A 57,286-nucleotide genomic window follows, 5' to 3' on the forward strand; every position below is an offset into this window, starting at 1 on the left:
ATGCGTTTTTCCACACAACACCCACCCCGGAACCGCCAGAGATTGTCATGGGGGGGGCCGGGGGGGGGGGGGCGAGGGGGGGGGGGGGGGCCCCCCCCCCCCCCCCCCCCCCCTCCGCACAGGCGTCCGGTTCAGCACTTCGGCGTGCAGGACTCCGACGGTCAGTCCTCCGACGAGTCGTCGTCCTCGGTCTCCGGTTTCGGTGGCTTCGGCGGCTTCGTACGGCCGCTGGGGTTGTCCCGCAGATACGAGGAGCTGTCGCTGCCGTCCGCCGTGGCGTGTCCGCCCGGGGCCGGGCCCGCCGGGCCGCTGCCGTCCCTGCGGCGCAGATAGCGCTCGAACTCGCGGGCGATCGCCTCGCCCGACGCCTCCGGCAGCTCGGCGGTGTCCCGGGCCTCCTCCAGCGTCTGCACGTACTCGGCGACCTCGCTGTCCTCGGCGGCCAGCTGGTCCACGCCCAGCTGCCAGGCCCGCGCGTCCTCGGGCAGCTCGCCCAGCGGAATGCGCAGGTCGATGAGGTCCTCCAGGCGGTTGAGGAGGGCCAGCGTCGCCTTCGGGTTCGGCGGCTGCGACACGTAGTGCGGTACGGCCGCCCACAGCGACACCGCCGGTACGCCCGCGTGCGTGCACGCCTCCTGGAGGATGCCGACGATGCCCGTGGGGCCCTCGTACTTGGTCTCCTCCAGGTCCATCGTGCGGGCCAGGTCCGGGTCGGACGTGACCCCGCTGACCGGCACCGGACGCGTGTGCGGGGTGTCGCCGAGCAGTGCGCCCAGGATGACGACCAGCTCGACGCCCAGCTCGTGGGCGAAGGCGAGCAGCTCGTTGCAGAACGAACGCCATCGCATCGACGGCTCGATACCCCGGACCAGCACCAGGTCACGCGGCTTCTCGCCGCCGACCCGGACCACCGACAGACGCGTGGTCGGCCAGGTGATCTTGCGTACGCCGCCGTCCAGCCACACGGTGGGGCGGTTCACCTGGAAGTCGTAGTAGTCCTCGGCGTCCAGCGCCGCGAACACCTCGCCCTTCCATTCCCTGTCCAGATGCGCGACCGCGGTGGAGGCGGCGTCGCCGGCGTCGTTCCAGCCTTCGAACGCGGCCACCATGACTGGGTCGATCAGCTCGGGAACCCCCTCCAGCTCGATCACCCAGCGCCTCCTTCCGACGTGCCCTCGCGTACGCCCCAACCTTACGGCGTGCCGAGGGGGCCTCCGCAGCCCCCTTGCACGGGGGAGTGAACGGATCACTGCCCCGTTCGCCACCCCGAAACACCCCTCAGTCATCCGAGCTGTCCTTGGTCAACTTCGCCGAAGACCCTGGACCTTGCCCTGAGGCCGCGCTATACGTCGGATGACTGTGAGAGGTCGGATGTTCGGCGGGCGACAAGGGGCACGCATGAACGAGCCCGTCACGGCTTCGAGGTCCAGGACATCCGGTTCCGCGGTGATCGACGCCGCCTGGGACCCCGCGGCCCGGCGCGCGGGCCTGCCCGTGTGGCGCCTCCTCGCGGGCATGACCCCCGAGGAGCCGGGCACGAGTGCCCTCGGCTCCTCGGACCGGACCCGCCCCGAGTCGATCGCCGCGCATGCCTATCCGGACGGGGCTCGTGCGGGCCCCGCGTGCGGGCAGGGCCCGATGAGAGTGCGTGCGACGTCTAGAGGGTGGACCGCAGCCACTGCTCCACGCTCGCGATGTGCACCGTCGCCCACGAGCGGGCCGCCTCCCCGTCCCGGTCGCGCAGGGCGGACAGGATCGCCCGGTGCTCGTGCAGCGTGCGGCTGACCGCGTCCTCCTGCGTCAGTCCGCGCCAGATGCGTGCCCGGGTGGTGGGCCCGGAGAGGCCGTCGAGGAGGGAGCAGAGCACCGAGTTCCCGGAGCTCTGCACGATGCCCCGGTGGAACTCCAGGTCGCAGGCGACGAGTTCCTCCACCGAGGGGGCGGCGCCGAGCGCGTCCAACTGGGCGGTCAGCGCGTCCAGTTGCTGCTCGCTGATGCGCGAGGCCGCCATCGCCGTGGCGGCGGGCTCCAGGATCCGGCGCACCGCGAGGAATTCGAGCACGGTGTCGTCGCGGTGGAAGTCGACGACGAAGCTCAGTGCCTCCAGGAGGAGTTGGGGATCCAGGCTGGTGACGTACGTGCCGTCGCCCTGCCGCACGTCCAGGATGCGGATCAGGGAGAGCGCGCGCACCGCCTCCCGCAGGGAGTTGCGGGACAGCCCGAGTTCGGCGGCGAGCTCGCTCTCCTTGGGGAGCCGGTCGCCGGGGCGCAGCGAACCGGAGACGATCATTCCCTTGATCTTCTCGATCGCCTCATCGGTGACTGCCATGGCGGGCCTCCCTGTCACTCAGAATGTCGATAAGACATCCGATGTCTCAGCCCATTATGGGGGTTCAGCAGGGTGAACGGGACAGAATCCGATGTCGGCTCGGACAAGCCCCCGATGCTGGCTCGGACAAGCCCGCGCACGGGCTCAGACCAGTGCCTCCAGATCGGCCAGGGCGGCGGCCTCGTCGAGCGTCGTGAGTGCCCGGTCCCGCATCAGGATCCTGCCGTCGACGACCGTGTCCCGTACGTCCGCCGAGTGCGCGGCGTACGCGAGCGTGGACCACGGGTCGTGCAGCGGCCGCAGATGGGGAGCGTTCAGGTCGAGCACGATCAGGTCGGCGCGCTTGCCCGCCTCCAGGGAGCCCAGGTGGTCGCCGAGCCCCAGCGCGCGGGCGCCCTCGATGGTGGCCATGCGGACGGCCTGTTCGGCGCCGACCGCGGTCGGGTCGCCGTCCGCCTTGTGGACGAGCGCGGCCTGCCGCACCGCCCCCAGCACATCCAGCGTGTTGGAGCTGACCGCGCCGTCCGTGCCGAGCCCGACGGTCACGCCGGCGCTCAGCAGCCGCGGAACGGGCGCGATGCCGCAGCCGAGCTTCAGATTGGAGACCGGACAGTGCGCGACCGCCGTACCGGTACGGGCCAGCGCCGCGATCTCAGGACCCGTCAGATCCACGGCGTGCGCGAGCAGCAGATCGGGGCCGAGCAGCCCGAGCGAGTCGAGCAGCTCCACGGGGCGCTTGCCGTAACGCACCTCGACGGTGGCGACCTCGGTCGCGTTCTCCGCCGCGTGGATGTGCAGCAGCGCGCCGAACTCCCGCGCCAGTGCGGCGATTTCGGTGAGCTGGTCCGGCGAGAGCGTGTACGTCGAGTGCGCGAAGAGGACGGGGCGGGTACCGGGCCGCGCGCTGACACGGTCGGCCAGGTCGCGGCGGGCCCACTCGAGGCGGTCCTCGTACGCGATGCCGTCCGCCGGGTCCGGTACGTCCATGAAGGTCGGCCCGGTGTGCAGCCGCCAGCCCGCCTCGCGCGCGGCCCGCTCGGCCGCCTCGTGGAACCAGTACATGTCGAGCGCCGACGTCACCCCGGCCCGTACGCTCTCGGCGATCGCGACCCGCACCGCCGCGGCGACGTTCTTCGCCGACAACAGCTCGGCCTCCCAGCGCAGCACCCGCTCCAGGAAGCCCTGCAGCGTGACGTCGTCGGCACGGCCGCGCAGCAGCGTCATCGCCAGGTGGGTATGGGTGTTGACGAGGCCGGGCAGGACCAGACAGCCGCTCGTGTCGAGGATGCCGGCGGGCTCGTACCGCGCGCGCAGCTCCTCGGCGGGGCCGACGGCGAGGATCTCGCCGTCGCGGATGGCGACGGCCCCGTCGCGTACGACCGTCCCCTCCTCGTCGACGGTGAGGATGTCACCGCCGGCGATGAGAAGGTCGGCGGCAGCGTGGGCGGGCGCGGGGACCCCAGCAGCCTCTGGCGCCGCGGGGATCCCAGCAGCCTCGCGGGCCGTGGGGAGCCCGGCGGCTTCGGAGGCCGCGGGACAGTCGGCGTTCGTCATTCCGCGTACTCCTCGGCCAGCAGACGCAGCGCCTCCAGCGAGACCACCGCGCCGCGTTCCACACCCGCCGCGACGACATCGCGGTGCGGGTTGTAGCCGCCGGTGGTGTCCTCGTCGACCAGCTCGTCGGCGTTCGCCCCGTCGACCACGAGCACGCCGCCCGCGACGAGACCGCGCAGCGACGCGGTGACCAGCAGCGCGGACAACTCCATCTCGATCGCCGCGAGGCCCGCGTTGTCGTACGCGGTGAGCGGGATCAGGCCCGGCTGGAAGGCCGCCCGGGTCCACACGAGACCCCGGTGGTGCGGGGCGCCCGCCGCGCGCGCCGCGCGCTGGAGCGCGAACACGGCCTCCGGGGAGGAGACCGCCGGGTACTCGGGCGGCAGCAGCTGCTGGGTCACACCGTCGTCGCGTACGGCCGCCTCCGCGATGACGAGGTCGCCGTCGCCGATGCCGGGTCGCATCGCCCCGGCCGTACCGAACCGCAGGAAGGTCGTGACCCCCGCGTCGGCCAGCTCCTGGAAGAGCAGGATCGCGCCGGGCGCGCCGACCCCGTGCGAGGCGACGGTGACCGGCAGGCCCTTCCAACTCCCGCTGAAAACACGGTATTCGCGGTGGTACGAGACCTCCTCGGCCCCGTCGAGCAGTTCGGCGACGGCCGCGGCGCGCGCCGGGTCGCCGACGACCAGGGCGTACGGCGGCAGGCCGGTGCGGGGTATGCGCGTGATGGGCAGCAGGTCCTGGGTCATGACGCGGCTCCAGCGGGGCGGGTACGGCGACGGCGGCGGGCCGTCGTGAGGAAGAGGGCGCCGAGCGTGACGACGTACGGCGCGGCGTCGGTCGCCTGCTGCGGCAGGCCGAGGCCCTGCAGGCGGAAGCCCGCGGCCTCGGCGAGGCCGAAGAGCAGCGCGGCGAGCAGAACGCCGAGGGGCAGGGCGCGGCCGAGCATGACGGCGACGACGGCGATCCAGCCGCGGCCCGCCGTCATGTTCTCGGAGAACAGCGTGACGTTCCCGAGGGCGAGTTGGGCGCCCGCCAGCCCGCACAGCACACCGGACACGAGCACGGCCGCGTACTGGTACTTGGCCGGGCTGACCCCGAGCGTGGCCGCGGCCTGAGGAGCCTCGCCGACGCCGCGCAGCCTGAGGCCCCACACGTGCCGCGAGAGCAGCAGCGCGGCGACGCCGACCGACGCCCACGCCAGATAGGCGAGCGGCGAGAAGCCACCGACCAACGGCAGCCCGGCCAGTGACGGGTCGTCAAAAGTGCCCTGCACACCGAAGACCGTACGCAGCAGGAAGCTCGTCAGGCCCACCGCGAGGAGGTTCATGGCCACGCCCAGAACCACCGCGTCTCCGCGCAGCGTCACCGCGCCGACGGCCAGGATCAGCGAGTACGCGGCGGCGGCGAGCGCGGCCGTGAGGACGCCGAGCCAGGGGCTCCCGGTGAACCAGCTCGTGGCCACCGACGTGAAGCAGCCCATCAGCATCATGCCTTCGAGGCCGATGTTGAAGACGCCCGCGCGCTCACAGATCGCACCGCCGAGCGCGGCCAGCAGGATCGGAGTGAGTGCGCGCAGCGCGGACATGAGGAGATCGGAGTCGAAGAACATCAGACGGCCGCCTTCTTCCGGAACCACCCGCGCGGAAAGCGCAGTCGGGCCGCCAGGAACACGATCACAATGGCTTGAAGCACCTGCGTCAGCTCGCGCGGCACCTCCGTGGTGCGCTCCATGGAGAGCCCGCCGACCTGGAGGACGGCGAAGAAGAACGACGCGAGGACCGTGCCCAGCGGGGCCGCGCCCGCGAGCAGCGCGGCGGTCAGACCCGTCCAGGTGTACCCGGGAGCGGTGAGCGCGCCGTCCAGGAAGCGGTACGGGAAGCTCAACACCCCGATGGCGCCCACGAGTCCGGCCAGCGCACCCGAGGTCGCCATCAGCCGCAGTGTCAGACCCTTGCGTTCGACGCCCGCGTAGGCGGCGAAGCGGGAGTTGAGGCCGGTCATACGGATCTCGTACCCCGTCGCCGTACGGGAGTCGGCGAACCAGTACGCCGCCGCGGCGAGCACGACGAGCAGCAGGCCGACCGTCACCGTCGAGTCGCCGAACGCGGGCAGTGCCACGCCGTCCGGCAGCTGGCGCGTCTGCGGGAGGCTGGAGCCCGGCTCCTTGAGGGGGTAGCGCGCCAGGTACGACGCCAGCGACGACGCCGGATAACTCAGCAGCAGGCTGCTGACCAGGAGCGGTACGCCGAAGTGGTTCTCGCAGAGCGCGGCCAGGGCGGCGTATCCGGCACCGGCCGCCATGCCCGCGAGCAGCGCGAGGACGACGGCGAGCGGCGCGGGCAGCGGTGCGTACAGGCCGGTGACCGCGGCGGCCATGCCGCCGAGCACCATCTGCCCGTCCCCGCCGAGGTTGATGAGCCCGGCCCGCAGCGGAATCGCCAGCGCCAGCGCCAGGCCGAGCACGCTGGTGCCGGTGCTCAGGGTCGATCCGATGCCGTCGGCGCCCAGCGATCCGCTGAGGACGGCGCCGTACGCGGTGAGCGGATCGGCGCCCGTGCCCACGAGGAAGAGGGCGCCGATCACGACCCCGGCGAGGACGGAGAAGGCGACGGGGGAGCGGAGGGCTCCCGCAACGCGGGTCATGGCAAGGCCCTTCGCGTCTCTTCGGGTCATGTCAGTCTCCGACCTGTACCGGGGGCTCTTGGGAGGCGGAGCCGCCCGCCATCGCGAGCCCCAGCGTCCGTTCGTCCGCCTCGTCCTTCGCGTACGTCGCCGTCACGCGGCCCTCGTACATCACCAGCACCCGGTCCGCGAGCCCGCGGATCTCGCTCAGCTCGGCCGACACGAGCAGCACTGCGTGGCCCGCGTCGCGATAGGCGACCAGCTCGTCGTGGATGTTCTGGATGGCGCCGATGTCGACACCCCGGGTGGGCTGCTCGACAAGCAACAGCGGGGCGTCGTGGGCGAGTTCGCGGCCGATCAGCAGCTTCTGGAGGTTGCCGCCGGAGAGCGCGGAGGCGGGCACCTCGGGCGTGGACGCCTTGATGCCGAAGCGATCCACGAGACGCCGCGCGTGGGCCCGTACGGCCGAGGGAGCCAGCAGTCCGCGACGCGAGGACAGCGACGTACGGTGATGGCCCATCGCGAGGTTGTCCGCGACGGACGCGGCGGGCGCGGTGCCGACCGCGTGCCGGTCCTCGGGGACGTACGCGAGGCCCTTGCCGCGCCGTACGGTCGCCGAGGCGTGGGTGATGTCGTGGCCTTGCAGGGTGACGCGCCCGGCCGTGACGGGCCGCAGCCCGGCCAGCGCCTCGATCAGCTCGCTCTGGCCGTTGCCCGCGACGCCCGCGATACCGACGATCTCGCCCGCGCGGACGGTGAGCCGGACATCGCGTACGACGTCCGTGGCGAGGTCCGCCACCTCCAGGACCACGTCACCCGGGGTGCCCCCGTCGTGCACGCGGTCCAGTTCGACCGCGCGGCCCGTCATCGCCGCGGCGATCTCGTCGGCGGTCGTCCCGGCGGTGCGCAGCCGGGCGACGACGCGCCCGTCCCGCAGCACGGTGACGTTGTCGCTGCCTTCGAGGACCTCGCGCAGCTTGTGCGTGACAAGGATCACCGTACGGCCCTGCGCGGTCAGCGACTTGAGGACCGCGAACAGGGCGTCGGCCTCGGCGGGGGTGAGGACGGCCGTCGGCTCGTCGAGGATGAGCGTACGGGCGCCGCGGTGCAGCAGCTTCAGGATCTCCACGCGCTGGCGCAGGCCGACCGGCAGGTCGCCGACCCGGGCGTCCGGGTCGACGGCGAGGCCGTGCTCCTCGGCGAGTTCGCGCACCCGGCACCGGGCCGCCGCCCGGTCGACCAGACCGAAGCGGCGCGGCTCGGCGGCGAAGACGACGTTCTCGGCGACCGTCAGCGAGTCGAACAGCTTGAAACTCTGGTGCACCATGCCGAGCCCGGCGGCCATCGCGTCGCCGGGGTCGCCGAAGGACACCTCGCGCCCGTCGATCCGCACGGAACCCGCGTCGGGCCGCTCCATGCCGTACAGGACGGACATGAGCGTGGACTTGCCCGCGCCGTTCTCGCCCATCAGGGCGTGGATCTCGCCGCGCTCGACGGTCAGGTCGACGGAGTCGTTGGCGAGCGTGCCGGGGAACCGCTTGGTGATTCCCCGGAGCTCGACGGCGGCAGCGCGGTCGGCGGAGCCGGCGGCGACGGAGTCGTCAGCTCGCTGCGGGGTCATCGACCTTCAGCTCTCCGGACACGATCTGGTCGCGCAGCGCCTTGACCTTCGTCAGGACGTCCTTGTGCTGCGCGATGACGCACTTGGAGGTGTCGACGCCGGCCTCAAGACCCGTGAGGCTGATGCCGCCCTCCTTCAGGCCGTAGGAGACGGTCGTGCCGGTCTTACCGGCGAGGACCTGCTTGATGCCCTCCTCGACGGCGACGTCCGTCTTCTTGATCACGTTGTCGACGACCGTGCCGGGAGAGGAGACGCACTGGTTGACGTCGACGCCGTACGCGTACGCGCCCTTGGCCTTCGCGGCCTCGAAGACGCCGTAGTTGCCGGCCGCGGCGGCCGCCATGATCTGGTCGGTGCCCTTGGACAGCAGCGAGTTCGCCTGCTCCTTGGCGCGGGCCGAGTCGTCGAACGGGGACTGGCCGCCGACGAAGCGGGTGGAGGTGGACGTCTTGGCGGCCACCTTCTCGGCACCGGCCGCGAACGGGTCGCTGTAGCGCCGGAACTGGGGCGTGTCGAGCACGTCCACCGCGCCGACCTTGCCGCTCTTGCTGAGCAGACCCGCCTCGGCGCCCGCCAGGTACACGCCCTCGTGCTCACGGAAAGTGGCGCACGTGACGTTCTTGTACGTCTTCGTCGTGCACGCGTCGATCATCAGGAACTGCTGGTCGGTGTGCGCCTTCGCCTGCTGCGCGACCAGGTCCGCGAACTCGAAGCCGACCAGCACGATGACGTCCGGCTTCGCCTCCACCGCGGCCTGCACGTTCTGCTGCTGCGAGGCGGTGTCCGAGGACTGGTAGACCTTCTGCGTCCCGTCGTGCGCCTTGGCCGCGGCCTTCACCCCGTCGACCGCGAGCTTCAGGAACTCGTTCTGCCCCACGGCGTCGGGCGTGACGAGCGTGAAGGACTTGCCGCCGCTCGCGGCGCTGTCGGACGAACTGCCCTTGGCGGCCGCGTTGCAGGCGGTGGCGAGAAGCGCGGTGCCCGCGGCGAGGGCGGCGAACTGGAGGGTGCGGCGAGATCTGCGGTACATCGGAATGACCTTCCGGAGGGTGCGGCAGGGCACGTGGGGGACGAGCAAGAGGGTGAGGCTTGGCGAACGGCGGGAGCTGAACGGGGAGTCAGCTGCGACAGCCGTCGCTGGCGCACCGGCCGTGGTCGAGGAAACGGCGCATCGTGAGCAGCACACGTCCTCCTTCGCATGGGCCTTCGGGCTGCGGGTGCTGGACTGTAACACCGGTTTCCGGACACTTGCCCGATTGTCTCGAACTGTGGTTCGTCGAGGTCATGTACGGTTGCGCGCACCTTCGGAACATCAGGAGTGTCCCGCTATGCCCCAGGAACTGCGCGCCGTCGACTGGACCGGAAGCAGCCTCGCGCTCATCGACCAGACCACGCTTCCGCATCGCACCGAGGCTCGCGAAATCCATGACGTGGACGCCCTGGTGGACGCGATCCAGCGGCTCGTCGTGCGGGGCGCTCCGGCGATCGGGGCGGCGGGGGCGTACGGGGTGGCGCTCGCTCTGCTGCAGGGCGAGCGGGAGGGATGGGACCGCTCGGAGGTGCGCGCGGCGGTCGCCCGGATCCGCGAGGCCCGCCCGACCGCGGTGAATCTCATGGTGTGCGTGGACCGCGTGATGACCCGCTTCGACGAGGGCCTTGAAGCGGTCCTCGCCGAGGCGGCGGCCGTGCAGCGCGAGGACGTCGAGGCGAACCGGGCGATGGGGGCGTACGGCGCGGACTGGCTCCTCAAGCGCGTCGGTGCCGACCGTCCCCTGCGCATCCTGACGCACTGCAACACGGGCGCGCTCGCCACCGCCGGCTGGGGCACGGCTCTCGGTGTCATCCGCGAACTGCACGCGCGCGGCCAGGTCGAGGTCGTGTACGCCGACGAGACGCGCCCCCTCCTCCAGGGCTCCCGGCTCACTGCCTGGGAACTCGTCCAGGAGGGCATACCCCACTACGTCCAGGCCGACGGCGCCGCCGCCGGCACCATCCTGCGCGGCGAGGTCGACGCGGCCGTCGTCGGCGCCGACCGCGTCGCCGCGAACGGCGACACGGCCAACAAGGTCGGCACCGTGGGGGTCGCGCTGGCCTGCGCGGACGCGGGTATCCCGTTCCTGGTCGCCGCCCCCACCACGACGGTGGACCTGTCGACGGCCTCGGGTACCGACATCCACATCGAACTCCGCGGCGAGGACGAGGTGTTGGAGTGGGCGGGCGTACGGACGGCTCCGGCCGAGTCCCGGGGGCACAACCCGGCGTTCGACGTCACGCCGGGGCGGTTGGTGACGGGGCTGGTCACCGAGCGTGGAGTGATCGAGGTGTCGGCGGGGGAGCTGCCGGGAGAGCATCTGCGCTGAGAGCAGCCGGAAGCCGCGGTCCGACGACGACATCGTCGGACCGCGGCTTTTTCGTCGGGCTCAGCGCCGAATTCAGCGCCGAATTCAGCGCCGGGTTCGGTGCCGGGTTCGGTGCCGGGTTCGGTGCTGAGCTTCGCGCCGAGCTCAGCGCTGAGTCAGCTCCAACTCCAGCAGCCACTCCACGACTTCGGTGTGGTGCCGCGCCTGACGCGGGTCGGCGCCCCACACGTACAGTCCGTGGCCCGCCACGACCACCGCGGGCATGCGGGGGTCCCGGGCCGCCTCCAGTCGGTCGCCGAGGACCTTCATGTCCTGGCTGTTGGCGATGACGGGGAGGGTGACCTCGACGTCGTGGGCGGGCTGGCCGACGCCCTTGAGCATCTCCACGTCCTTGAAGACGATGCCGCCCGGCTCGCGGCGGCCCATCGCCACGGAGGCCACGGTGTGGACGTGGACGACCGCCCCCGCGCCCGTGAGCGCGGCCACGCGCGCGTGCAGCTCGGCCTCCGCCGACGGCTTGCCGCCCGCGACCGCCGCGCCCGAGCCGTCCACCAACACCACGTCCGCGGGCGTCAGTTCACCCTTGTCGTGCCCGCTGGCCGTGACCGCGAGGCGCAGCGGGTCCCGGGACAGCACGACGGACAGGTTGCCGGACGTGCCGCGCATCCAGCCGAAGGAGGCGAAGCGGGCCGACTCGGCGGCCAGGATCGCGCCCGCCTCCTCCAGGGCCGGCGCTGACGTCTCGACGGTCATGTGGTGCTCCTTGCGATGGTGATCTCGTCGAACGTCCCCGCCTGCGGGTGATCGCCGACGCCCTGCTCGTAGTACGGCTCTCCGGGGCGGCGTACTCCCACGGCGTGCCAGCCCGCGGCACGCGCGGCGTCCAGCTCGCCCGGCCGGTCGGAGAGGAAGAGGAGGCGGTCGGGTGCGGAACCCAGCGCCGCCGCGATCGTGGCGTACGACTCCGGCTCCTGCTTCGGCCCCGCGTTCTCCGTGTCGTACAACCCCTCGACGAGCGGCAGCAGATCGCCCTCGGGGCTCGACCGGAACCACGCGCGCTGCGCGGCGACGGAGCCGGACGAGTACACGTGCAGCCGTACGCCCGCCGCGTGCCACGCGCGCAGCGCCGGGAGCACGTCGTCGTAGAAGTGCGAGACGAGGTCGCCGCGCGCGAAGCCCTCGGACCAGATGATGCCCTGAAGGGTCTTCAGGGGCGTGGCCTTGCGGTCCTCGTCGAGCCACTCGTTCAGGGCCTTCTCGACGCGTACGGCGTCGGCGTCCGGCTCCTCGATGAGCTCCCGCACCTGCGCGACCGCCCGGGCCACCTCCGGATCACCGCTCCGCTCCGAGAGCAGTGCTCCGAAACGAGAGCGCGAGTACGGGTAGAGCACGTCCACGACGAACCCCGTGGCGCTCGTGGTGCCCTCGATGTCGAGCACCACGGAGTCCACGTCGAAGTGCAGCGTCACGCGGCGGCCTTGTCCTGCTGGTACCCGGCGTCGATCGTGTCGTAGTCCGGGAAGCGGGAGGCGATCGTGGAGCCGGTGAAGCTGCCGATCCAGCCGTCCTCCTCGTGGAAGAAGCGGATCGCGGTGAACGCCGGCTTCGTCCCCATGTCGAACCAGTGCGTCGTGCCGCGCGGCACGCCCAGCAGGTCGCCCTTCTCGCAGTAGACGGCGTGCACCTCGCCGTTCACGTGCAGATAGAAGATCCCGGACCCGGTGACGAAGAAGCGGACCTCGTCATCGTCGTCGTGGGTGTGCTCCTGGAGGAACTTCGCGCGGGCCGCCTTCGCCTTCACCGGGTACTCGGCGTCGTCGCTCGGGTGCAGCCCGAGGACGTCGACCGTGGTGAAGCCCTCCTCGGCGTTCAGCTTCTCGATCTCCGGACCGTACGCGGCGAACACGGTGTCGCTGTCGGCGTCCGCCGGTACGTCCTCGCGGATCGGCCACTGCTCGTAGCGCACCCCGATCGGCGCCAGCGCGGCGGCGATCTCGGCGGGGTCGGAGGTACGGCGCACCTCGGTCTCGGGTCCGGACTCGGGCCAGGTCGTCAGCAGGGTCATGGGAGCAACTCCAGGAACTGGAAGGGAAGTCCGGATGCTGGACAGGCACCCGGAGGGGGCGGAGCGGGAGGCGGCGGGCCATGCCCGGGGCGCGGCGCGCGGTGGGCGGAAGCCAGTGGGAATCCTGCGGGGGATCCGCCGGGGACCCTTGGAAACCCGGTGGTCAGCCGCGACACGCCGCGCCGGTACAGCGGTGCATCGCTGTCGCGCCTGGTGTCGTCATCGGAGCCTCACTGTCCCGGGTCGGGTGCCGGTTCCGAGATGGTAACTCCCGGCGGGGGGTCGGCCGGGTGTGATGAACTTGTTGTCTCAACTACTGAGAATCCCGGTCTTGCGCTTTGACGCATGGCTGGAATCGTTCCCATGATCTGCGTATGAAGACGCCGCTGCTCGTGCGGCGGCTGTACGTGGACTTGCTCCGGTCGACCACGGCCCGCTGTCGCTGAGTCCGGGCGGGTTTTTCGCCCCCGCCGACCCAGGCCCCGCTCCTCAATCGCCGGAGGGGCTGATTCTTAGCCCGTCCGGCGTTTGAGGACGAGGCCGTTCAGGCCGACAGCGGGGGTCTGGGGGCGGCAGCCCCCAGGTACGGGACGGGTAGGGGTGGAGGGGGCGAATGACCCCGTCCTCAGGCCCGCTTCTGCCAAGCTCGCGCCAGCAGTTCGTACGACCGCACACGATCCTCGTGATCGTGCGTGATCGTGGTGATGACCAACTCGTCGGCCCCGGTGGCCCGCCGCAACGCATGCAACCGCTCGGTGACAGTCCCCACCGCGCCCACGAACTGCGTGTCAACCCGATCGCGCACCAACTCCCGCTCCTCATCGGTCCATTGATGCCCATGCGCCTCCTCGGGCGAAGGGAACGGAATCGCCCCCTCGCCGCCGCGGATGGACCGGACCCAGGGCGCGTACCCGGCGGCAAGCCGCCGCGCAGTGTCGTCGTCCGGCCCGACCACGACGTCGGCCGAGACGGCGACGTAGGGCTCGGCGAGGGCCCAGGACGGCCGGAACGCCTGGCGGTACGCCTTCACCGCCTCCACGACGGAGGCGGGCGAGACGTGGTAGTTCGCCGCGAACGGCAGCCCCCGCGCCCCCGCCACCTCGGCACTCTCACCGGCGCTGCTCCCGAGGATCCACACATCGACGTCCGCGCCCGCGCCGGGCACCGGACGCGCCTCGGTGCCGTCCTCGTCGGCGTACGTACCGGTCAGGAGCGCGAGAATCTCGGCGACCTGCTCCTCGTACGCGGGAGCCTGCGCTCCCGGCTGCTGCAACAGGCTCAACTGGAGCCGGAAGCGCGGGGACTGGAGGAGCTGGGCGAAGCCGGTGAAACGGGGCGGGAGATACAGGCCCTCGTCCGTGAACGTTCCTTGTGCCGCGCCGTCGGCGTCGACGGGAGGAGTCTTCCTCGGCCGCCCCGACCGCCCGAGCCCCAGATCGATCCGCCCCGGAAACAGCGCGTCCAGGATCCCGAACTGCTCCACGACCGACAGTGGCGTCTGATGCCCCAGCAGTACGGCCCCCGAACCGACGCGGATCTCCCGGGTCGCCTGCGCCACGGCCTGGATCACCAGCGCGGGCACCGAGCTCGCGACACCGGGGTTGAGGTGGTGCTCGGCCAGCCAGTAGCGGCGGTAGCCGAACTCCTGGGCCGCGCGGGCCAGTTCGACGGTGTTGCGCAGCGCGGTCCGAGCGTCGGAACCGGAGGAAATGGGCACGAGATCGAGCACGGAGAGGGGAACCAGAGGCATCGTCCCACTCTCGCCGCGGGACATTGCCGCGGTATGTACGCGGTATGGCAGCGTGTCCGACCAGCTCGGAAGAGGCAGGAAGGGCGGCTCTCCCCCGTGGGAGCCGCCCTTCACGACATGGTGATCCGGTGATCTACTTCTTGTCGAGCAGGTCCTGCACCTTGCCCCGGACCTCGTCCGTGGCGAGACCGCGGATCGTCAGAGTCGTACGGCGGCGCAGCACGTCGTCCGGCGTCTGGGCCCACTCGTTGTCCCGGGCGTAGACGACCTGCGCCCAGATCTCCGGGGCGTCCGGGTGGACGCGCTCGCCGAGCTCAGGGTTGTCGTTCGCCAGGCGGGCGATGTCGAAGGCCAGCGAGCCGTAGTGCGTGGCCAGGTGCTTGGCGGTGTCGGCCGCCATGCGCGGGCCGGGGGCCGGGCCGTCGACCAGCAGCCGGTGGGCGACGGCGCGCGGGTTGGCGACACCGGGGAGCGGCAGCTTCTTCGGCAGCTCGGAGATCGGCTCGAAGTCCTCACCCAGCGGGTGGCCCGGCAGCGACTCCAGCTTCTTCATGACCGTACGGCCGATGTGCCGGAAGGTGGTCCACTTGCCGCCCGCGACGGACAGCATCCCGGCACGGCCTTCCGTGACGACCGTCTCGCGCTTGGCCTTCGACGTGTCGCCGGGGCCGCCGGGCAGCACCCGCAGACCGGCGAAGGAGTACGTGATCAGGTCACGGGAGAGCTGCTGGTCGCGGATGGAGAACGCGGCCTCGTCCAGGATCTGGGATATGTCCTCCTCGTTGACCGCGACCTCGCCCGGGTCACCCTCGTACTCCTCGTCGGTCGTGCCGAGCAGGAGCATGTCCTCCCAGGGGAGGGCGAAGGTGATGCGGTACTTGTCGATGGGGGTCGCCAGCGCGGCCTTCCACGGCGAAGTGCGCTTCAGCACCAGGTGCGCGCCCTTCGACAGGCGGATGGACGGCGCCGAGTCCGGGTCCTCCATCTTGCGCAGGTGGTCGACCCAGGGGCCGGTGGCGTTGAGCACGAGGCGCGCGTTGACGCCGAACTCCTCGCCGTTCGTACGGTCCTTGAGGTCCGCGCCCGTGACCCGGCCCTTGGTGAAGCGCAGGCCGGTGACTTCGGCGTGGTTGAGGACGACGGCACCGGACTCGACGGCCGCGCGGACCGTCATCAGGGCCATCCGGGAGTCGTTCATCTGGTCGTCGCCGTACACGGCCACGGCCTTCAGGTTGTCGGTGCGCAGCTCGGGCACGTCCTGCGCGGCCTTCGAGGGGCTCAGCAGGTGCCCGACGCCGTCGCCGAACGCCGACAGCGCGGAGTAGGCGAAGACGCCCGCTCCGAGCTTCGCAGCGCCGTGCGGCCCGCCCTTGTACACGGGGAGGTAGAACGTGAGCGGGTTCGCCAGGTGGGGGGCCACCTGGCGGGAGACCGCACGGCGCTCGAAGTGGTTCTCCGCCACCAGCTTCACCGCGCCGGTCTGCAGGTAGCGCAGACCGCCGTGGAGAAGCTTGGAGGAGGCGGAAGAGGTGGCGCCGGCGAAGTCGCCGGCGTCGACCAGGGCCACCCGCAGCCCGGACTGCGCGGCGTGCCAGGCGGTGGAGATGCCCAGGATGCCGCCGCCGATGACGAGGAGGTCGTACGTCGCCTTGGAAAGCTGCTCCCGGGTCTCGGCGCGGCTCGGGTTGGAGCCGGAGGCCGGGTGCGTACCGAGGGCAGGCACGGACTGCAGGGTGGCTTGACTGGTCATGCGGGTTCTTACTCCTCGTCCTCGATCCAGCCCATGGTCCGCTCGACGGCCTTGAGCCAGCTCTTGTACTCACGGTCGCGGGTCTCCGCGGCCATGTTCGGGGTCCACTCCGCGGCCCGGCGCCAGTTGGCGCGCAGGTCCTCGGTGTTGGACCAGAAGCCGACGGCGAGACCGGCGGCGTAGGCAGCGCCGAGGCAGGTGGTCTCGGCGACCATCGGGCGCACCACGGGGGCGTCCAGGACGTCGGCCAGGGTCTGCATCAGCAGGTTGTTGGAGGTCATGCCGCCGTCGACCTTGAGGGCCGTGAGCTCGACACCGGAGTCCTTGGTCATGGCGTCGCTGACATCACGGGTCTGCCAGGCGGTGGCCTCGAGCACGGCGCGCGCGATGTGCGCCTTGGTGACGTACCGGGTCAGACCGGTGATCACACCGCGGGCGTCCGGGCGCCAGTACGGGGCGAACAGACCGGAGAAGGCCGGCACGAAGTAGGCGCCGCCGTTGTCCTCGACCGAGGACGCGAGGGTCTCGATCTCGGCGGCGGACTTGATGAGGCCCATCTGGTCGCGCATCCACTGGACGAGCGAGCCGGTGACGGCGATGGAGCCCTCGAGGGCGTAGACCGGAGCCTGGTCGCCGATGCGGTAGCCGACCGTGGTCAGCAGGCCCGAGTACGAGTTGATGATCTTGTCACCGGTGTTCATCAGCATGAACGTGCCGGTGCCGTACGTGGACTTGGCCTCGCCCTCGGAGAAACAGGTCTGGCCGAACAGGGCCGCCTGCTGGTCGCCGAGCGCGGAGGCGACCGGGATGCCGCCGAGCAGGTCGCCCAGCTTGCCGCCGGTGACCTCGCCGTAGACCTCGGCGGAGGAGCGGATCTCGGGCAGCATGTTCAGCGGGACGCCGATGGACTCGGCGATCTTCTCGTCCCACTCCAGGGTGTGCAGGTTCATCAGCATGGTGCGGGAGGCGTTGGTGACGTCGGTGTAGTGCTTGCCGCCGTTGACACCGCCCGTCAGGTTCCAGATGACCCAGGTGTCCATGGTGCCGAAGAGGATGTCCCCGACCTCGGCGCGCTCGCGCAGGCCCTCGACGTTGTCGAGCAGCCAGCGGGCCTTGGGGCCGGCGAAGTACGACGCGAGCGGCAGGCCGGTCTCCCGGCGGAAGCGGTCCTGGCCGACGTTGCGGCCGAGCTCCTTGCAGAGCGCGTCGGTGCGGGTGTCCTGCCAGACGAGGGCGTTGTGGACGGGCTCACCGGTGTTCTTGTCCCACAGCAGCGTGGTCTCACGCTGGTTGGTGATGCCGATGGCCTTGATGTCGTCGCGGGTGATGCCGGCCTTCTCGATGGCACCGGCCACGACCTCCTGGACGTTGGTCCAGATCTCGGTGGCGTTGTGCTCGACCCAGCCCGGCTTGGGGAAGATCTGCTCGTGCTCCTTCTGGTCGACGGAGACGATACGGCCGTCGCGGTCGAAGACGATGCAGCGGGACGAGGTGGTCCCCTGGTCGATCGCTGCGATGAAGGGGCCGGCGGTGTGTGCGTCGGTCACGGTGTGCTCCTGGAAGTTCCGTATGAGAGGGGCTTTATCCACGGCGCGGTGCTGTGAGGCGTGCTGGTGAGAAGCGTGCGGCTCTTCAAGCAGTGCTCTTAAGCGAAAGCGACGTTGTATATGCCTGCAGCGATCGCTCCGCCGATCAGCGGACCGACGACCGGGATCCAGGCGTAGCTCCAGTCGGAACCGCCCTTGTTGGGCAGGGGGAGCAGGGCGTGCACGATGCGCGGGCCGAGGTCACGGGCCGGGTTGATCGCGTAGCCGGTGGGGCCACCGAGCGAGAGGCCGATGCTGACGACCACGAGCGCGGTGATCAGGGCGCCGAGGGTGCCGAGGCCATTGCCGTTGTCGTTCAGGCCCTGCGTGAGGATCGCGAGGATCAGGACGACGGTGCCGATGATCTCGGTGGCGAGGTTCTGTACCACGTTCCGGATCTCGGGGCCGGTGGAGAAGATGCCCAGCACGGGGCCGGCGCCGGTCTCCTGGGCTTCGACGGCCTTGGTCTTGGTGGCCTGCGCGCCCGGACCGCCGACGATCTCGCGGTCGGTGAGGTGCGCGTGGAACTGACCGTAGTAGGCGACCCAGACCAGCGTGGCACCGATCAGGGCGCCGAGCAGCTGTCCGCCCCAGTAGGTGGCGACGTTGCTGAAGTCGTTGTCCTTGATCGCGAGCGCGAGCGTCACGGCCGGGTTGAGGTGCGCACCGGAAAGCGGCGCCGAGATGTAGACCGCGGTCAGAACCGCGAAGCCCCACCCGAAGGTGATGGCGAGCCATCCGGCGTTGCGCGCCTTGGAGGCCTTCAGCGTGACGGCGGCGCACACGCCACCGCCGAGCAGGATGAGAACGGCGGTACCGATGGTCTCGCCGATGAAGATGTCGGAGCTGGACACCCGCGACTCCTTTGTCCTTCGTCCAGGGGAAGCCGAACCCCGGGTCCCTCCGGTGGTTCGTGCTCTCAGGGAGAGAGAGCGATACGGCCCTTGGCGTCGCCACACTCTAACGCGTATTGCCGGTAGGTGTTCGACAATGCCGACCGATGGACGGGAGTCTTGCCCCCGCGTTACCAGCACGTCAAGAGCTCCGTTATCGAAAACACGATCGTTATTGATCGTTGTGAGCTATCGATCTTGGGGCGGCAGCGCACCGCGTGCGACCGGCCACTTCGCGTGGTGGCGCACACGCGAGAAGGACCGGGTCCGCGGTCGCGAGAGGGCCGGTTCCGGACGCGCGATGGGGCCGGTGCCGGGCATGCGAGAGGGCCGGTTCCGGGCACGCGAGAAGGCCGCTGCCGCGCACGCGAAAAAGGCCGGTACGTCGTCGACGTACCGGCCTTCGGCTGTACGGGGGTCAGCGGAAGGAGGGGGTCAGAACCGCCCGGCGCCCAGATCCCGTGACACCGCGCGGGCGCAGTCCCGCACCGCCGCGATCAGCTCCGGGCGCAGCTCCCCGTCGTTGCAGACCCGCTCCACGGCCCCCGTGATGCCCACCGCGCCGACCGGCATCCGGCGCCGGTTGTAGATGGGTGCGGCGACCGAGGCGACGCCCGTCCAGGTCTCCTCCACGTCGTCCGCGTACCCGCGCGCGCGGGTCAGGTCGAGCAGGCCCTCGAACTCGTCCAGCGCACTGGTCGTGCGCGGTGTGAACGCCTTGCGCTCGGCCTCCAGGACCTCGCTGTGCGCCACCGGATCGTATGCCGACAAGACCTTGCCCAGCGCCGTGGAGTGCAGTGGCTGCATCGCCCCGACCTCCAGCACCTGGCGGCTGTCGTCGGGCCGGAAGACGTGGTGCACGATCAGCACGCCCTGCTGGTGCAGGACGCCCAGATAGACGCTCTCGCCGCTGGAGCGGGCCAGGTCGTCGGTCCACACCAGCGCCCGCGCCCGCAGTTCGTGCACGTCGAGATAGGTGGTCCCGAGCCGCAGCAGCTCGGCGCCCAGCTGATAGCGGCCGGAGGCCGTGTCCTGTTCGACGAACCCCTCCTGCTGAAGGGTGCGCAATATGCCGTGGGCCGTACCCTTGGCCAGGCCCAGCGAGGAGGCGATGTCCGACAGGCCCAGCTGCCGCTCGCCGCCCGCGAGCAGGCGCAGCATCGCGGCCGCCCGTTCGAGCGACTGGATGTTCCGTGCCATCGCCGTGCTGCCTCCGTCCCCTTCGGCCTTCGGCGTGCGACTCGCTGCCGCCGTTCGGCAATGTCGAACACTACCGGTCGTTGCCGAGCTCTCGCCAATGGGTGGACGTCACGTGTTTCGTCCGTCGGAGCACCGTAGTCGCGCACGCCGTGTTCGTCCGCCCCGTGGACGCCCCTGACCCTCCGGCGGTGCTCCGGGCTACCCTGACGGCGTGCGCCTTCCATGGGAAGCGCAAAGCCGACAGCCGTCGCACTTCAGGGAGCACCTACATGGCCTCGTTGCCGAACCCGTCCCTTTCGTCCGAGCTTGCCGAGAACCGGACCCGCATCGACGCACTCCGCGACGCCCTCGCGAGCCGCGTCGTGGTGGCCGACGGCGCGATGGGCACGATGTTGCAGGCGCAGGATCCGACGCTGGAGGACTTCGAGAATCTCGAAGGCTGCAACGAGATTCTCAACGTCACCCGCCCCGACATCGTCCGCTCGGTCCATCAGGCCTACTTCGAGGTGGGCGTCGACTGCGTCGAGACGAACACGTTCGGCTCGAACCACACGGCCGCGGGCGAGTACGAGATCGCCGACCGGATCTTCGAGCTGTCCGAGGCGGGGGCCCGGATCGCCCGCGAGGCCGCCGACGAGTTCGGCGCCAAGGACGGCCGCCAGCGCTGGGTCCTCGGCTCGATCGGCCCGGGCACCAAACTGCCGTCGCTCGGCCACATCGCGTACGACGTACTGCGCGACGGCTACCAGCAGAACGCCGAGGGCCTGATCGCCGGTGGCGCGGACGCCCTGATCGTGGAGACCACCCAGGACCTGCTGCAGACCAAGGCGAGCCTCATCGGCGCGCGCCGCGCGATGGACTCGCTCGGCCTCGACGTGCCGCTGATCTGCTCGCTCGCCTTCGAGACCACGGGCGTCATGCTGCTCGGCTCGGAGATCGGCGCCGCGCTGACCGCCCTGGAGCCGCTCGGCATCGACTTCATCGGTCTGAACTGCTCCACGGGCCCCGCGGAGATGAGCGAGCACCTGCGCTATCTCGCCCGCCACTCGCGTACGCCGCTGATGTGCATGCCGAACGCGGGTCTGCCCATCCTGACCAAGGACGGCGCGTACTTCCCGCTGACCCCGTCCGAGATGGCCGACGCGCAGGAGAACTTCGTACGCGACTACGGCCTCTCGCTGGTCGGCGGCTGCTGCGGCTCGACGCCGGAGCATCTGCGCCAGGTCGTCGAGCGCGTCCGTGACATCGCCCCGTACCAGCGCACCCCGCAGCCCGAGCCGGGCGCCGCCTCCCTCTACCAGACGGTGTCGTTCCGGCAGGACACCGCGTACATGGCGATCGGTGAGCGGACGAACGCGAACGGTTCGAAGAAGTTCCGCGAGGCCATGCTGGAGGGACGCTGGGACGACTGTGTGGAGATGGCCCGGGACCAGATCCGTGAGGGCGCGCACATGCTCGACCTGTGCGTGGACTACGTGGGCCGGGACGGCGTCGCGGACATGCAGGAGCTGGCCGGGCGCTTCGCCACCGCCTCCACGCTGCCGATCGTGCTGGACTCCACCGAGGTCGACGTGCTGCGGGCCGGCCTGGAGAAGCTGGGCGGGCGGGCGGTCATCAACTCGGTCAACTACGAGGACGGTGACGGCCCCGAGTCGCGGTTCGCGAAGGTCACCCGCCTTGCTCAGGAGCACGGTGCGGCGCTGATCGCGCTGACCATCGACGAGGAGGGCCAGGCCCGCACCGTCGAGACGAAGGTGGCGATCGCCGAGCGGCTGATCGAGGACCTGACGGCGAACTGGGGCATCCACGAGTCGGACATCCTCATCGACACCCTGACCTTCACCATCTGCACCGGTCAGGAGGAGTCCCGCAAGGACGGCATCGCGACGATCGAGGCGATCCGCGAGCTGAAGCGCCGCCACCCGGACGTGCAGACCACGCTTGGTCTGTCGAACATCTCCTTCGGCCTCAACCCGGCGGCTCGGATCCTGCTGAACTCGGTGTTCCTGGACGAGTGTGTGAAGGCGGGCCTGGACTCGGCGATCGTGCACGCGTCGAAGATCCTGCCGATCGCGCGCTTCTCCGAGGAGGAGGTCACCACCGCGCTCGACCTGATCCATGACCGGCGCGCGGAGGGGTATGACCCGCTGCAGAAGCTGATGGCGCTGTTCGAGGGCGCGACCACCAAGTCGCTGAAGGCGGGCAAGGCCGAGGAGCTGGCCGCGCTGCCGCTGGACGAGCGCCTCAAGCGGCGGATCATCGACGGCGAGAAGAACGGCCTGGAGGCCGACCTGGCCGAGGCGCTCCAGACCCGTCCCGCCCTCGACATCGTGAATGAGACGCTGCTGGACGGCATGAAGGTCGTCGGTGAGCTGTTCGGCTCCGGTCAGATGCAGCTGCCGTTCGTGCTCCAGTCCGCCGAGGTGATGAAGACGGCCGTCGCCTACCTCGAACCGCACATGGAGAAGTCGGATGCGGAGGGCAAGGGCACGATCGTGCTGGCCACCGTGCGCGGGGATGTCCACGACATCGGCAAGAACCTCGTCGACATCATCCTGTCCAACAACGGCTACAACGTCGTCAACCTCGGTATCAAGCAGCCGGTCTCCGCGATCCTGGAGGCGGCGGAGGAGCACCGGGCGGATGTCATCGGGATGTCCGGGCTGCTGGTCAAGTCCACGGTGATCATGAAGGAGAACCTGGAGGAGCTCAACCAGCGCGGGCTGTCCGCCGACTACCCGGTCATCCTGGGCGGGGCGGCGCTGACGCGGGCGTATGTCGAGCAGGACCTGCACGAGATCTACCAGGGCGAAGTCCGCTATGCCCGGGACGCGTTCGAGGGCCTGCGGCTGATGGACGCGTTGATCGGGGTCAAGCGGGGGGTGCCGGGTGCGGTGCTGCCGGAGCTGAAGCAGCGCCGGGTGCGGGCTGCCGCGGCCGACACGCTGGTCGAGGAGCGCCCGGAGGAGGGCCACGTCCGCTCCGATGTCGCCGTGGACAATCCGGTGCCTACGCCGCCGTTCTGGGGCACCCGCGTCATCAAGGGTATCCAGCTCAAGGAGTACGCGTCGTGGCTGGATGAGGGTGCGTTGTTCAAGGGCCAGTGGGGTCTGAAGCAGGCCCGCACGGGTGACGGGCCGACGTATGAGGAGCTGGTCGAGAGCGAGGGCCGGCCGCGGCTGCGCGGGCTGCGGGACAAGCTGCAGACCGACAACCTGCTGGAGGCGGCCGTGGTCTACGGCTACTTCCGGTGTGTGTCCAAGGACGACGACCTGATCCTGCTGGACGAGCGGGGCAATGAGCGCACCCGCTTCACCTTCCCGCGCCAGCGCCGTGGCCGCAGGCTGTGCCTGGCCGACTTCTTCCGCCCGGAGGAGTCGGGTGAGACGGATGTGGTGGGCCTTCAGGTCGTCACGGTCGGTTCGCGGATCGGTGAGGAGACCGCCAAGCTCTTCGAGTCGAACTCCTACCGCGACTACCTCGAACTGCACGGCCTGTCCGTGCAGTTGGCCGAGGCACTCGCCGAGTACTGGCACGCCCGGGTGCGTTCGGAGCTCGGCTTCGCGGGCGAGGACCCCGCGGACGTGGAGGACATGTTCGCGCTCAAGTACCGCGGCGCCCGTTTCTCGCTGGGCTACGGTGCCTGCCCCGACCTGGAGGACCGCGCGAAGATCGCTGAACTCCTGGAGCCGGAGCGTATCGGCGTCCACCTCTCCGAGGAGTTCCAGCTCCACCCGGAGCAGTCCACCGACGCGATCGTCATCCACCACCCCGAAGCGAAGTACTTCAACGCGCGGTAGCGCTTCCTTGCCGATACCTGGCGATCCCTGCCAATCCCTGCCGATTCTTATCGAGAGGAACTTTCTCACCAGGAGTCGTACACTGGTCGGTCCACTGCAGGCCGGTTGCCCTTTTGCCAAAAAAGGGCAACCGGCCTGATCGTCCCTCAAGGAGGTGCGCCCGGATGACCAGTACGGTCCCCGCGCTCGGTACCCGTACGGCCGAAGGCTCCGCCCTGCAGGCTGTGCTCCTCGACATGGACGGCACTCTGGTGGATACCGAGGGGTTCTGGTGGGACGTCGAGGTCGACGTCTTCAAGGCCCTCGGCCACGCGCTCGACGAGTCCTGGCGCCATGTGGTCGTCGGCGGGCCGATGACCCGCAGTGCCGGGTTCCTCATCGAGGCCACCGGAGCCGACATCACGCTCGCCGAGCTGACCGTGCTGCTCAACGACGGGTTCGAGGACCGTATCGGCCGTTCGCTGCCGATGATGCCGGGAGCGTCGAGACTGCTCGCCGAACTGGCGGCGCACGAGATCCCCACCGCCCTGGTCTCCGCCTCGCACCGGCGCATCATCGACCGCATCCTGGGCTCCCTCGGCCCCCAGTACTTCGCGCTGACCATCGCGGGCGACGAGGTGGAGCGCACCAAGCCGTTCCCCGACCCGTATCTGCTCGCCGCCTCGGGGCTCGGCGCCGATCCGGACAGGTGTGCCGTCATCGAGGACACCGCCACGGGAGTCGCCGCCGCCGAGGCCGCGGGCTGCCGGGTGGTCGCCGTCCCCTCGGTCGCTCCCATCGCTCCGGCCGCCCGGCGCACGGTCGTGACCTCCCTCGAAGAGGTCGACCTGTCTTTTCTACGCGGCCTGATGACGGAAATGCGCTAGGCGTTCACCCAGCGTGCGGAACTGAATACGCGGAATAGCCGTTGGGTTCCCCCGAGTAACCATGAGCGGTCCTCTCGTGGGAATTCATTCCCTGGCCGGATGGCCGAATTCCGGTACTCGCCAACCCAGTTGAGAGTGTGACGTTCGCCACTCGATCAGGGGTCGACAGTGGCACTAGTGTGTGCATTCACCCCCCTTTTGGGGGTGGTTGGCGTGCCCTTGTGTCCCGATTGGTGGAATCCTGCACGAATCCTTCCGCTGTCGGGTTATCGGTGCGTCCACGTCCGGTTTCGCAGCGTGATGGGAACTCAACTCCGGTACCTGCGGGCCGTCCTGGTGGTGCGGACTAATGTCGTCGCGAGAACATCGCCATACCCCCCGTGACCCGCCGCACCACCCCTGCATGCGGTTCGCGGAATCTACAGCTCTGGAGAAACTCGAGCATGAACCGCAAGACTTTGGTGCTGCCGGCTGTGGTCGGTCTGCTCGCCCCGGTGCTCGCCGCGTGTGGCGGATCCGACAGCGGGAGCAACAGCGGCGATGCGATCGTCGTCGGCACCACGGACCGGTTCACCGAGTCGAAGGAGGCCCCGGCTCCCCTCGACCCGGCGTACGCCTACGACGTCGGCAGCTGGAACATTCTCCGTCAGACCGTGCAGACCCTGATGGTCCAGCCGCGCGGCGACGGCGAGCCGGAGCCCGAGGCCGCCGAGAAGTGCGGTTTCAGCGACACCGGCAACGAGCGCTACGCCTGCACGCTGCGCGAGGACCTGAAGTTCGCGAACGGCGACCCCGTCACCGCGAAGGACGTCAAGTTCTCCATCGACCGCGCGCTGGCGCTCAAGGCCGACAGTGGTGTCTTCGCGCTGCTGTCCACCATCGACACCATCGAGACGCAGGGCGACCGCGAGGTGATCTTCCACCTCAAGACCGCGGACGCCACCTTCCCGTTCAAGCTGTCGACCCCGGTCGCCGGCATCGTGAACCCCAAGGACTACGAGAAGGGCAAGCTGCGCGACGGCTTCCAGGTCGACGGCTCCGGCCCGTACACCCTTGAGTCCGAGGTCAAGAACAATGTGCTCGTCAAGGCCGTCTTCACCAAGAACCCCAACTACAAGGGTCAGTTGAAGGTGAAGAACAGCAAGGTCGAGATGCGCTCCTTCGCGAGCGCCGACGCCATGGGCACCGCGCTCAACAAGGGCGACATCGACCTGATGACCCGCACGATGACGCCGGCCCAGATCACCAAGCTCGGCAACGCCACGGACACCAACATCGACCTGAACGAGATGGCCGGCCTGGAGATCCGCTACCTGGCCTTCAACACCGACGCCCCGTCGGTGAAGAGCAAGGCCGTCCGCGAGGCGATGGCCCAGGTCATCGACCGCGGCGAACTCGTCGCCAAGGTGTACGGCTCCCAGGCCGAGCCGCTGTACTCGCTGGTCCCGGCCACCATCACCGGCCACTCCAACTCGTTCTTCAACAAGTACGGGGACCCCAGCGTCACCAAGGCCAAGACGATCATGTCCAAGGCCGGCATCACCACGCCGGTGAAGCTCACCCTGCACTACACGACCGACCACTACGGCACGGCCACCAAGCAGGAGTTCGAGGTGCTGAAGAAGCAGCTCAACGACAGCGGCCTCTTCGACGTCAGCATCACGGGCACGGCCTGGGACAAGTTCGTCCCGGCCGAGCGGGCGGGCGACTACGACGTCTGGGGCATGGGCTGGTTCCCCGACTTCCCGGACGCGGACAACTACCTGGCGCCGTTCCTCGACAAGGACAACTTCCTCAAGTCGCCGTACACGAACAGCCAGATCATCAACACCCTGATCCCGGAGTCCCGGCGCGAGGCCGACCGCCTCACCGCGTCGAAGAGCCTCACCGACATCCAGGACATCGTGGCCAACGATGTGCCGGTGCTGCCGCTGTGGCAGGGCAAGCAGTACATCGCTGCGCGGGACGACATCACCGGCGCCGAGTGGGCGCTCAACTCCTCTTCGACCCTCCAGCTGTGGGAGCTCGGCCGCGGTGTGAGCGGCTGACCGACCTTCCCGACCCGGGGCCGGGACGGCCCCGGGTCTCCGAGACGCGACGACAAGGCACATGCTCGTGAACATGCGCAACCAGTGGCCAGTCCTGCCGATCGTGGCGGGGCTGGCCTCCGGCCTTCTCACCGGATGCGGCTCGGATACGGGCACCTCCGGGAGCAGTGGCTCCTCCATCGTCATGGGGATGTCCGACGACGTCCTGGCCACCGACCCGGCGTCCGGCTACGACCCAGGCTCCTGGCTGTTGTTCAACAACGTCTTCCAGTCGTTGCTGAGCTTCCCCAAGGGCGGTACCGAGCCGGTGCCCGAGGCCGCCAAGGAGTGCGCGTTCACGGACACCGGGACCAAGGTGTACAAGTGCACGCTGCAGGACGGTCTGAAGTTCAGCAACGGTGACTCCCTCACGTCGGAGGACGTCAAGTTCTCCTTCGACCGCCTGCTGAAGATCAACGACGACGCCGGTCCCGCGATCATGTTCCCCATGCTCGACACGGTGCGGACACCGGACGAGAAGACCGTCGTCTTCAAGCTCAAGTACGCCGACGCCACCTTCCCGAGCAAGATCGCCTCCGGCGCCGGCTCGATCGTGGACCACCAGCAGTACTCCGGCAACGGGCTGCGCACGGACAACGAAGCCGTCGGCTCGGGCCCCTACAAGCTGGACTCCTTCAGCAAGGACAAGGCCGTCTTCTCCGTCAACGGCAGCTACAAGGGCACCGCCAAGGTGAAGAACTCCGGCGTGACGCTGAAGTTCTTCCACGGCGACCAGTCCGCTCTGAAGAACGCGCTGCTGAGCGACCAGATCGACCTCGCCTACCGAGGCCTCGCCGCCGACGACATCGCGGACATCGAGAACGACTCCTCCACCGGCCAGGGCATCAACGTTGTCGAGGGGACCAGCGCCGAGGTGCAGCACCTGGTCTTCAACATGGACGACCCGGTGGCCGGCAAGCTCGGTGTGCGCAAGGCCATCGCCTATCTGCTCGACCGCGAGGCCCTCGTCAACGAGGTCTACCAGGACACCGCGACGCCGCTCTACTCGATCATCCCGGCCGGTATCACCGGCCACAACACGGCCTTCTTCGACACCTACGGCGCCCGCCCCTCGCAGTCCAAGGCCCAGGCCGCGCTGCGCGCCGACGGCATCACCGGCAAGGTGAAGCTGACCCTCTGGTCGACGCCCTCGCGCTACGGGCCGTCCACCGACGCGGAGTTCAAGGCGATCGCCAAGCAGCTCAACGCCAGCGGGCTGTTCGACGCGACCGTGAAGTCCGTCGCCTTCGACCAGTACGAGAAGGACATCGCCAAGGGCAAGTACGGCGTGTACGTGAAGGGCTGGGTGCCCGACTACCCGGACCCGGACAACTTCACGGCCCCCTTCTTCGGCAAGGGCAACGTACTGAGCAACAACTTCACCAACAGCACGATCACCGGCCAGCTCATCCCGAAGACCGCCGCCGAGAGCGACCGCTCCTCGACCGAAAAGGACTTCGGCAAGCTCCAGGATCTGGTTGCCGACGAACTGCCGGTTCTCCCGATCTGGCAGGCCAAGCAGTACGCCGTCGTCCGCGACAACGTCTACGGCCTGGAGTACTGCCTCGACGCCTCGACCGTGTTCCGCTTCTGGGAGATCAGCAAGGACTGACCCCGGCCAGGCGTATGAAGAGGGGCCCCTTCCTCCCGGAAAGGGCCCCTCTTCGCTGCCGCCGGATCTACTGCGCGCCGGGGCGCACCAGCCCGCTCTCGTACGCGTACACCGCGGCCTGCACCCGGTCGCGCAGCCCCAACTTGGTCAGGACGTGACCGACATGCGTCTTCACCGTGGTCTCGCTGACGAACAGGTCGGCCGCGATCTCCGCGTTCGACAGGCCGCGCGCCACCAGCTTCAGCACCTCGACCTCACGATCGGTCAACGTGTGCAGCGTGTCCGGAACCGGCTCGTCGCCGGACGGCAGATGGCCCGCGTACTTGTCGAGGAGCCGGCGCGTGATGCTCGGCGCGAGCATCGCCTCGCCCGCCGCGACCACCCGGATCGCCTGCACCAGCTCATTGGCGGGCGCGTCCTTGAGCAGAAAGCCGCTGGCGCCCGCGCGCAGCGCCTCCACCACGTACTCGTCGAGGTCGAAGGTCGTCAGCACCAGAACCTTCGCCGGACCGTCCCGGCCGGGGCCGGTGATCTGCCGGGTCGCCTCGACACCGTCCATCCGCGGCATACGGATGTCCATCAGAACCACATCGGGCTGCAGGGCACGTACTTGGTCGAGTGCCTGGAGACCGTCACCGGCCTCGCCGACGACCGCAAGGTCCTGCTCCGCTTCCAGGATCATCCGGAAGCCGGTACGCAGCAGCGGCTGGTCGTCGACCAGTAGGACGCGGATGGCCACGTAAGTCTCCTTCGCTAGTCCGGCCCCATTCTGCCCTGCTCGGTGCCACCCGACTCGGGCGCCCTCACGGGGAGCGGATACGGCGGGGGAGTACCGCCGAATTCCGGACATACCGCCTGGTGGTCGCACCAGCCGCAGAGCTTGGTGGGCCGGGGCCGCCAGTCACCGGTCTCGGTGGCCAGCCGGATCGCGTCCCACAGCGCGAGCAGCTTGCGCTCGACGCGCTCCAGGTCCGCGATCGCGGGGTCGTACGTCAGCACGTCACCGCTGCCGAGATAGACGAGCTGGAGCCGGCGCGGGACCACCTGCTTCAGCCGCCACACCACCAGGGCGTAGAACTTCATCTGGAACAGCGCGCCCTCGGCGTACTCGGGTCTGGGGGCCTTGCCCGTCTTGTAGTCGACGATCCGGACCTCGCCCGTCGGCGCCACATCGACGCGGTCGATGATGCCGCGCAGCTTCAGCCCGGAGTCGAGCTGCGCCTCGACGAACAGCTCCCGCTCGGCCGGTTCGAGCCGGGTCGGATCCTCCAGCGTGAACCAGCGCTCCACCAGCTGCTCGGCCTCGGTCAGCCAGCGCGCCAGCCGCTCGCCCTCCGGGTCGTCGGCGAACAGCTCCACGACCTCCGGCTTGGTCTCCCTCAGCCGGTCCCACTGGCCGGGAATCAACGACTTGGCGCGCGGCGCGGTCCGATCGGCGGCCGGTGCGTCGAAGAGGCGCTCAAGGACCGCGTGCACCAGCGTGCCGCGGGTGGCCGCCTCGCTCGGCTTCTCGGGCAGCTTGTCGATCACCCGGAACCGGTAGAGCAGCGGACACTGCATGAAATCGCCGGCGCGCGAGGGCGACAGCGACGTGGGCGGCGCGGCCGATACAGCCGGCGCGGCCGCGACAGCTTCAGCTTCCGTCGCCTGGGGCGCGGCGGCAGCTTCTGTCGCCGCAGCCGCGACGGCATCTGCCGTTCCTGCCGCTTCCGCGGTGTCCGCCGCGACGGCATCGGTCGGCTCGGCCCGTACGACGGCCCCGGCGCTGTCCCTGCCGGTCCCCGCGACGCCCTCGGTACTGGTCTCCATGACGACAGACCTTACGGCCCGCCACTGACAGTGACCCAGCCGCGGCGTGGGCGACGGCGTGGAAAACAGAGGGGGTGCCGGGGCGGAACGCGCCGCGACGGCCGCATACCATCGACCTCAGACCCTCCTGCCCTGCATGGTCGGGAGCGGCAGACGCTTCGAACGAGGGGACATCGTGGACGAGAGCGGCGGGAGCGGGCAGCCGCGGTCCGGTACCGACGAAGCGACCGAGCGCCACGAGGGGCCGTCCCAGGTCCCCGCGGGCACGGCCGCCGACGCCACGCGCCCCGGACCGGACCGGCACGAGCGCCCCACCGGGCCGACGCCCACGGACCCGAGCGACCCCGAGCCCCACTCCGACACCAGCTTCTCGGACACGGCCCAGTCGCAGACCGACCCCGCGGGCGAGGCCGCCACCGGCGCCTCGGCCGAGCCGGAGGCGCACACGGGTTCTGCGGGTGAGGTCCCGTCGGACACCGGCTCACCGGACAAGGCCCTCGTGAAGACCGACGCTTCGGGCACGCCCTCAGGGCAGACCGGCTCCTCGGACGAGGTGCGGACCGACCCCCGGCCCTCGGGCGGGCCCCAGCCGTCCACCGGCGACGCCCGCTCGCACACCGGTGCCGAGAACGACCCCGCGCACCCGGGAGCCGCCCGGACCCGCGCCCAGTCCGGCACCGGCAAGGGACGGCCGCCGCGCCGCGGCAAGGAACCCGGCGGCGGGCTGCTCATGGGGCGGCCCTTCGGCGTGCCCGTGTACGTCGCTCCCAGCTGGTTCCTCGTCGCCGCGCTGATCACCTGGGTGTTCGGCGGCCAGCTCGACCGCGTACTGCCCGAACTCGGCGCCCTGCGCTACCTGGTCTCCCTCTTCTTCGCGGTCGCCTTCTACGCCTCCGTACTCGTCCACGAACTGGCCCACACGGTGGCCGCCCTGCGCTTCAAGCTCCCGGTGCGCCGGATCCAGCTGCAGTTCTTCGGCGGAGTGTCGGAGATCGAGAAGGAGTCCGAGACCCCCGGCCGGGAGTTCGTCCTGGCCTTCGTCGGCCCCCTGCTCTCCCTCATCCTGTCCGGCCTCTTCTACCTCGCCATGCAGACCGTCGACCCCGGCACCGTCCCGGGCGTCCTGCTGGCGGGCCTGATGATCTCCAACCTCATCGTGGCCGCCTTCAACCTGCTGCCCGGCCTGCCCCTCGACGGCGGCCGCATGCTCCGCGCCGTCGTCTGGAAGATCACCGGCAAACCGATGAGCGGCACCATCGCCGCCGCCTGGGTCGGCCGCGCCCTCGCCGTCTCCGTACTGATCGGACTGCCCCTGCTCACCCAGTCCGGAGCGCTCGGCGGCACGCAGGACAACATCGGCGGCATGGACACCGTCACGGACGCCCTGCTGGCCGCCATCCTCGCCGCGATCATCTGGACCGGCGCCGGCAACAGCCTCCGGATGGCCCGCCTGCGCGAACACCTGCCGGAACTGCGCGCCCGCTCGCTCACCCGCCGCGCGGTCCCGGTCGAAACCAACACCCCGCTCTCCGAGGCCCTGCGCCGCGCCAACGACGCCGGCGCCCGAGCCCTGGTCGTCGTCGACGCCGACGGCGAACCGCTCTCCCTCGTCCGCGAGGCCGCCATCGTCGGCGTACCCGAGCACCGCCGCCCCTGGGTCGCGGTCAGCGGCCTCGCCCAGGACATCACCGACGGCATGCGCGTCTCCGCCGAGCTCGCGGGCGAGGACCTCCTGGACGTCCTGCGCGCGACCCCCGCCACCGAGTACCTGGTGCTGGAGGACTCCGGCGAGATCTACGGCGTCCTGTCGGCAGCAGATGTGGAGCGCGCCTTCGTGAAAGCCATGGCCCGCCCCAGCTGAGCCACCCTTCCGGGCCGAACGCACGGCACGCGCGCGTGGTCCGCGGCCCCTCCCAGGACCGGTAGGCTGGTCACATGTCCGAACCGACCGGTGCCGCCCGCAGGCGCGGGCCCTTCAAGGTCGGGGACCAGGTTCAGCTGACCGACCCCAAGGGCCGCCACTACACGTTCACGCTCGAGGCCGGGAAGAACTTCCACACCCACAAGGGTTCCTTCCCCCACGACGAGCTGATCGGCGCTCCCGAGGGCAGCGTTGTCCGCACCACGGGGAACGTCGCCTATCTCGCGCTGCGCCCCCTGCTCCCCGACTACGTCCTGTCCATGCCCCGCGGCGCCGCCGTGGTCTACCCCAAGGACGCGGGGCAGATCCTGGCCTTCGCCGACATCTTCCCCGGCGCACGCGTCGTGGAAGCGGGCGTCGGCTCCGGCTCGCTCAGCAGCTTCCTGCTGCGCGCCATCGGCGATCAGGGCATGCTGCACTCCTACGAGCGCCGCGAGGACTTCGCCGAGATCGCCCAGCAGAACGTGGAGCGCTACTTCGGCGGCCCGCACCCCGCCTGGCAGCTCACCGTCGGTGACCTCCAGGACAACCTGAGCGACACCGAGGTCGACCGCGTCATCCTCGACATGCTCGCCCCCTGGGAATGCCTGGAGGCCGTCTCCAAGGCACTCGTCCCCGGCGGCATCCTCTGCTGCTACGTCGCCACCACCACCCAGCTCGCGCGGACCGTCGAGTCCATCCGCGAGATCGGCTCCTTCAACGAGCCGTCCGCCTGGGAGTCGATGATCCGCAACTGGCACGTCGAGGGCCTGGCCGTCCGTCCGGACCACCGGATGATCGGCCACACCGGCTTCCTGCTCACCGCCCGCCGCCTCGCGGACGGTGTCGAGCCGCCCATGCGCCGCCGCCGCCCCGCCAAGGGCGCGTACGGCGACGACTACACCGGTCCGAACGCCGACGGCGGCTCCGGCCGCTGACCCCGCCAACGCACCGCCACTGTGGCCGAGTTCCCCGAACAGCCTGGGAACTCGGCCACAGCCCTTTTCTGTTGACGCGCCGCCAGAAGTCCGGACCCCGCCGTTCCACCCCACTGTGACGTGTGGCACCATGCGGGACACCCCCACCGGCACAGCCCTCACGGGAGACACTCCTAGTGCAGCAATCCGCCGTCCCGGAACTGGCACACACGCACACCAGCCCCATCCAGTGGGTCGCCACGGCCACCGCCATCGCCGGAGTCATCGCGCTGTCCTCCGCCCTGCAGCCCGGCTCGGCGACCGCGGCCCAGTCCGGCCCCGAGGCGAAGTCCGCGGCCGCCCCGGCCGCTCCCGACCCCGCCGCAGTCGCCTTCCCGGTCGAGTGCGGGCCCACCAAGGTGCTCGTACAGAAGAAGGCCTCCGGAGACCTCGACGGCGACGGCCGCCCGGAAACCGTGGCCGTGGTCCGCTGCGACGCCGGCTCGGGCACCCCGCCCAACGGCGTCTACGTCCTCACCCAGGCCACCGACGCCAAGAAGCCCCGCGTCGTGGCCACCCTGGTCGACCCCAAGGACCGCCTGAGCGTCATGGACTTCGCGCTGCGCGACGGAGCCGTCACCGCCACCCTGCTCGGCTACTCCTCGACCGACGTACCGAGTTGCTGCCCGGACGTGAAGAACCTCGCCAAGTGGCAGTGGAAGGACGGCGCGTTCGTCCGCTCGACCCCGTCCGAAGCCCAGAGCGTCTGACAACACCCTCCGAAGTCCGGAGCACCACGAGAACACCCTCCGCGCCGGGGCACGGAGGGTGTGAGAAACCAGACAGGCCGATAACGTGGAGTGCCTGTCGAATCACTCCGCGTCAGGACCGAAGACCTCGACCTTGTCCGAAACCCGACGCACATGGATACAGTCGCCCGGACACTCCTTCGCGGAGTCCGTCACATCGCGCAGAAGCGGGAGCGGTACGGGCGTTGTGGCCCCCGGAGCCTGCAGCAGCTCGTCGTCCGGGCTCTTCACATAGGCCAGACCGTCGATGTCCAGCTCAAAGACCTCGGGCGCATACTGCGCGCAGATCCCGTCGCCGGTACACAGGTCCTGATCGATCCAGACCTCAAGCGCCTCGCCGCCGACTACGGCCTCCTGCTGCACGGTCATTTCTCCTGCCGTTTCCTGCGCCGAGCGATCCGAAGACTGGGGAATCGGGCCAGCTCTGGCGGGTGTTGAACACTTCGACCCTACCTCCGTCCGCTTCCCAATCATGTTGGGTGGGTATTCCCCTGGCGTGAGGGAGAGCGCAAGGGTGAAGATCGGACACACCTCGACAGTCTTTGTGATCTAGGGGTTTCAATCGACACCCGCCCAGGTAGGGTCTGGAAGCGTCCAGCTCCCCTTGGAGGAGGTGAGGACCGTGGCAGCCCACGACGACGACATGAACCGCGGCATCCGCCCGGGACGAGGGTCCGATGACCCCGCCGGGCAGGTTGCCTACCTTGAGCAGGAGATCGCCGTCCTGCGACGCAAGCTCGCCGACTCTCCGCGGCACACGAGGATTCTCGAAGAGCGGATCGTCGAGCTGCAGACCAACCTGGCCGGCGTGTCCGCACAGAACGAGCGGCTCGCCAACACGCTCCGTGAGGCCCGCGACCAGATCGTGGCCCTCAAGGAAGAGGTCGACCGGCTCGCACAGCCGCCGGCAGGCTTCGGTGTCTTCCTCGTGGCCAATGAGGACGGCACGGCGGACATCTTCACCGGGGGCCGCAAGCTCCGGGTGAACGTCAGCCCCAGCGTGGAGCTCGAAGAGCTCAGGCGCGGCCAGGAAGTGATGCTCAACGAAGCCCTCAACGTGGTCGAGGCCATGGAATACGAGAGCGTCGGCGACATCGTCACCCTCAAGGAGATCCTCGAGGACGGCGAGCGCGCCCTCGTGCAGGGGCACACCGACGAAGAACGGGTGGTACGGCTCGCCGAGCCGCTCCTGGACGTCGTCATCCGTCCCGGCGACGCCCTGCTTCTCGAACCCCGTTCCGGCTATGTCTACGAAGTTGTCCCGAAGAGCGAGGTCGAGGAACTCGTCCTCGAAGAGGTCCCGGACATCGGCTACGAGCAGATCGGCGGCCTGGGAAACCAGATCGAGCTGATCCGCGACGCGGTCGAGCTCCCCTACCTCTACCCCGACCTCTTCAAGGAGCACGAACTGCGGCCGCCCAAGGGCGTCCTGCTGTACGGGCCCCCCGGATGCGGCAAGACGCTCATCGCCAAGGCCGTCGCCAACTCGCTGGCCAAGAAGGTCGCCGAGGTGACCGGACAAGCCACCGGCAAGAGCTTCTTCCTCAACATCAAGGGCCCCGAGCTCCTGAACAAGTACGTCGGCGAGACCGAGCGGCAGATCCGCCTCGTCTTCCAGCGCGCACGTGAGAAGGCCAGCGAGGGCACCCCCGTCATCGTCTTCTTCGACGAGATGGAGTCCCTCTTCCGCACCCGTGGATCAGGCGTCAGCTCGGACGTGGAGAACACCATCGTCCCCCAGCTGCTCGCCGAGATCGACGGCGTGGAAGGCCTGGAGAACGTGGTCGTGATCGGCGCCTCCAACCGCGAGGACATGATCGACCCCGCGATCCTGCGCCCCGGACGACTCGATGTGAAGATCAAGATCGAGCGCCCGGACGCCGAGGCCGCCAAGGACATCTTCGCGAAGTACCTCACCGAACGCCTCCCGCTCCACTCCGACGACCTCGGAGAGCACGGCGGGGACCGCGCGGCCACCGTCCACGGCATGATCCAGACCGCCGTGGAGCAGATGTACGCCGAGTCCGAGGAGAACCGCTTCCTCGAGGTCACCTACGCCAACGGCGACAAGGAAGTCCTCTACTTCAAGGACTTCAACTCCGGCGCCATGATCGAGAACATTGTCGGCCGCGCCAAAAAGGCGGCCATCAAGGCCTTCCTCGAGCAGAACCAGAAGGGCCTTCGCGTCTCCCACCTCCTCCAGGCATGCGTGGACGAGTTCAAGGAGAACGAGGACCTGCCCAACACGACCAACCCGGACGACTGGGCCCGAATCTCCGGAAAGAAGGGCGAACGGATCGTGTACATCCGTACCCTCGTCACCGGAAAGCAGGGCGCGGACACCGGACGCTCCATCGACACGGTGGCCAACACCGGTCAGTACCTGTAAAAGGCAGGGCGGCTGCGGGTGCCCTTCGTGGGTACCCGCAGCCGACTGCTTTCCGGGGCACGGCTGGAGCAGAGCAATGACGCAAATGATCTCCCCACCAGCGCAAAGGCGTTCTAGGCTCTTTCGTACCGCCGAGTCGCGCGTTGCGGGGACGGGCACCGCACACGCACCGGAGCACCAGCGGTACTTGAGCAGCGTCCCCGACCGAGGGCGCCGCCGGGCAAGGAGGGCCGCATGACCGTACGGCGAGTAATGGGCATCGAGACGGAGTATGGAATCTCCGTCCCCGGCCACCCCAACGCCAATGCCATGCTCACCTCGTCCCAGATCGTCAACGCGTACGCGGCGGCGATGCACCGGGCGCGCCGCGCCCGCTGGGACTTCGAGGAGGAGAACCCGCTGCGGGACGCGCGAGGCTTCGACCTCGCCCGCGAGGCCGCCGACGCCAGCCAGCTCACCGACGAGGACATCGGCCTCGCCAATGTCATCCTCACCAACGGCGCGCGACTGTACGTCGACCACGCACACCCCGAGTACAGCGCGCCGGAAGTCACCAACCCGCGGGACGCCGTCCTGTGGGACAAGGCCGGCGAGCGCATCATGGCAGAGGCCGCGGAGCGCGCGGCCCAGCTCCCCGGCGCCCAGCCGATCCACCTCTACAAGAACAACACCGACAACAAGGGCGCCTCGTACGGCACGCACGAGAACTACCTGATGAAGCGGGAGACCCCCTTCTCGGACATCGTGCGCCACCTCACGCCGTTCTTCGTCTCACGCCAGGTCGTCACCGGAGCGGGCCGCGTCGGTATCGGTCAGGACGGGCACGAGCACGGCTTCCAGCTCAGCCAGCGCGCCGACTACTTCGAGGTCGAGGTCGGCCTCGAGACCACCCTCAAGCGCCCCATCATCAACACGCGTGACGAGCCGCACGCGGACGCCGAGAAGTACCGCCGCCTGCACGTGATCATCGGCGACGCCAACCTCTCCGAGATCTCGACCTACCTGAAGCTGGGCACCACGGCCCTGGTCCTCTCCATGATCGAGGACGGCTTCATCGCTGTCGACCTGGCGGTCGACCAGCCCGTACGCACGCTGCACCAGGTCTCGCACGACCCCACTCTGAAGCGGCTCGTCACGCTCCGCAGCGGACGCACACTGACCGCCGTACAACTTCAGATGGAGTACTTCGAGCTGTCGCGCAAGTACGTGGAGGAACGGTTCGGAGCCGACGCCGACGAGCAGACCAAGGACGTCCTCATCCGCTGGGAGGACACCCTGAACCGCCTGGAGAACGACCCGATGAGCCTCTCCGGAGAGCTCGACTGGGTCGCCAAGCGGGAGCTCATGGAGGGCTACCGGCGCCGTGACAGCCTCGACTGGGACGCCGCCCGGCTGCACCTGGTCGACCTCCAGTACGCCGACGTACGCGCCGAGAAGGGCCTCTACAACCGCCTCGCGGCGCGCGGCAAGATGAAGCGGCTGCTGGACGAGGCCGAAGTCGAGCGGGCCCGCACCAAGCCGCCGGAGGACACGCGCGCGTACTTCCGCGGACGCTGCCTGGAGCAGTACGCGGACGACGTCGCGGCGGCCTCCTGGGACTCGGTGATCTTCGACCTGCCCGGCCGGGACTCGCTCCAGCGCGTCCCAACCCTGGAGCCGCTTCGCGGAACGCGTAATCACGTCAAGGAGCTCCTCGACCGGTGTCGCACGGCGGAAGACCTGGTCAGGGTCCTGTCGGGCAACTGAACGGCCCCAGGAGCCCACAGGGCCGATCGGGGTGGAAAGAGGCGGCGTCCGGGAATCATCGAGGTGGCTCCCGGACGTTGTAGCAACAGCGGGGCCGATGTCGGACCCTGCTTGTAGGGTCTGATCAAGAACGTCGAACCGAGCGGGGTGAACGTTTATGGCGACCAAGGACACCGGCGGCGGACAGCAGAAGGCGACGCGTTCCACCGAGGAGGTCGAGGAGCAGGCGCAGGACGCACAGGCTTCTGAGGACCTCAAGGAGCGCCAGGAGAAGTTGAGCGACGACGTGGACTCAGTGCTGGACGAGATTGACGATGTCCTCGAGGAAAATGCCGAGGACTTCGTGCGAAGTTTCGTTCAGAAGGGTGGTCAGTAGGGGCTCTGTGGGTCGTTTGGCCTTCGAATTGAAGGTTGAGTATGGGGGCGTGAGTGTCAGGAGAGCTGGGCGCGAAGCGCTGCTCGCGGTGCAAGGAAGCCAAACCGCGGGCGGCGTTCGCGAGCAATAAGGCGGCCCGTGATGGGCTGCAGGCCTATTGTCGGGAATGCTGGGCGGAGTATCACCAGGCTCGGCAGCTATCCAAGGGTAGGAATGTCCGGCCGAGGGTGAAGGTGCCCGAAGGTCACAAGTTCTGCCGAGCATGCGGGGAGATCAAGCCCCATGGCGAGTGGCATCGCAACGCGACGGCCTCCGACGGCCTCTCGACGAGCTGTAAGGCATGCCGGGCAGCCAAGGGACGCGCAGGCCACCTGAAGCGCCACTACGGCATGACCGAAGTCGAACGCGACGAGATGATCGCCTCTCAAATGGGGCTCTGCGTGATCTGCCTGAAAGCTCCGGCCGTCCATGTGGATCACTGCCACGAGACGGGTAGGGTCCGTGGCGTACTGTGCTTCAACTGCAATTCGGCCATCGGCAAGTTGGGAGATGATCCCGACGCTGTTCGTCGGGCTGCCGCCTACTTGGAAGGACCCTCGTGGAAGCCAACACTCGTAGCACCGGGCGTCTACCGGCTGCCTTCCTGACGCCTGGGTCGTCGTCCTTCATGGACTTCCTGTCCGAGCACCAGCCGGAGATGCTCCCGGGCAAGCGGCAGCTGCCGCCCGTCCAGGGTGTGATCGAGGCACCGCACGGCACGACCATCGTGGCCGTCACGTTCCCCGGTGGAGTCGTGCTCGCCGGTGACCGGCGGGCCACCATGGGCAATGTCATCGCACAGCGCGACATCGAGAAGGTCTTCCCGGCCGACGAGTACTCGGCGGTGGGCATCGCCGGTACGGCGGGTCTGGCCGTCGAGATGGTGAAACTGTTCCAGCTGGAGCTGGAGCACTTCGAGAAGGTGGAGGGCGCCACGCTCTCCCTGGAGGGCAAGGCGAACCGCCTCTCCACGATGATCCGTTCCAACCTGGGCATGGCCATGCAGGGCCTCGCCGTGGTTCCCCTCTTCGCGGGCTATGACGTGGATCGCGAGAAGGGCCGCATCTTCTCCTACGACGTCACCGGTGGCCGCTCCGAGGAGCACGGCTTCGCCGCCACCGGCTCCGGCTCGCTCTTCGCGCGCGGATCCATGAAGAAGCTCTACGGCAAGGATCTGACCGAGGAGCAGGCCACGACCCTCGTCATCCAGGCGTTGTACGACGCGGCCGACGACGACTCGGCGACAGGCGGCCCCGACGTCGCCCGTCGGATCTACCCGATCGTCACCGTGATCACCGAAGAGGGATTCCGCAAGCTCACGGACGAGGAGTCCTCCGAGATCGCCCGCGCGATCCTGGAGCGGCGCCTGGAGCAGCCCGACGGTCCGCGCGCCGCGCTGCTCTGACTCCGCCCTCTTATCAAGGTGGCCCAGTGACTTCGACAGAAAGGGACGGATAACCGGTGTCGACGCCGTTCTATGTCTCACCCCAGCAGGCCATGGCCGACCGGGCGGAGTACGCCCGCAAGGGCATCGCCCGCGGTCGCAGCCTGGTTGTGCTGCAGTATGCCGATGGCATCGTGTTCGTCGGCGAGAACCCGTCCCGTGCGCTGCACAAGTTCAGCGAGATCTATGACCGGATCGGGTTCGCGGCCGCCGGCAAGTACAACGAGTACGAGAATCTGCGCATCGGTGGTGTGCGTTATGCCGATCTGCGGGGTTACACCTACGACCGTGACGATGTGACCGCTCGCGGTCTTGCGAATGTCTATGCGCAGACGCTGGGCACGATCTTCTCCAGTGCGGCCGAGAAGCCGTACGAGGTGGAGCTCGTGGTCGCCGAGGTGGGGGAGACCCCCGAGGGTGACCAGATCTACCGGCTGCCGCATGACGGGTCGATCGTGGACGAGCACGGGTCGGTCGCGGTCGGTGGTAATGCTGAGCAGATCAGCACCTATCTGGATCAGCGCCATGAGGACGGTATGTCGCTCGCGGAGGCGCTGCGGCTGGCCGTGCAGTCTCTGTCGCGGGAGCCGAACGGTGGTGAGCGGGAGATTCCCGCCGAGCGCCTGGAGGTTGCGGTTCTGGACCGTACGCGTCCGCAGCAGCGCAAGTTCAAGCGCATTGTCGGCCGCCAGTTGGCTCGGCTTCTGGAGGTGGGTGGCGCGTCTACCGCCACGGAGGCCGAGGATCCCGACGACGAGGAGTGACCTCGTCTCATCCTGACCATCGTGCGCCCTGGCCCTGTATCGGCCGGGGCGCGCGGCGTTTTTGGGCGCCTGTTGCTGGGTGGTGGGTCGCCTGTCGCCGGGGGCGCCTGCGGGTCGGAGGTGGGTCGCCTGTCGCCGGGGGGTGGTTCGGGGCCGCGCCGGTACATCCGCCCGTATCGGAACGGATCGGCTGTGGGTCAGAAGGGTGCTGTCTTCTTTGATCCGTTCGGCTGCGGGCATTTGATGTACCGGCACGGCCCCTTCCGTGGTCTGGCGGCTGCGGGGGCGTGAGTGGCTTGGGCGTCAGCGCCGGAACGCGGCCCCTTCCGTGCGTCGGCGGGTGCGGGTGTGCCGTGGTTCATCAGGGGCGTGGTGGGGCCGTGGAGCCGCGTACGACCAGTTCGACCGGGATGTTGCCCTCGGGGGGTGTGCGGCCGTCCAGGACGGCGAGGAGGGCTTCCATGCCGCGTTCGCCGAATCGTTCGGCGTCCAGGCGGACTGTGGTCAGTTCGGGGTCGATGGCTCGGGCCAGGGCCAGGTCGTCCAGGCCGGTGATGGAGATGTCCTCGGGGATGCGGAGGCCCAGGCGGCGGGCTGCCTTGTAGGCGCCCGCTGCGAGTTTGTCGTCGTCGCAGACCAGGGCGGTGGGGCGGGGGCCTGGGGCGGAGAGGGCGGCTGCCGCGGCGGCCAGGGCGTCGTCGATGGTGATCGGGGCGCGGGTGGTGCGGAGGTGTGTGCCGGGGACTTCGGCGAGGCGGGTGGAGAGTTCTTGGGCCCGTACCTCGAAGGTCCAGGAGGCGATGTCGGCCGCCAGGTGCAGGAAGCGGCGGTGTCCCAGGGTGAGCAGGTGTTCTGCGACCTGTCGTACGCCGTCTCTGATGTCGAGGTTGACGGTGGCGGCGCCCAGGCTGCCCTCGGGGTCGCTGTCGAGCATGACCAGGGGGAGCTGGTCGCCGCGGATGGCCGTGAGGGCGTCGGCGGCCATCGAGGAGGCGATCACGCCGTCCAGGGCGGCGCGTGCGGAGCCGAAGGGGTCGCGGGCGGGGCCGATGCCCTCGGGGGAGGGGTAGAGGACGACTCCGAAGCCGTGTTCGGAGGCCACCCGGGCGGCGCCCGTGTAGACGCCTGCGAAGAACTCGGTGGTGAGTGCGGGGACGACCAGGAGGACGGTGCGGGTGCGGCCGAGGCGGAGGTTGCGGGCGGCGAGGTTCGGGCGGTAGCCGAGCTCCTGGGCGGCTTGCCTGACCCGTTCCGCTGTCGTCGCGGAGACCCGGCCGCGCCACTTGTCGCCGAGGACCAGGGAGACGGCGGCCTGGGAGACCCCGGCGGCCTGGGCGACGTCCCGGCTCGTGGGGCGCGTGCTACCTCGTGCCACCGTGGACCTGCTCCTTCGTCTGGACTCGCGGACAGCGCACATGGTACGTATGAGAAGGGGCGTTATACGTAAAACTTGAGCTCACCGGGTCGGCTGGGGTGCTTCTGAGGGAAGGCGGGACATGGCTGCGGGATACCTGGAGATCCTGAGGGCGAGGCATGCCGCTCGACTGCTCACCGGCACGCTCGTAGGGCGGCTGCCGAACGCCACCGCCGCCATCGCCGTCGTGCTCTTCATTCGCGCGGAGGGCGGCACGTACAGCCTGGCGGGCGCGCTGGCCGCCGTGTACGGGGTGGCCAACGCGGTGGGGCAGCCGCTGCTCGGGCGGCTCGTGGACCTCTACGGGCAGCCGCGCGTGCAGCTGCCCGCCGCGCTGGTTTCGGCACTGGGGATGAGTGTCTTCGCGTTCGCGGGCACGGACCGGCTGTCGCTCGCGTATGCCGCCATGGCGATCGCCGGACTCTTCACGCCCCCTCTGGAGGGCGGCCTGCGTGCGCTGTGGCCCTCCGTCCTCCGTAAGGAGGACCAGGTGCACACCGCGTACGCGATGGACGCGGTGGCGCAGGAAGTCATGTTCACCGTCGGGCCCTTGCTCGTGACGCTCTGCGTGTCGCTGTGGTCCGCCCGGGCCGCGCTTGTCGTCCTGAGCGTCATCGGTGTCCTGGGTGCCCTCTCCGTGGTCGTCTCGCCGCCCTCGCGCGCGTGGCGTTCGGCGCCGCGGGAGGCGCACTGGCTCGGCGCGCTGCGCTCGCCCGGACTCCTCGCTCTGCTGGGCGCGTTCCTGTTCGTCGGGATCGCGCTCGGCTCGATCACGGTCGCAGCGGTGTCGTACGCCGACGGTCATGGCGGGGACGCGGTGTACGGCTGGCTGATGGCGGGCATCGGTCTCGGCGCGCTCGTCGGCGGCGCCGTGTACGGCGCGCGGCAGTGGAGTGGTGCGCCGGAGCGGCGACTGCGGGTGCTGGTGGCGCTTCTGGCGGTGTGTTACCTGCCGCTCACGCTGATGCCGGGCGCGGTCGCCATGACGGCGCTCACGGCGCTCGCCGGACTGTTCCTGGCGCCCTGTATCGCCTGCGCGTTCGTCCTCGTCGACCGCCACGCGCCGCGCGGCACGGTCACCGAGGCGTTCTCCTGGCTTGTGACGACGTTCACCGTGGGCGCGTCGGTCGGAACGGGCCTCGCGGGCCCGGTCGTCGAGTGGGGCGGGGCGGTGTGGGGCTTCGCCGTACCGGGCGCCGCGGGGGCCGCCGCGCTGGTGGTTCTGCTGGCTACGGGGCGGGTCCTCGCAGCTACCGGGGACCGCGCGGTAGTTGCGGTCTCATCGGAAAATGATCCAAACCGTGCCGTCGAACCCCGTTTCAGCTCGGGGGATCGGGCGTAATGTTCAGTCATGGACCGCCGCATTTTCGGGCTGGAGAACGAGTACGGCGTCACGTGTACGTTCAGGGGACAGCGACGCCTGTCTCCCGACGAGGTGGCGCGGTACCTCTTCCGCCGTGTCGTGTCATGGGGCCGCAGCAGTAATGTCTTTCTGCGGAACGGTGCCCGCCTCTATCTCGACGTGGGATCACATCCGGAATACGCGACACCCGAATGTGACAACGTGACGGAACTCGTCACCCACGACAAGGCCGGCGAGCGCATTCTCGAAGGACTCCTGGTGGACGCCGAACGACGCCTGCACGAGGAAGGAATCGCGGGCGACGTCTACCTGTTCAAGAACAACACCGACTCGGCGGGCAACTCCTACGGGTGCCACGAGAACTATCTGGTGGCCCGGCACGGGGAGTTCTCCCGGCTCGCGGACATTCTCATTCCCTTCCTGGTCACCCGGCAGCTGCTGTGTGGTGCGGGCAAGGTGCTGCAGACTCCGCGCGGAGCCGTGTACTGCGTCAGCCAGCGTGCCGAGCACATCTGGGAGGGCGTCAGCTCGGCGACGACCCGCTCCCGGCCCATCATCAACACGCGTGACGAACCGCACGCGGACGCCGAGCGCTACCGCCGGCTGCACGTCATCGTCGGCGACTCGAACATGTCCGAGACGACCATGCTCCTGAAGGTCGGTGCCACCGACCTCGTGCTGCGCATGATCGAGGCGGGCACGGTGATGCGCGATCTGACCCTGGAGAACCCGATCCGGGCGATCCGCGAGGTCAGCCACGACATCACGGGCCGGCGCAAGGTGCGTCTGGCCAGTGGCCGCGAGGCCTCCGCGCTCGAAGTGCAGCGCGAGTACTACGAGAAGGCCGTGGACTTCTGCGAGCGCCGCGGCATCCGCACCGGCACGGTCGAGCAGGTCCTCGAACTGTGGGGCCGGGTACTCGACTCGATCGAGTCCGAGGACCTCGACCGGATCGGTACCGAAATCGACTGGGTCATGAAGTACCAGCTCATCGAGCGATACCGGGCCAAGCACAACATGACGATGTCGCACCCGCGAGTCGCGCAGATAGACCTCGCCTACCACGACATCCACCGTCGCCGGGGCTTGTACTACCTGCTGGAGAGGAAGGGACAAGCCGCCCGGATCTGCAACGACTTGAAGATCTTCGAGGGCAAGTCCGTGCCGCCGCAGACCACTAGGGCGCGGCTGCGCGGCGACTTCATCCGGCGAGCTCAGGAACAGCGCCGTGATTTCACCGTCGACTGGGTGCATCTCAAGCTCAACGACCAGGCACAGCGCACCGTGTTGTGCAAGGACCCGTTCCGCTCCGTCGACGACCGGGTGGAGAAGCTGATCGCGGGTATGTGAGCGGGGCGTTCCGGAGGTGTCCCCCACTCTCGACTTCGCTCGAGCCGGAGGGGACCCATCGGAACGCAACGCGGGGCGCCGTACGTTTTCCGTACGGCGCCCTTCTCACGTCGTAGAGTTGCGCGCACGCCATCAACCAAGATCGACCGATACGAGGCTCCCACCGTGCGCCGACGCTCACTCCTTCTCGCCGTACCCGCTGGACTGGTCACGCTCGCCGGATGCGGTGACGACGGCAAGTCGGTCAAGTCCAGCAGCAGCCCGTCGCCCTCGCCCTCGGCCTCCGCTTCGGCGGTTCCGCCGCCGAAGATCGTCGACGGACCGCTGCCGGCCATCACCGCGGGGACGAAGTTCGACGAGAAGCCGACCGTCGCCAAGGGCAGTGGCGATCCGTCGAAGGACCTGGCGGTCAAGACGGTCATCGCGGGAGGCGGCCAGGCGGTCGCGGAGAACGACTTCATTCAGGTGAACTACCTGGGCCAGATCTGGTCGTCGGCGAAGGTCTTCGACAACTCCTACGACCGTAAGACACCCCTGGTGATCCAGCTCGCGCAGGGCGGCATCATCGACGGCTGGCGCTACGGTCTCGCGGGCAAGAAGGTCGGCAGCCGGGTCCTGATGGCCGTGCCGCCGACCTGGGGCTACGGCACGTCGGGCAACGCGCAGGCGGGTATCAAGGGCACCGACACCCTGGTGTTCGTCATCGACATCGAGAACACCTTCAACGCGAAGAGTTCGGTCAAGGGCGAGGCGGTCGCGCAGGACGACGCCGCGCTGCCGAAGGTCGGGACCAACACCGACGGCAAGGCGCCCTCCATCGAGGTACCGAAGTCCGCCGCTCCCACGAAGCTCGTGTCGAACTACATCCTGGAGGGCGACGGCGACGCGGTCACGGCGGACGCGACCGTCCTCGTGCAGTTCAAGGGTGTGGTCTGGGACAGCGGCGAGGAGTTCGAGTCCACGTACACCCAGGGGCAGCTGGCCCAGTTCTCCATGACGCAGATGCAGACGGTCGTCAAGGGCTTGGCGCAGGGGCTGACGGGCAAGAAGGTCGGCAGCCGCGTCCTCGTCGTCGCACCGCCGAGCCTCGCCTACGGTGACAAACCGCCGAGCGGCGGCAAGATCAAGAAGGGCTCCACCCTCGTCTTCTCGGTCGACATCCTGGCGAAGATGTAACCCCGTCGGGGATGTGAGACTGTCGGTGTTGCTTTAAGGCCTTTACGCGAACAAGCAGGAGCTAGAGACGTGAGCATCGAGAAGCCCGAGATCGACTTCCCGGGCGGCGAGCCCCCGGCGGACCTCGAGATCAAGGACATCTGGGAGGGCGACGGCCCGGTCGCCAAGGCCGGCGACTTCGTCAAGGTCCACTACGTGGGCGTGGCCTTCTCCACCGGCGAGGAGTTCGACGCCTCCTGGAACCGCGGCACCCCGCTGGAGTTCCAGCTCGGTGTCGGCCAGGTCATCAGCGGCTGGGACCAGGGCGTGCAGGGCATGAAGGTCGGCGGCCGTCGCCAGCTGGTCATCCCGGCGCACCTCGCGTACGGCGACCGTGGCGCCGGCGGCCGTATCGCCCCCGGCGAGACGCTGATCTTCGTCTGCGACCTAGTCGCGGTCTGAGTCATCGCCGAGACCGGTTCCGTCCGATCCTCATGAAGGTCGGGTCGTGGTCCGCTCTTCGTACGCCGTGTGATCGGGGCCTGATCGGACCCGATCACCTGGGGCCCATGCCTGTCCGGGCATGGGCCCTCGGCTTTTGCCACGACACCCCGGAGCGGTACGGTCATCGGTCGGAAGCACCATAGGGAAGGGCGTCGATGGCCATTGCCAAGGCCGAGCGGCTGATGAACCTCGCGCTGTGTCTGCTCGGGACACGGCGGCCGCTCAGCAAGCGCGAGCTGCGCGATTCCATCGAGGCATACGTCGAGGCCTTCAGGCTGGGTAAAAGTGCAGCCGGGTCGGACGACTCCTTCAACAGGATGTTCGAGCGGGACAAGGACGATCTGCGGGAGCTCGGGCTGGTCATCGAGACGGTGGAGAACCTCGACGGTGAGGTCGGCTATCTCGCCCGCCGCGACAGCAACCGACTGCCGCCCATCACGCTCGACGCCGAGGAGGCCGCCGCACTGGGCCTTGCCGCCAAGGTCTGGCAGCAGGCCCGCCTGGCCGGTGCCGCGAGCGGCGCCCTGCAGAAGCTGCGCGCCGCGGGTCTGCCCGAGGACGTGGACCCGTACGAGGCCCATGGCGCCCTGGAGCCGCACATCCCCGTCCACGAGGCGGCCTTCGAGCCGCTGATGCTCGCCTGCCGCGACCGCCGCCCGGTGATCTTCGACTACCGCAAGGCCACCGCGGCGCGCCCCGAGACCCGGCACGTCGAGCCGTGGGCCCTGGAGTGCTGGCGCGGCCACTGGTACCTGGCGGGCTGGGACCGCGACCGCGGCGCCGAGCGGGTCTTCCGGCTCTCGCGGATCACCGGCAAGGTCCGCGCCCGCGCCGGGCGGTACACGGCCGAGGTGCCCGATGTCGTCACCGTGCGCGAGACCGTCGCGGGCTGGGCGGGGGAGATCACCGACCGCTCCGCGCGGATCCGGCTGCGCACCGGCTCGGGCTACCCGTTGCGGGCCAAGGCCGTCTCCGTACGGGAACTGGGCGACGGCTGGGACGAGTTGGAGATTCCGTACGGGCACGGCCTGGACGCCTGGCTCGTGGAGTTCGGGCCCGACGTGGTGGTTCTGGAGCCCGCCGAGCTGCGGGCCGAGGTCGTGGACCGGCTGCGCGCCGTGGCCAAGGGCTGAGGGGGAACGTAAGGAAATGGCAGGAAAACCGGCCAGGCCCACGAACGCGATCGACCAGACCCGGCGGATGCTCTCGCTGGTGACGTATCTGCGCGAGCGCCCCGGCGCGCGCGTCGGTGACGTCGCACGGGCCTTCGGGATCACCGAGGACGAGCTGATCTCCGACCTCGACGTGCTGCCGCTGTGCGGGACCAGCTTCCGGGGCGGTGATCTGCTCGACATCGACACCGACGGCGACCGGATCTGGTGGCACAACCCGGCCGCCTTGGCGGCAGAAGCGGCGGAGCCGCTGCGTATCGCCGCCGACGAGGCGACCGCGCTGCTGGTGGCCGCCCGCGCGGTGTCCACGCTGCCCGGTCTGCGCGAGGGCGACCGGCAGGCGTTGCTGCGGGCCACCGCCAAGGTGGAGGCCGCCTCGGGCGAGGCGGCGGGTGCCAGCTCCCGGCTCTCGGTGACCTTCGAATCCGAGGGCGGGGTCTTCGCGGACGTCGACCGGGCGATCTCCGAACGGCGCCGGCTGTGGATCCGCTACTACTCGCCCTCCCGGGACGAGCTCACCGAGCGCGAGATCGACCCGATCCGCCTCGTCAGCGTCGGACACACGTACGTCGAGGCCTGGTGCCGCCGCTCCGAGGCTCGCCGCACCTTCCGGCTCGACCGGGTCGCCGAGATCCGCATCCTCGACGAGCCGTCCGCGCCGCCCGAGGTCGAGCTGCGGGACCTCTCCGAGGGGCTCGTGCAGCCCGCGGCCGAGGATCCCGAGGTGGTCGTCGAGGTCGGTCCGGGCGGGCGCTGGGTCGCCGAGTACTACCCGCACGACAGCGCGGATGAGCTGCCCGACGGCGGGCTGCGTATCACCTTGCGGACCCCCGACCCCGCGTCGCTGCGGCGGCTGGCCCTGCGCCTGGGCCGCGACGGCCGGATCGTGTCGCCGCAGGACCTCGCGGACAGCGCCCGCCGGGCGGCCCGCGAAGCGCTCGCGGCCTACGACGGGCTCGAGGGAGTTCAGGACGGGCCGTACGACAGGCAGGAGCAGGGGCTTTGACCACGTCGTCGATGTCTGGTGCCACGGAGCAGGCAGGTGTGTCGGAGCGGGCCGGTGTGTCGGAGCAGGCAGGTGTGTCGGAGAGGGGCGGTGCGTCGGACAGGGCGGCCGGTACCTCGTCGGGCGGGCCGGAGGTGTCGGTCGTGACCGCGTTCGCCGGGATGAGGCGGGTGGTCGACGTGATGTTCAAGGCCGCCTGCCCCGACTGCCGGGCCGGTTTCGAGCTCAGGGCGAGCGCCCTGCGCCTGGCCATCGGCGCCACGAGCCGCACCACCTTCTACTCCTTCACCTGCCCCGAGTGCGGCGTCGCGGTCCGCAAGCCCGCGGGGGAGCGCATCATCGAGCTGCTCACCGGGGGCGGGGTGCGGACCCTGCGCCTGCACTCGACGGTCTAGACCGTCTAGGGTCGGCGTCATGTTCTGGCCGATGTTCGCGATCGCTGTGGGTTTCCTGGGAATCGCCATCCTTGGCGTGCTCGCTGTCCGTGTCTTCCTGGAAGCGGAGCGTTTGGGCAGGCAGGTTTCCGACTCCGCGCGCCGCATCAGCACCGCCGCCGAGGATTTGGAGCGGGCGGCCGTGAGCACGGCACGCTCTGTGGATGGACTGTGAGTCGTGGGTGCGATGCGCTTTGAGTGTCTTTCGCCCTGTCAACTTCCCGGCCTCGGCAGGTACGCTGCTGGTCGCGGCCCGGAGAACGAGGCGCGGGTCGCGAACTGGGAGTACGCACAGGGATTGCCCCGCGTTTACCCCTGAGCGTTACGATCGCTGTCAACACGACGATCGGACACATGTCCGACCGATCGGACGGCACCCCGCCCATGCAGCCTCGGTGAGAAGGTAAAGACTTATGTTCGGAAGGCTCGGAGCTCCCGAGATCATTCTCATCCTCGTCGTCATCATCCTGCTGTTCGGCGCGAAGAAGCTTCCGGACATGGCGCGCTCGCTCGGCAAGTCCGCTCGCATCCTCAAGAGCGAGGCCAAGGCGATGAAGGACGAGGGCAGCACGCCCACCCCGGCAGGCCCGCCGAACACCGACGAGCAGCCCCCGGCTCAGCGCACGATCCAGGCCGCGCCCGGCGACGTGACCAGCTCCCGCCCGGTCAGCGAGCCGACGGACACGACCAAGCGCTGACGCAGGGCCGGTGACTTCCGGCCCGCCGCACGAGATGGGAACGTGGGTTGCTCAAGTCTGCCCGCAACAAGGAGAAGGATCCCGAGGGGCGGATGCCCCTTGCGGACCACCTTCGTGAGCTCAGAAACCGGCTCGCGAAGGCGATGCTGGCCATCGTTGTAGTAACGATCGTCGCAGCCTTCTACTACAACGACATCATCAACTTCTTCACCAAGCCGGTCCTGGAATCGGTCGGGTGTCCGAAGACCTTCGCCGAGGTGGCGAAGATGCCCCAGGGCAAGCAGTGCGCGCAGATCACCATCAACGGCCTGCTCGCTCCCTTCACCCTGGCGCTGAAGGTCTCCTTGATGGCAGGCGTCGCGCTCGCCTCGCCGGTCTGGCTCTACCAGCTCTGGGCGTTCGTCGCGCCGGGCCTGCACAAGAGCGAGAAGAAGTACGCGTACGCGTTCGTCGGCACGGGCGTTCCGCTGTTCCTCGGAGGCGCCTTCTTCGCCTACAAGGTGCTGCCCACTACCGCGAAGGTGCTGATCGACTTCACGCCGAACGGCGTGAACAACCTGCTGCCGCTGGACGATCTGCTCGACCTCGTCACGCGCATGGTGATCGTCTTCGGTCTCTCCTTCGAGCTGCCGCTGCTGCTGGTCATGCTCAACCTCACCGGCATCCTCACCGGCAGGCGCATGCTCGGCTGGTGGCGCGCAATGATCATGGGCATCACGGTCTTCGCGGCCGTCGCCACGCCCAGCACCGACCCGCTGACCATGCTGGCGCTCGCCGGACCCATCTGGATCCTGTACTTCGGCGCCGTCGCCTTCTCGCTCCTCAACGACCGGCGCAAGCGTCGGCGTGACGCCGAGGGCCCGGACGACGACGAGGCCTCCGACCTGGACCTCACCCCCGAGGCCATCGGCGAGGTCGAGACGGTGTCGGCCAGCCGTGCACTGCCCGAGCAGGCGAGCTCGGACCGGGTCAACGGTTATGACGACGTGACCTGACGAAGCCCGAAGACCTCGTAGGGTCAGGGCCGTGACCAGCGAGATCACCCTCTTCGTCAATCCCACCGCGGGACGCGGCCGGGGCGCCCACGCGGCGCAGCCGGCCGCTTCGGCTTTGCGGTCGGCGGGATTCTCCGTCCGTACGATCCTCGGGGAGAACGCGGAAGACGCCCTCACACGCGCGCGCGGCGCCGTCGAGGGCGGCACCGGCGCCCTCATACGGCACCTGGTTCGGCACCGTCCTCGCCTCCGGCTTCGACTCACGCGTCAACGACCGCGGCAACCGAATGCGGTGGCCCACCGGCCGCTTCAAGTACGACCTGGCGATGCTCGCCGAACTGGCCGCCTTCAAGCCCTTCCCGTACCGGATCACGCTGGACGACGGCCCGGTCCAGGAGATCGAGGCGACGCTCGTGGCCGTCGGCAACGGATCGTCGTACGGCGGAGGCATGAAGATCTGCGCGGGCGCGGACCTGGCCGACGGGCTGTTCGACATCACGGTGGTCGGGGACTGCAGCCGTACGACGCTGCTCAAGGTGTTCCCGAAGGTCTACAAGGGCACCCACCTCGACCATCCCAAGGTGACCGTGCACCGGGCGGCCCGGGTCGAGTTGGTGGCGGAGGGCATCACCGGGTATACGGACGGTGAGCCGCTCGGGCCGCTGCCGCTCACGGCGGAGTGCGTGCCCGGTGCGGTGCGGGTGATCACTCCCTGAGCTGCGGGGATCCGCATGTTTCACAGCAGGGGATCCGGATATTGATCGTCCTGTTGTCAGTGCGTCCCGGTAGTCTCGAAAGCACGATGACAGAGGACCTCTCACCGGCCGAGCGGTATGCGGCAGCACGGCAGCGCGCTGTCGAGCAGGCCACCGCGCTCGCCTCCTTCCGCGAGATGTACGACTTCGGCCTCGACCCCTACCAGATCGAGGCCTGCCAGGCGCTCGAAGCGGGGAAGGGTGTGCTGGTGGCCGCGCCCACCGGCTCGGGCAAGACGGTGGTCGGCGAGTTCGCCGTCCACCTCGCCCTCCAGCAGGGCAAGAAGTGCTTCTACACGACGCCGATCAAGGCGCTCTCCAACCAGAAGTACGCCGATCTGTGCCGCCGTTACGGCGCGGACAAGGTCGGCCTGCTCACCGGCGACAACAGCGTCAACTCCGAGGCTCCGGTGGTCGTGATGACCACCGAGGTGCTCCGCAACATGCTGTACGCGGGCTCGCAGACCCTCCTCGGCCTCGGCTATGTGGTGATGGACGAGGTGCACTACCTCTCCGACCGCTTCCGCGGTGCCGTCTGGGAGGAAGTGATCATTCACCTCCCCGAGTCGGTGACGCTGGTGTCACTGTCGGCGACCGTGTCCAACGCGGAGGAGTTCGGCGACTGGCTGGACACCGTGCGCGGCGACACCGAGGTGATCGTCTCCGAGCACCGGCCGGTGCCGCTGTTCCAGCACGTGCTGGCCGGGCGCCGGATGTACGACCTCTTCGAGGAGGGCGAGGGCAGCAAGAAGGCCGTCAACCCCGACCTCACGCGCCTGGCGCGCATGGAGGCGAGCCGCCCCTCGTACCAGGACCGCAGACGGGGCCGCGCCATGCGCGAGGCCGACCGGGAGCGCGAGCGCAGACAGCGCTCGCGGGTGTGGACGCCGGGCCGGCCCGAGGTCATCGAGCGGCTCGACGCCGAGGGCCTGCTGCCCGCCATCACCTTCATCTTCAGCCGCGCCGCCTGCGAGGCCGCCGTCCAGCAGTGCCTGTACGCGGGCCTTCGGCTCAACGACGACGAGGCGCGCACCAGGGTGCGCGAACTCGTCGAGGAGCGCACGGCGTCCATCCCCACCGAGGACCTGCACGTCCTGGGGTACTACGAGTGGCTGGAGGGCCTGGAGCGCGGCATCGCGGCCCATCACGCGGGCATGCTGCCGACGTTCAAGGAGGTCGTCGAGGAACTGTTCGTACGCGGCCTGGTCAAGGCCGTCTTCGCGACCGAGACCCTCGCGCTGGGCATCAACATGCCCGCCCGCTCGGTGGTGTTGGAAAAGCTGGTCAAGTGGAACGGCGAGCAGCACGCCGACATCACGCCCGGCGAGTACACCCAGCTGACCGGTCGGGCCGGCCGCCGTGGCATCGATATCGAGGGCCACGCGGTCGTGCTGTGGCAGCGCGGCTTCAGCCCCGACCACCTGGCGGGACTCGCGGGCACGCGCACATACCCGCTGCGCTCCAGCTTCAAGCCGTCGTACAACATGGCGGTGAACCTGGTCGACCAGTTCGGGCGGCACCGCTCGCGCGAACTCCTGGAGACGTCGTTCGCGCAGTTCCAGGCCGACAAGTCGGTCGTCGGGATCTCCCGGCAGGTGCAGCGCAACGAGGAGGGTCTCGAGGGCTACAAGGAGTCCATGACCTGCCACCTCGGGGACATCGACGAGTACATGCGGCTGCGCCGCGAGCTCAAGGACCGCGAGACCGAGCTGGCCAAGCAGGGCGCGTCGCAGCGGCGCGCGGAAGCAGCCGTCGCCCTGGAGAAGCTCAAGCCCGGTGACGTGATCCACGTCCCGACGGGCAAGTACGCGGGCCTCGCGCTGGTGCTGGACCCCGGGCTGCCCGCGGGCCGGTCGAACGGCCATCGCGGCTTCGAGCATCACGACGGCCCGCGCCCGCTGGTGCTCACCGCCGAGCGCCAGGTCAAGCGGCTGGCCGCGATGGACTTCCCGGTGCCGGTCGAGGCGCTGGACCGGATGCGGATCCCGAAGTCCTTCAACCCCCGCTCACCGCAGTCGCGCCGGGACCTCGCCTCCGCACTGCGGACCAAGGCCGGGCACATCGTTCCCGACCGGCACCGCAAGAACCGGTCCGTGGCCGCCGACGACCGCGAGATCGCGCGGCTGCGCGCGGCGATCCGGGCGCACCCCTGCCACGGGTGCAACGACCGTGAGGACCACGCCCGTTGGGCCGAGCGCTACCACCGGCTGCTGCGCGACACCTCGCAGCTGGAGCGGCGCATCGAGGGCCGGACGAACACCATCGCCCGCACCTTCGACCGAATCGTCGCGCTCCTCACCGAGCTCGACTATCTGCGGGGCAACGAGGTCACCGAGCACGGCAAGCGACTCGCCCGGCTGTACGGCGAACTCGACCTGCTCGCCAGCGAATGCCTGCGCGCCGGGGTCTGGGAGGGGCTCGCCCCCGCCGAACTCGCGGCCTGTGTCTCGGCGTTGGTGTACGAGTCCCGGGTCGCCGACGACGCGATGGCGCCGAAGGTGCCCTCCGGCAAGGCGAAGGCGGCGCTCGGCGAGATGGTGCGGATCTGGGGCCGCCTGGATGCTCTGGAGGAGGACTTCCGGATCACCCAGACCGAGGGCGTCGGCCAGCGCGAGCCGGACCTCGGCTTCGCCTGGGCCGCGCACGAGTGGGCATCCGGCAAGGGCCTCGACGAGGTGCTGCGCGAGGCGGAGATGCCCGCCGGTGACTTCGTGCGCTGGTGCAAGCAGGTCATCGACGTGCTCGGCCAGATCGCGGCCGCCGCGCCCCCGGCCAGCGGCGGGTCGACGGTCGCGAAGAACGCGCGCAAGGCCGTCGACGGGCTGCTGCGCGGCGTGGTCGCCTACTCCTCGGTGGGCTGAGCCGACCGGTTTCGCGGTGCGCCGTCTCCCTGTCCGGGAGGCGGCGCACGTGCGTGTACGGGGGTCAGGCGGCGCTTCGGAACAGGGCCGAGGCCAGCTCCCGGACCGCCGCGGAGAGACGGTCGGCACGCGGCAGGCGTACGAGATCGGCGTCGAAGGCACCGAGGAGGAGATGAGCGAGCGGTGACTTCGGAGCCTTCGTTGGTTGCGGCGATGCCGAGGAACTCGACGGGTATGGTGCGGCCTCGATTCAGCTGTGCGGTGCGGTGACGGAGAGGCGGGGGGTCTCGTCAGGCACAACACGCCGCCGACCACACACGACCGAAGTCGATGTGGTCGCGGGTGACCAGCCGCAGCTGAGGGCGCATGGGCTCTGTGGAACAGGCATCTGCGCGCCGAGTCGACCAAGTCCGGCATGCGGTCGGTCCGGCCGGCTCCAGGGGTTCTCCAGTGGGGTTCCCGCCGTACACCCGCGCCGCTCCCGTCGGGCTCCCGTACCGCTCTCGTACGGCTCCCGTGCCGCTCCCGGCGGTCGCGGGACCCTCTGATCCCCGGAGTGGAGAGGAGCTGCCGCGTCATGCGCTTCCGTGTGCTCGGTCCCGTCCGGCTCGAACCCCGTACGCCCTCGGCGGGCAAACAGCGCGCCGTCCTGGCGACGTTGCTGCTGCGGGCGGGGGCCGTTGTGTCCGCCTCGGCCCTGTTCGACGAACTGTGGCCGCAGGGCCCGCCGCGCACCGCGGCGACCACACTGCAGGTCTACGTCTCCCATCTGCGCAAGGCGATCTCCGAAGGGGGGCCGGGCGGCGCGGGCGAGGACGCGCCGCTGGTCACGAGGCCGCCCGGATATCTGCTGCGGGTGGCGCCCGGCGAGTTCGACCTGCCGCGCTTCGAGGAGCTGCACCAACAGGGTCGCGAGGCGTACCGCGACGGCGACTTCGCGGCGGTGTCGCGGACGCTGGGCGAGGCCCTGGGCCTGTGGGAGGGGCCCGCCGTGTCCGGCATCGCACACGGTCCCGCCCTCGCGGCCGCGGTGACCCGGCTCGAGGAACTGCGCCTGGAGTCACTGGAGTTGCGGATCGAGGCGGATCTCAGGCTCGGCCGCCACCAGGAGCTGACCGGCGAGCTGATGGAGCTCGCGTACGCCCATCCGCTGCGCGAGCAGCTGCACTGCCACCTGATGGAGGCGCTGCGCCGCGCGGGCCGGACCGCGGACGCGCTGCGGGCCTACCGGACCGTGCGGCGTTCCCTGCACGAGGAGCTCGGCGTTGCCCCGGGACCGGCCCTCACCCGGCTGCACGCGAGGGTGGTCGGCGCTCAGCCGCCGGTCGCCCGCTCCGCTCAGCCGCCGACCGTCCGCTCCCCTCAGTCACCGGTCAGCCACCCCGCTCAGCCGCCGGTCGTCCGCCCCCTCAGCCGCTCGCCACGGCCGCGGCCGGCTTTCCCCGCAGATTCCAGGCGAGCCAGCGGCGTACCGCTCCCGGATGACCGGGCGAGCCGTGCACGTCGTCGATCTCCTTGACGCGGATGTCGCGCACCGTGGCGCGCAGCAGCCCGGGGTCGGCGGGCGGGATGATCTCGTCGCGGGCGCTGGCGACATAGCGGACGGACGCGTCGACGGCGTGCAGGAGGTCCGGGGTGAGGGCGAAGTCCTTGAGGAGGGCGCGGAGTTCGCTCTCGTCGGCGATGCCGGCCAGGCGGCCCAGGGTGTCCTTGGTCAGGCCGGGCAGGCGCTGCCACCAGTCGGCGTCGGTGAAGAAGCCGGCGACCGGTGCGCCGACGGTCAGGATCCGGCGGATGCGCGCGTCCTCGGCGGCGGCCCGCAGCGCCATGTGGCCGCTGAAGCTGACGAAGAGGAGGGAGGTGGCGTCGGTGCGGGCGCGGCCGGAGAGGGCGTCCAGCAGGTGGGGGACCAGGCGCCAGGACTCGGCGGTGTAGTGCTGGGTGTTCTCGCCGACCCCGGGCAGCTCGGTGACGACGGCGGCGTGGCCGAGACGGGCGAGCCGGGGCAGGAGCGGCGCCCACTGCTCCTTGACGCTGACGATGCCGCCCATCACCACGAGCAGCGGGCGGTCCCGGCCGAGTCCGGCCGCCCAGCAGCGCAACGGGCCGTCCGGATGGCCGAGTTCGAGCCGCTCGATGCCGCCGTGGGCGCGGCGCCAGCGGTCGAAGGTGTCGACGGCGCTCTGCTGCGCGTGTCGGCGCGGCTCGTCGTACGGGTAGGGGAAGCGGGCCAGTGTGTAATGGCGGCAGGCGTCCAGGAGGCGGCCCCGGTCGGCGAGTTCGTCGGCGCGCGTACGCCAGACGCGGGTCCAGGAGTCGGCGCCGTCGGGGGTGTCGCTGCCGACGCGGTCCAGGACGCGGGCGGTGGCGCGGGCGCTCAGGCCCTGGTTGCGGGCGTGCAGACGGGCGTACTCCTTCAGTTCGGCGACGGGGTCGGGGAGGGTGAGCGGATCCGGTTGCGGGGTCATGGGCTGTCCTCCGGGGAGTCGGTCGATTCGGGTGTCCTTACGAGCGTGGGGACCGCAGCTGGGCGACCGGTGCGAGGTGCTCCGCGCCGGGGTGTTCCTCGGCGGAGTGCCGCCCATCGAGGTGCGGCCCATCGAGCCGCTCACCGGTGGTGTTCTCCCAACTGCCGTGCTCCAGCCCGTATATGAGGTCCTCGAGCACATCGGCCGCGGCGGCGCCGTCGAGGACGCGGTGGTCGAAGGTGAGACCCAGGCGCATCACGGGGGCGGCCTCGATGTTCCCGCCCTCGCGGACGACGGGGCGTGCGACCGTGCGGCCGCAGGTGAGGGTGATCGCCGTGCCGCCCGTGGAGTGGAAGCCGTCCACCGGGCGGTGGCCGAGCGAGCTGACGGAGACCGTGCCGAGCACGGCGGGTCGGCGCCGGGCGTTGCGCAGGGCGTTCGTGAACGCGGCGCGCCCGAGCCACACGGGCAGCCGTACGAGGGTCCGTACGCCACGGAACTCCGGCAGTGAGGCGACGCCAGGCGCCCGGTACCGGTCCACCCGGTCCTGGATGCTGTCGAGCGTGGCGTCCTCGAGGCCGGGGATCAGTGCGGACAGCACGATGCGCTGCCCGCCGGGCGACGTCGTGTCGAGCGCCAGCTTGCCGGCGACCGACGCGAAGCGCACAACGCGCGGCGTACGCCAACGCCCCCGTGTCAGCACGCCGTTGGCCTCCGGATGCCGGTGCAGCGCGCGGCCCGCGGCGTGCAGGACGTATGTGACGGTCGAGTACCGGCGATCACTGTCGGCGCGGTGGGCGTGAACGGCGCTCATGTCGAC

General features: G+C 69.7%; 49 protein-coding genes and 1 pseudogene (1 of these 50 only partly in view). 28 read left to right on the forward strand and 22 right to left on the reverse strand.

Translation table 11 applies throughout. The features are described from left to right. Positions 1 to 161: 161 nt before the first annotated feature. The 8 genes from ACZ4WS_RS09255 to ACZ4WS_RS09290 form a co-directional block, all read right to left on the reverse strand. Positions 162 to 1,151, reverse strand: a complete 990-nt coding sequence (locus tag ACZ4WS_RS09255; RefSeq protein WP_467978673.1) for a PAC2 family protein — start codon at positions 1,149 to 1,151, stop codon at positions 162 to 164. A 506-nt stretch (positions 1,152 to 1,657) separates the two neighbouring features. Further along, positions 1,658 to 2,329, reverse strand: a complete 672-nt coding sequence (locus ACZ4WS_RS09260; RefSeq protein WP_467978675.1) for a FadR/GntR family transcriptional regulator — start codon at positions 2,327 to 2,329, stop codon at positions 1,658 to 1,660. A gap of 144 nt (positions 2,330 to 2,473) precedes the next feature. Then, positions 2,474 to 3,883, reverse strand: a complete 1,410-nt coding sequence (locus ACZ4WS_RS09265) for an amidohydrolase (protein ID WP_467978677.1) — start codon at positions 3,881 to 3,883, stop codon at positions 2,474 to 2,476. Next, on the reverse strand, positions 3,880 to 4,632 hold the full coding sequence (locus ACZ4WS_RS09270) for a nucleoside phosphorylase (protein WP_467978679.1): 753 nt from the start codon (positions 4,630 to 4,632) through the stop codon (positions 3,880 to 3,882). The genes ACZ4WS_RS09265 and ACZ4WS_RS09270 overlap by 4 nt, the downstream gene beginning before the upstream one ends. Further along, positions 4,629 to 5,495, reverse strand: coding sequence for an ABC transporter permease (locus tag ACZ4WS_RS09275; protein WP_467978680.1), 867 nt, complete (start codon positions 5,493 to 5,495; stop codon positions 4,629 to 4,631). Before ACZ4WS_RS09275 ends, ACZ4WS_RS09270 begins: the two co-directional genes overlap by 4 nt. Then, positions 5,495 to 6,529 carry an ABC transporter permease gene (locus ACZ4WS_RS09280; RefSeq protein WP_467979252.1) on the reverse strand — a complete coding sequence of 345 codons (1,035 nt, stop codon included), beginning with the start codon at positions 6,527 to 6,529 and terminating at the stop codon, positions 5,495 to 5,497. The genes ACZ4WS_RS09275 and ACZ4WS_RS09280 overlap by 1 nt, the downstream gene beginning before the upstream one ends. 31 nt (positions 6,530 to 6,560) lie before the next feature. Then, a complete protein-coding gene (locus ACZ4WS_RS09285; RefSeq protein WP_467978682.1) occupies positions 6,561 to 8,129 on the reverse strand; it encodes an ABC transporter ATP-binding protein in 1,569 nt (522 codons plus the stop codon). Beyond that, on the reverse strand, positions 8,110 to 9,159 hold the full coding sequence (locus ACZ4WS_RS09290; RefSeq protein WP_467978685.1) for a BMP family ABC transporter substrate-binding protein: 1,050 nt from the start codon (positions 9,157 to 9,159) through the stop codon (positions 8,110 to 8,112). The genes ACZ4WS_RS09285 and ACZ4WS_RS09290 overlap by 20 nt, the downstream gene beginning before the upstream one ends. 298 nt (positions 9,160 to 9,457) lie before the next feature. Here ACZ4WS_RS09290 and mtnA point away from each other — a divergent pair, with 298 nt between their 5' ends. Further along, positions 9,458 to 10,489: an S-methyl-5-thioribose-1-phosphate isomerase gene (mtnA, locus tag ACZ4WS_RS09295; RefSeq protein WP_467978687.1), complete on the forward strand. Its 1,032-nt coding sequence runs from the start codon at positions 9,458 to 9,460 to the stop codon at positions 10,487 to 10,489. 144 nt (positions 10,490 to 10,633) lie between these two features. On the opposite strand, the gene mtnB is transcribed toward mtnA, so the two are convergent. From mtnB to ACZ4WS_RS09335, 8 genes are all read right to left on the reverse strand, one after another. Beyond that, entirely contained in the window at positions 10,634 to 11,242 is a 609-nt protein-coding gene (gene mtnB / locus ACZ4WS_RS09300; RefSeq protein ID WP_467978689.1) for a methylthioribulose 1-phosphate dehydratase, read from the reverse strand. Further along, complete coding sequence (mtnC, locus tag ACZ4WS_RS09305; protein WP_467978690.1) at positions 11,239 to 11,958, reverse strand: acireductone synthase; 720 nt, start codon at positions 11,956 to 11,958, stop codon at positions 11,239 to 11,241. The genes mtnB and mtnC overlap by 4 nt, the downstream gene beginning before the upstream one ends. After that, positions 11,955 to 12,554 (reverse strand): 1,2-dihydroxy-3-keto-5-methylthiopentene dioxygenase, encoded by a 600-nt coding sequence (locus tag ACZ4WS_RS09310; RefSeq protein ID WP_467978692.1) that lies wholly within the window; start codon positions 12,552 to 12,554, stop codon positions 11,955 to 11,957. Before ACZ4WS_RS09310 ends, mtnC begins: the two co-directional genes overlap by 4 nt. Before the next feature lie 625 nt (positions 12,555 to 13,179). Continuing rightward, positions 13,180 to 14,304, reverse strand: coding sequence for an LLM class flavin-dependent oxidoreductase (locus ACZ4WS_RS09315; RefSeq protein ID WP_467978694.1), 1,125 nt, complete (start codon positions 14,302 to 14,304; stop codon positions 13,180 to 13,182). A gap of 133 nt (positions 14,305 to 14,437) precedes the next feature. Continuing rightward, entirely contained in the window at positions 14,438 to 16,054 is a 1,617-nt protein-coding gene (locus ACZ4WS_RS09320; RefSeq protein WP_467978696.1) for a glycerol-3-phosphate dehydrogenase/oxidase, read from the reverse strand. A gap of 8 nt (positions 16,055 to 16,062) precedes the next feature. Then, on the reverse strand, positions 16,063 to 17,601 hold the full coding sequence (gene glpK / locus ACZ4WS_RS09325) for a glycerol kinase GlpK (protein WP_467978698.1): 1,539 nt from the start codon (positions 17,599 to 17,601) through the stop codon (positions 16,063 to 16,065). 98 nt (positions 17,602 to 17,699) lie between these two features. After that, complete coding sequence (locus ACZ4WS_RS09330; RefSeq protein WP_467978700.1) at positions 17,700 to 18,494, reverse strand: MIP/aquaporin family protein; 795 nt, start codon at positions 18,492 to 18,494, stop codon at positions 17,700 to 17,702. A 474-nt stretch (positions 18,495 to 18,968) separates the two neighbouring features. Continuing rightward, positions 18,969 to 19,733 (reverse strand): IclR family transcriptional regulator, encoded by a 765-nt coding sequence (locus ACZ4WS_RS09335; RefSeq protein ID WP_467978702.1) that lies wholly within the window; start codon positions 19,731 to 19,733, stop codon positions 18,969 to 18,971. A gap of 269 nt (positions 19,734 to 20,002) precedes the next feature. Between ACZ4WS_RS09335 and metH the strand changes: the two genes are divergently transcribed. The 4 genes from metH to ACZ4WS_RS09355 all read left to right on the forward strand — a co-directional run bounded on the left by metH (position 20,003) and on the right by ACZ4WS_RS09355 (position 28,098). Next, the gene (gene metH, locus ACZ4WS_RS09340) at positions 20,003 to 23,533 is read left to right on the forward strand and encodes a methionine synthase (protein WP_467978703.1); all 3,531 of its coding nucleotides are present in this window, start codon (positions 20,003 to 20,005) and stop codon (positions 23,531 to 23,533) included. Positions 23,534 to 23,697: 164 nt separating this feature from the next. Further along, positions 23,698 to 24,399 (forward strand): HAD family hydrolase, encoded by a 702-nt coding sequence (locus ACZ4WS_RS09345; RefSeq protein ID WP_467978705.1) that lies wholly within the window; start codon positions 23,698 to 23,700, stop codon positions 24,397 to 24,399. A gap of 443 nt (positions 24,400 to 24,842) precedes the next feature. After that, complete coding sequence (locus tag ACZ4WS_RS09350; protein ID WP_467978707.1) at positions 24,843 to 26,447, forward strand: ABC transporter substrate-binding protein; 1,605 nt, start codon at positions 24,843 to 24,845, stop codon at positions 26,445 to 26,447. Positions 26,448 to 26,514: 67 nt separating this feature from the next. Further along, positions 26,515 to 28,098, forward strand: coding sequence for an ABC transporter substrate-binding protein (locus tag ACZ4WS_RS09355; protein ID WP_467979254.1), 1,584 nt, complete (start codon positions 26,515 to 26,517; stop codon positions 28,096 to 28,098). Positions 28,099 to 28,165: 67 nt separating this feature from the next. Here the strand turns inward: ACZ4WS_RS09355 and ACZ4WS_RS09360 are convergent, their stop codons facing one another. Both ACZ4WS_RS09360 and ACZ4WS_RS09365 read right to left on the reverse strand, forming a co-directional pair. Next, the gene (locus ACZ4WS_RS09360; RefSeq protein WP_261702934.1) at positions 28,166 to 28,837 is read right to left on the reverse strand and encodes a response regulator; all 672 of its coding nucleotides are present in this window, start codon (positions 28,835 to 28,837) and stop codon (positions 28,166 to 28,168) included. A gap of 14 nt (positions 28,838 to 28,851) precedes the next feature. Beyond that, a complete protein-coding gene (locus tag ACZ4WS_RS09365; RefSeq protein ID WP_467978709.1) occupies positions 28,852 to 29,907 on the reverse strand; it encodes a RecB family exonuclease in 1,056 nt (351 codons plus the stop codon). A gap of 175 nt (positions 29,908 to 30,082) precedes the next feature. Between ACZ4WS_RS09365 and ACZ4WS_RS09370 the strand changes: the two genes are divergently transcribed. The 3 genes from ACZ4WS_RS09370 to ACZ4WS_RS09380 all read left to right on the forward strand — a co-directional run bounded on the left by ACZ4WS_RS09370 (position 30,083) and on the right by ACZ4WS_RS09380 (position 33,494). Next, the gene (locus tag ACZ4WS_RS09370; RefSeq protein WP_467978711.1) at positions 30,083 to 31,768 is read left to right on the forward strand and encodes a site-2 protease family protein; all 1,686 of its coding nucleotides are present in this window, start codon (positions 30,083 to 30,085) and stop codon (positions 31,766 to 31,768) included. A gap of 74 nt (positions 31,769 to 31,842) precedes the next feature. Then, positions 31,843 to 32,745, forward strand: coding sequence for a tRNA (adenine-N1)-methyltransferase (locus tag ACZ4WS_RS09375; RefSeq protein ID WP_467978713.1), 903 nt, complete (start codon positions 31,843 to 31,845; stop codon positions 32,743 to 32,745). Between the two features lie 176 nt (positions 32,746 to 32,921). Further along, a complete protein-coding gene (locus ACZ4WS_RS09380; protein WP_467978715.1) occupies positions 32,922 to 33,494 on the forward strand; it encodes a hypothetical protein in 573 nt (190 codons plus the stop codon). A 102-nt stretch (positions 33,495 to 33,596) separates the two neighbouring features. Here ACZ4WS_RS09380 and ACZ4WS_RS09385 read toward each other — a convergent pair whose 3' ends face one another. Next, positions 33,597 to 33,902 carry a ferredoxin gene (locus ACZ4WS_RS09385; RefSeq protein ID WP_467978717.1) on the reverse strand — a complete coding sequence of 102 codons (306 nt, stop codon included), beginning with the start codon at positions 33,900 to 33,902 and terminating at the stop codon, positions 33,597 to 33,599. Positions 33,903 to 34,155: 253 nt separating this feature from the next. Between ACZ4WS_RS09385 and arc the strand changes: the two genes are divergently transcribed. The 6 genes from arc to prcA all read left to right on the forward strand — a co-directional run bounded on the left by arc (position 34,156) and on the right by prcA (position 40,291). Beyond that, the gene (arc, locus tag ACZ4WS_RS09390; RefSeq protein WP_467978718.1) at positions 34,156 to 35,922 is read left to right on the forward strand and encodes a proteasome ATPase; all 1,767 of its coding nucleotides are present in this window, start codon (positions 34,156 to 34,158) and stop codon (positions 35,920 to 35,922) included. 234 nt (positions 35,923 to 36,156) lie between these two features. Beyond that, entirely contained in the window at positions 36,157 to 37,668 is a 1,512-nt protein-coding gene (gene dop / locus ACZ4WS_RS09395; RefSeq protein ID WP_467978719.1) for a depupylase/deamidase Dop, read from the forward strand. A gap of 157 nt (positions 37,669 to 37,825) precedes the next feature. Next, complete coding sequence (locus ACZ4WS_RS09400) at positions 37,826 to 38,044, forward strand: ubiquitin-like protein Pup (RefSeq protein ID WP_016325855.1); 219 nt, start codon at positions 37,826 to 37,828, stop codon at positions 38,042 to 38,044. A 53-nt stretch (positions 38,045 to 38,097) separates the two neighbouring features. Next, positions 38,098 to 38,691 (forward strand): endonuclease VII domain-containing protein, encoded by a 594-nt coding sequence (locus tag ACZ4WS_RS09405; RefSeq protein ID WP_467978721.1) that lies wholly within the window; start codon positions 38,098 to 38,100, stop codon positions 38,689 to 38,691. Then, on the forward strand, positions 38,643 to 39,488 hold the full coding sequence (gene prcB / locus ACZ4WS_RS09410; RefSeq protein WP_467978723.1) for a proteasome subunit beta: 846 nt from the start codon (positions 38,643 to 38,645) through the stop codon (positions 39,486 to 39,488). The genes ACZ4WS_RS09405 and prcB overlap by 49 nt, the downstream gene beginning before the upstream one ends. 56 nt (positions 39,489 to 39,544) lie before the next feature. Further along, entirely contained in the window at positions 39,545 to 40,291 is a 747-nt protein-coding gene (gene prcA / locus ACZ4WS_RS09415) for a proteasome subunit alpha (RefSeq protein WP_467978725.1), read from the forward strand. Between the two features lie 361 nt (positions 40,292 to 40,652). Here the strand turns inward: prcA and ACZ4WS_RS09420 are convergent, their stop codons facing one another. Continuing rightward, the gene (locus ACZ4WS_RS09420) at positions 40,653 to 41,666 is read right to left on the reverse strand and encodes a LacI family DNA-binding transcriptional regulator (RefSeq protein ID WP_467978726.1); all 1,014 of its coding nucleotides are present in this window, start codon (positions 41,664 to 41,666) and stop codon (positions 40,653 to 40,655) included. A 121-nt stretch (positions 41,667 to 41,787) separates the two neighbouring features. On the opposite strand from ACZ4WS_RS09420, the gene ACZ4WS_RS09425 reads away from it, so the two are divergent. The 14 genes and pseudogenes from ACZ4WS_RS09425 to ACZ4WS_RS09490 all read left to right on the forward strand — a co-directional run bounded on the left by ACZ4WS_RS09425 (position 41,788) and on the right by ACZ4WS_RS09490 (position 55,517). Further along, complete coding sequence (locus ACZ4WS_RS09425; protein ID WP_467978728.1) at positions 41,788 to 43,047, forward strand: MFS transporter; 1,260 nt, start codon at positions 41,788 to 41,790, stop codon at positions 43,045 to 43,047. 9 nt (positions 43,048 to 43,056) lie between these two features. Further along, the gene (gene pafA, locus ACZ4WS_RS09430; RefSeq protein WP_365485508.1) at positions 43,057 to 44,418 is read left to right on the forward strand and encodes a Pup--protein ligase; all 1,362 of its coding nucleotides are present in this window, start codon (positions 43,057 to 43,059) and stop codon (positions 44,416 to 44,418) included. 165 nt (positions 44,419 to 44,583) lie between these two features. Further along, the gene (locus tag ACZ4WS_RS09435) at positions 44,584 to 45,594 is read left to right on the forward strand and encodes an FKBP-type peptidyl-prolyl cis-trans isomerase (RefSeq protein ID WP_467978730.1); all 1,011 of its coding nucleotides are present in this window, start codon (positions 44,584 to 44,586) and stop codon (positions 45,592 to 45,594) included. 69 nt (positions 45,595 to 45,663) lie between these two features. Beyond that, entirely contained in the window at positions 45,664 to 46,035 is a 372-nt protein-coding gene (locus ACZ4WS_RS09440) for an FKBP-type peptidyl-prolyl cis-trans isomerase (RefSeq protein WP_467978732.1), read from the forward strand. A 197-nt stretch (positions 46,036 to 46,232) separates the two neighbouring features. Continuing rightward, complete coding sequence (locus tag ACZ4WS_RS09445; RefSeq protein WP_467978733.1) at positions 46,233 to 47,210, forward strand: helix-turn-helix transcriptional regulator; 978 nt, start codon at positions 46,233 to 46,235, stop codon at positions 47,208 to 47,210. Between the two features lie 16 nt (positions 47,211 to 47,226). Next, positions 47,227 to 48,255: a helix-turn-helix transcriptional regulator gene (locus ACZ4WS_RS09450; RefSeq protein WP_467978735.1), complete on the forward strand. Its 1,029-nt coding sequence runs from the start codon at positions 47,227 to 47,229 to the stop codon at positions 48,253 to 48,255. A gap of 56 nt (positions 48,256 to 48,311) precedes the next feature. Continuing rightward, positions 48,312 to 48,650, forward strand: coding sequence for a hypothetical protein (locus ACZ4WS_RS09455; RefSeq protein WP_467979256.1), 339 nt, complete (start codon positions 48,312 to 48,314; stop codon positions 48,648 to 48,650). A gap of 19 nt (positions 48,651 to 48,669) precedes the next feature. Continuing rightward, the gene (locus ACZ4WS_RS09460) at positions 48,670 to 48,864 is read left to right on the forward strand and encodes a hypothetical protein (RefSeq protein WP_467978737.1); all 195 of its coding nucleotides are present in this window, start codon (positions 48,670 to 48,672) and stop codon (positions 48,862 to 48,864) included. A gap of 238 nt (positions 48,865 to 49,102) precedes the next feature. Further along, entirely contained in the window at positions 49,103 to 49,387 is a 285-nt protein-coding gene (tatA, locus tag ACZ4WS_RS09465) for a Sec-independent protein translocase subunit TatA (RefSeq protein ID WP_399076612.1), read from the forward strand. A gap of 47 nt (positions 49,388 to 49,434) precedes the next feature. Continuing rightward, positions 49,435 to 50,382 (forward strand): twin-arginine translocase subunit TatC, encoded by a 948-nt coding sequence (gene tatC / locus ACZ4WS_RS09470; protein ID WP_467978739.1) that lies wholly within the window; start codon positions 49,435 to 49,437, stop codon positions 50,380 to 50,382. A gap of 31 nt (positions 50,383 to 50,413) precedes the next feature. Then, positions 50,414 to 51,098: pseudogene (locus tag ACZ4WS_RS09475) on the forward strand (diacylglycerol kinase family protein). Positions 51,099 to 51,139: 41 nt separating this feature from the next. Then, complete coding sequence (locus ACZ4WS_RS09480) at positions 51,140 to 53,998, forward strand: DEAD/DEAH box helicase (RefSeq protein ID WP_467978741.1); 2,859 nt, start codon at positions 51,140 to 51,142, stop codon at positions 53,996 to 53,998. Between the two features lie 49 nt (positions 53,999 to 54,047). Then, positions 54,048 to 54,185, forward strand: a complete 138-nt coding sequence (locus tag ACZ4WS_RS09485; RefSeq protein WP_467978742.1) for a hypothetical protein — start codon at positions 54,048 to 54,050, stop codon at positions 54,183 to 54,185. Positions 54,186 to 54,575: 390 nt separating this feature from the next. After that, positions 54,576 to 55,517, forward strand: a complete 942-nt coding sequence (locus tag ACZ4WS_RS09490) for an AfsR/SARP family transcriptional regulator (RefSeq protein WP_467978744.1) — start codon at positions 54,576 to 54,578, stop codon at positions 55,515 to 55,517. Here ACZ4WS_RS09490 and ACZ4WS_RS09495 read toward each other — a convergent pair. Both ACZ4WS_RS09495 and ACZ4WS_RS09500 read right to left on the reverse strand, forming a co-directional pair. Next, positions 55,408 to 56,466 (reverse strand): alpha/beta fold hydrolase, encoded by a 1,059-nt coding sequence (locus ACZ4WS_RS09495; RefSeq protein WP_467978746.1) that lies wholly within the window; start codon positions 56,464 to 56,466, stop codon positions 55,408 to 55,410. The two genes, ACZ4WS_RS09490 and ACZ4WS_RS09495, sit on opposite strands and share 110 nt — an antisense overlap. Before the next feature lie 37 nt (positions 56,467 to 56,503). Next, on the reverse strand, positions 56,504 to 57,286 hold the 3' portion of the coding sequence (locus tag ACZ4WS_RS09500) for a 2-oxo acid dehydrogenase subunit E2 (protein ID WP_467978748.1). It continues 93 nt past the right edge of the window; only the last 783 of its 876 coding nucleotides appear in the window; its start codon lies off the right edge, out of view; its stop codon occupies positions 56,504 to 56,506.

The sequence above is a fragment of the Streptomyces sp. NPDC029292 genome (genome assembly GCF_055569295.1).

What these genes read in the sequence shown, in the direction of transcription:
- ACZ4WS_RS09260 (WP_467978675.1), bottom strand. Translation starts at nt 2,329, where the DNA reads ATGGCAGTCACCGATGAGGCGATCGAGAAGATCAAGGGAATGATCGTC.
- ACZ4WS_RS09265 (WP_467978677.1), bottom strand. Translation starts at nt 3,883, where the DNA reads ATGACGAACGCCGACTGTCCCGCGGCCTCCGAAGCCGCCGGGCTCCCC.
- ACZ4WS_RS09270 (WP_467978679.1), bottom strand. Translation starts at nt 4,632, where the DNA reads ATGACCCAGGACCTGCTGCCCATCACGCGCATACCCCGCACCGGCCTG.
- ACZ4WS_RS09275 (WP_467978680.1), bottom strand. Translation starts at nt 5,495, where the DNA reads ATGTTCTTCGACTCCGATCTCCTCATGTCCGCGCTGCGCGCACTCACT.
- ACZ4WS_RS09280 (WP_467979252.1), bottom strand. Translation starts at nt 6,529, where the DNA reads ATGACCCGCGTTGCGGGAGCCCTCCGCTCCCCCGTCGCCTTCTCCGTC.
- ACZ4WS_RS09285 (WP_467978682.1), bottom strand. Translation starts at nt 8,129, where the DNA reads ATGACCCCGCAGCGAGCTGACGACTCCGTCGCCGCCGGCTCCGCCGAC.
- ACZ4WS_RS09290 (WP_467978685.1), bottom strand. Translation starts at nt 9,159, where the DNA reads ATGTACCGCAGATCTCGCCGCACCCTCCAGTTCGCCGCCCTCGCCGCG.
- mtnA (WP_467978687.1), top strand. Translation starts at nt 9,458, where the DNA reads ATGCCCCAGGAACTGCGCGCCGTCGACTGGACCGGAAGCAGCCTCGCG.
- mtnB (WP_467978689.1), bottom strand. Translation starts at nt 11,242, where the DNA reads ATGACCGTCGAGACGTCAGCGCCGGCCCTGGAGGAGGCGGGCGCGATC.
- ACZ4WS_RS09310 (WP_467978692.1), bottom strand. Translation starts at nt 12,554, where the DNA reads ATGACCCTGCTGACGACCTGGCCCGAGTCCGGACCCGAGACCGAGGTG.
- ACZ4WS_RS09315 (WP_467978694.1), bottom strand. Translation starts at nt 14,304, where the DNA reads ATGCCTCTGGTTCCCCTCTCCGTGCTCGATCTCGTGCCCATTTCCTCC.
- ACZ4WS_RS09320 (WP_467978696.1), bottom strand. Translation starts at nt 16,054, where the DNA reads ATGACCAGTCAAGCCACCCTGCAGTCCGTGCCTGCCCTCGGTACGCAC.
- ACZ4WS_RS09335 (WP_467978702.1), bottom strand. Translation starts at nt 19,733, where the DNA reads ATGGCACGGAACATCCAGTCGCTCGAACGGGCGGCCGCGATGCTGCGC.
- metH (WP_467978703.1), top strand. Translation starts at nt 20,003, where the DNA reads ATGGCCTCGTTGCCGAACCCGTCCCTTTCGTCCGAGCTTGCCGAGAAC.
- ACZ4WS_RS09345 (WP_467978705.1), top strand. Translation starts at nt 23,698, where the DNA reads ATGACCAGTACGGTCCCCGCGCTCGGTACCCGTACGGCCGAAGGCTCC.
- ACZ4WS_RS09350 (WP_467978707.1), top strand. Translation starts at nt 24,843, where the DNA reads ATGAACCGCAAGACTTTGGTGCTGCCGGCTGTGGTCGGTCTGCTCGCC.
- ACZ4WS_RS09365 (WP_467978709.1), bottom strand. Translation starts at nt 29,907, where the DNA reads ATGGAGACCAGTACCGAGGGCGTCGCGGGGACCGGCAGGGACAGCGCC.
- ACZ4WS_RS09375 (WP_467978713.1), top strand. Translation starts at nt 31,843, where the DNA reads ATGTCCGAACCGACCGGTGCCGCCCGCAGGCGCGGGCCCTTCAAGGTC.
- ACZ4WS_RS09385 (WP_467978717.1), bottom strand. Translation starts at nt 33,902, where the DNA reads ATGACCGTGCAGCAGGAGGCCGTAGTCGGCGGCGAGGCGCTTGAGGTC.
- dop (WP_467978719.1), top strand. Translation starts at nt 36,157, where the DNA reads ATGACCGTACGGCGAGTAATGGGCATCGAGACGGAGTATGGAATCTCC.
- ACZ4WS_RS09400 (WP_016325855.1), top strand. Translation starts at nt 37,826, where the DNA reads ATGGCGACCAAGGACACCGGCGGCGGACAGCAGAAGGCGACGCGTTCC.
- ACZ4WS_RS09425 (WP_467978728.1), top strand. Translation starts at nt 41,788, where the DNA reads ATGGCTGCGGGATACCTGGAGATCCTGAGGGCGAGGCATGCCGCTCGA.
- pafA (WP_365485508.1), top strand. Translation starts at nt 43,057, where the DNA reads ATGGACCGCCGCATTTTCGGGCTGGAGAACGAGTACGGCGTCACGTGT.
- ACZ4WS_RS09445 (WP_467978733.1), top strand. Translation starts at nt 46,233, where the DNA reads ATGGCCATTGCCAAGGCCGAGCGGCTGATGAACCTCGCGCTGTGTCTG.
- ACZ4WS_RS09450 (WP_467978735.1), top strand. Translation starts at nt 47,227, where the DNA reads ATGGCAGGAAAACCGGCCAGGCCCACGAACGCGATCGACCAGACCCGG.
- ACZ4WS_RS09460 (WP_467978737.1), top strand. Translation starts at nt 48,670, where the DNA reads ATGTTCTGGCCGATGTTCGCGATCGCTGTGGGTTTCCTGGGAATCGCC.
- tatA (WP_399076612.1), top strand. Translation starts at nt 49,103, where the DNA reads ATGTTCGGAAGGCTCGGAGCTCCCGAGATCATTCTCATCCTCGTCGTC.
- ACZ4WS_RS09490 (WP_467978744.1), top strand. Translation starts at nt 54,576, where the DNA reads ATGCGCTTCCGTGTGCTCGGTCCCGTCCGGCTCGAACCCCGTACGCCC.
- ACZ4WS_RS09495 (WP_467978746.1), bottom strand. Translation starts at nt 56,466, where the DNA reads ATGACCCCGCAACCGGATCCGCTCACCCTCCCCGACCCCGTCGCCGAA.